Source organism: Sphingomonas sp. DMC8 (assembly GCF_056314185.1).
Window position 1 is genome coordinate 115,344 of record NZ_JBQUYV010000005.1, and the last position, 57,671, is coordinate 173,014.

The 57,671-nt window shown below is 65.9% G+C and carries 44 protein-coding genes, 2 tRNA genes and 1 riboswitch (2 of these 47 cut by a window edge); of the genes, 25 read left to right on the forward strand and 21 right to left on the reverse strand.

What is annotated here, in order from left to right; genetic code table 11:
• Together ACT53K_RS11725 and ACT53K_RS11730 are read left to right on the forward strand one after the other, a co-directional pair.
• Positions 1-1,307 carry the 3' portion of an IlvD/Edd family dehydratase gene (locus ACT53K_RS11725; protein WP_476229050.1) on the forward strand. The gene continues 472 nt to the left of window position 1, outside the view, so 1,307 of the gene's 1,779 nt are visible here — the last part of the coding sequence; the start codon falls outside the window, past its left edge; it ends in the stop codon at positions 1,305-1,307.
• 236 nt (positions 1,308-1,543) lie between these two features.
• Entirely contained in the window at positions 1,544-2,164 is a 621-nt protein-coding gene (locus ACT53K_RS11730; protein ID WP_476228834.1) for a TetR/AcrR family transcriptional regulator, read from the forward strand.
• A 285-nt stretch (positions 2,165-2,449) separates the two neighbouring features.
• Here ACT53K_RS11730 and ACT53K_RS11735 read toward each other — a convergent pair whose 3' ends face one another.
• The 11 genes from ACT53K_RS11735 to ACT53K_RS11785 all read right to left on the reverse strand — a co-directional run bounded on the left by ACT53K_RS11735 (position 2,450) and on the right by ACT53K_RS11785 (position 12,354).
• Complete coding sequence (locus tag ACT53K_RS11735) at positions 2,450-3,343, reverse strand: SMP-30/gluconolactonase/LRE family protein (RefSeq protein ID WP_476228835.1); 894 nt, start codon at positions 3,341-3,343, stop codon at positions 2,450-2,452.
• Between the two features lies 1 nt (position 3,344).
• Positions 3,345-4,142, reverse strand: a complete 798-nt coding sequence (gene xylB / locus ACT53K_RS11740; protein WP_476228836.1) for a D-xylose 1-dehydrogenase — start codon at positions 4,140-4,142, stop codon at positions 3,345-3,347.
• Between the two features lie 8 nt (positions 4,143-4,150).
• Entirely contained in the window at positions 4,151-5,281 is a 1,131-nt protein-coding gene (locus tag ACT53K_RS11745; RefSeq protein WP_476228837.1) for a fumarylacetoacetate hydrolase family protein, read from the reverse strand.
• 88 nt (positions 5,282-5,369) lie between these two features.
• Positions 5,370-6,035, reverse strand: coding sequence for a dTMP kinase (locus ACT53K_RS11750; protein WP_476228838.1), 666 nt, complete (start codon positions 6,033-6,035; stop codon positions 5,370-5,372).
• A gap of 49 nt (positions 6,036-6,084) precedes the next feature.
• Entirely contained in the window at positions 6,085-7,179 is a 1,095-nt protein-coding gene (locus ACT53K_RS11755; RefSeq protein WP_476228839.1) for a helix-turn-helix domain-containing protein, read from the reverse strand.
• 85 nt (positions 7,180-7,264) lie between these two features.
• Positions 7,265-7,780 carry a hypothetical protein gene (locus ACT53K_RS11760; protein WP_476228840.1) on the reverse strand — a complete coding sequence of 172 codons (516 nt, stop codon included), beginning with the start codon at positions 7,778-7,780 and terminating at the stop codon, positions 7,265-7,267.
• Positions 7,781-7,836: 56 nt separating this feature from the next.
• The gene (locus ACT53K_RS11765; protein ID WP_476228841.1) at positions 7,837-8,889 is read right to left on the reverse strand and encodes a sigma factor-like helix-turn-helix DNA-binding protein; all 1,053 of its coding nucleotides are present in this window, start codon (positions 8,887-8,889) and stop codon (positions 7,837-7,839) included.
• A gap of 223 nt (positions 8,890-9,112) precedes the next feature.
• On the reverse strand, positions 9,113-10,165 hold the full coding sequence (locus ACT53K_RS11770; RefSeq protein ID WP_476228842.1) for a peptidoglycan-binding protein: 1,053 nt from the start codon (positions 10,163-10,165) through the stop codon (positions 9,113-9,115).
• Complete coding sequence (locus ACT53K_RS11775) at positions 10,162-10,590, reverse strand: hypothetical protein (protein ID WP_476228843.1); 429 nt, start codon at positions 10,588-10,590, stop codon at positions 10,162-10,164. Before ACT53K_RS11775 ends, ACT53K_RS11770 begins: the two co-directional genes overlap by 4 nt.
• Positions 10,587-11,945: a flagellar protein export ATPase FliI gene (fliI, locus tag ACT53K_RS11780; protein WP_476228844.1), complete on the reverse strand. Its 1,359-nt coding sequence runs from the start codon at positions 11,943-11,945 to the stop codon at positions 10,587-10,589. Before fliI ends, ACT53K_RS11775 begins: the two co-directional genes overlap by 4 nt.
• 13 nt (positions 11,946-11,958) lie before the next feature.
• Positions 11,959-12,354: a flagellar biosynthesis repressor FlbT gene (locus ACT53K_RS11785; protein WP_476228845.1), complete on the reverse strand. Its 396-nt coding sequence runs from the start codon at positions 12,352-12,354 to the stop codon at positions 11,959-11,961.
• A gap of 265 nt (positions 12,355-12,619) precedes the next feature.
• On the opposite strand from ACT53K_RS11785, the gene ACT53K_RS11790 reads away from it, so the two are divergent.
• From ACT53K_RS11790 to ACT53K_RS11800, 3 genes are read left to right on the forward strand one after another with little or no spacing between them, the layout of a single operon-like run.
• A complete protein-coding gene (locus ACT53K_RS11790; protein WP_476229051.1) occupies positions 12,620-13,861 on the forward strand; it encodes a flagellar hook protein FlgE in 1,242 nt (413 codons plus the stop codon).
• A gap of 25 nt (positions 13,862-13,886) precedes the next feature.
• Positions 13,887-15,986 carry a FlgK family flagellar hook-associated protein gene (locus tag ACT53K_RS11795; RefSeq protein WP_476228846.1) on the forward strand — a complete coding sequence of 700 codons (2,100 nt, stop codon included), beginning with the start codon at positions 13,887-13,889 and terminating at the stop codon, positions 15,984-15,986.
• 12 nt (positions 15,987-15,998) lie between these two features.
• Entirely contained in the window at positions 15,999-16,904 is a 906-nt protein-coding gene (locus ACT53K_RS11800; protein ID WP_476228847.1) for a flagellin, read from the forward strand.
• Here the strand turns inward: ACT53K_RS11800 and ACT53K_RS11805 are convergent.
• On the reverse strand, positions 16,891-17,496 hold the full coding sequence (locus ACT53K_RS11805; RefSeq protein WP_476228848.1) for a uracil-DNA glycosylase: 606 nt from the start codon (positions 17,494-17,496) through the stop codon (positions 16,891-16,893). The genes ACT53K_RS11800 and ACT53K_RS11805 overlap by 14 nt on opposite strands.
• Before the next feature lie 23 nt (positions 17,497-17,519).
• On the opposite strand from ACT53K_RS11805, the gene folK reads away from it, so the two are divergent.
• From folK to ACT53K_RS11820, 3 genes are all read left to right on the forward strand, one after another.
• The gene (gene folK, locus ACT53K_RS11810) at positions 17,520-17,996 is read left to right on the forward strand and encodes a 2-amino-4-hydroxy-6-hydroxymethyldihydropteridine diphosphokinase (protein ID WP_476228849.1); all 477 of its coding nucleotides are present in this window, start codon (positions 17,520-17,522) and stop codon (positions 17,994-17,996) included.
• A 12-nt stretch (positions 17,997-18,008) separates the two neighbouring features.
• Positions 18,009-18,084 (forward strand) — tRNA-Lys (locus tag ACT53K_RS11815).
• A gap of 376 nt (positions 18,085-18,460) precedes the next feature.
• Positions 18,461-20,572: a methyl-accepting chemotaxis protein gene (locus tag ACT53K_RS11820; RefSeq protein ID WP_476228850.1), complete on the forward strand. Its 2,112-nt coding sequence runs from the start codon at positions 18,461-18,463 to the stop codon at positions 20,570-20,572.
• A 73-nt stretch (positions 20,573-20,645) separates the two neighbouring features.
• Here the strand turns inward: ACT53K_RS11820 and ACT53K_RS11825 are convergent.
• Positions 20,646-20,722, reverse strand: a tRNA-Pro gene (locus ACT53K_RS11825).
• Positions 20,723-20,897: 175 nt separating this feature from the next.
• Between ACT53K_RS11825 and pnuC the strand changes: the two genes are divergently transcribed.
• From pnuC to ACT53K_RS11875, 10 genes are all read left to right on the forward strand, one after another.
• Entirely contained in the window at positions 20,898-21,452 is a 555-nt protein-coding gene (pnuC, locus tag ACT53K_RS11830) for a nicotinamide riboside transporter PnuC (protein ID WP_476228851.1), read from the forward strand.
• Positions 21,449-21,976, forward strand: coding sequence for an AAA family ATPase (locus tag ACT53K_RS11835; protein ID WP_476228852.1), 528 nt, complete (start codon positions 21,449-21,451; stop codon positions 21,974-21,976). The genes pnuC and ACT53K_RS11835 overlap by 4 nt, the downstream gene beginning before the upstream one ends.
• Positions 21,977-22,205: 229 nt before the next feature.
• Positions 22,206-24,515 carry a TonB-dependent receptor gene (locus ACT53K_RS11840; protein WP_476228853.1) on the forward strand — a complete coding sequence of 770 codons (2,310 nt, stop codon included), beginning with the start codon at positions 22,206-22,208 and terminating at the stop codon, positions 24,513-24,515.
• 110 nt (positions 24,516-24,625) lie between these two features.
• The gene (gene lepA / locus ACT53K_RS11845; RefSeq protein ID WP_476228854.1) at positions 24,626-26,434 is read left to right on the forward strand and encodes a translation elongation factor 4; all 1,809 of its coding nucleotides are present in this window, start codon (positions 24,626-24,628) and stop codon (positions 26,432-26,434) included.
• 457 nt (positions 26,435-26,891) lie between these two features.
• Positions 26,892-28,154, forward strand: coding sequence for an NF038122 family metalloprotease (locus ACT53K_RS11850; protein WP_476228855.1), 1,263 nt, complete (start codon positions 26,892-26,894; stop codon positions 28,152-28,154).
• Between the two features lie 158 nt (positions 28,155-28,312).
• Positions 28,313-30,820 carry a DegT/DnrJ/EryC1/StrS family aminotransferase gene (locus ACT53K_RS11855; protein WP_476228856.1) on the forward strand — a complete coding sequence of 836 codons (2,508 nt, stop codon included), beginning with the start codon at positions 28,313-28,315 and terminating at the stop codon, positions 30,818-30,820.
• The gene (locus ACT53K_RS11860; RefSeq protein WP_476228857.1) at positions 30,817-31,860 is read left to right on the forward strand and encodes a glycosyltransferase family 2 protein; all 1,044 of its coding nucleotides are present in this window, start codon (positions 30,817-30,819) and stop codon (positions 31,858-31,860) included. Before ACT53K_RS11855 ends, ACT53K_RS11860 begins: the two co-directional genes overlap by 4 nt.
• Positions 31,861-31,984: 124 nt before the next feature.
• Positions 31,985-32,725: a molybdate ABC transporter substrate-binding protein gene (gene modA / locus ACT53K_RS11865; RefSeq protein ID WP_476228858.1), complete on the forward strand. Its 741-nt coding sequence runs from the start codon at positions 31,985-31,987 to the stop codon at positions 32,723-32,725.
• Entirely contained in the window at positions 32,722-33,408 is a 687-nt protein-coding gene (gene modB, locus ACT53K_RS11870; protein WP_476228859.1) for a molybdate ABC transporter permease subunit, read from the forward strand. The genes modA and modB overlap by 4 nt, the downstream gene beginning before the upstream one ends.
• Positions 33,398-34,009: an ATP-binding cassette domain-containing protein gene (locus ACT53K_RS11875; RefSeq protein WP_476228860.1), complete on the forward strand. Its 612-nt coding sequence runs from the start codon at positions 33,398-33,400 to the stop codon at positions 34,007-34,009. Before modB ends, ACT53K_RS11875 begins: the two co-directional genes overlap by 11 nt.
• A gap of 7 nt (positions 34,010-34,016) precedes the next feature.
• Here the strand turns inward: ACT53K_RS11875 and ACT53K_RS11880 are convergent, their stop codons facing one another.
• On the reverse strand, positions 34,017-35,789 hold the full coding sequence (locus ACT53K_RS11880) for a methyl-accepting chemotaxis protein (protein WP_476228861.1): 1,773 nt from the start codon (positions 35,787-35,789) through the stop codon (positions 34,017-34,019).
• 130 nt (positions 35,790-35,919) lie between these two features.
• Between ACT53K_RS11880 and ACT53K_RS11885 the strand changes: the two genes are divergently transcribed.
• Positions 35,920-37,071: a carbohydrate porin gene (locus ACT53K_RS11885; RefSeq protein WP_476228862.1), complete on the forward strand. Its 1,152-nt coding sequence runs from the start codon at positions 35,920-35,922 to the stop codon at positions 37,069-37,071.
• On the opposite strand, the gene ACT53K_RS11890 is transcribed toward ACT53K_RS11885, so the two are convergent.
• The 5 genes from ACT53K_RS11890 to ACT53K_RS11910 form a co-directional block, all read right to left on the reverse strand.
• Positions 37,049-37,612, reverse strand: a complete 564-nt coding sequence (locus tag ACT53K_RS11890; protein WP_476228863.1) for a PEPxxWA-CTERM sorting domain-containing protein — start codon at positions 37,610-37,612, stop codon at positions 37,049-37,051. The genes ACT53K_RS11885 and ACT53K_RS11890 overlap by 23 nt on opposite strands.
• Before the next feature lie 202 nt (positions 37,613-37,814).
• Positions 37,815-42,098: a DNA-directed RNA polymerase subunit beta' gene (gene rpoC, locus ACT53K_RS11895; RefSeq protein ID WP_476228864.1), complete on the reverse strand. Its 4,284-nt coding sequence runs from the start codon at positions 42,096-42,098 to the stop codon at positions 37,815-37,817.
• A 169-nt stretch (positions 42,099-42,267) separates the two neighbouring features.
• Entirely contained in the window at positions 42,268-46,419 is a 4,152-nt protein-coding gene (gene rpoB, locus ACT53K_RS11900; RefSeq protein WP_476228865.1) for a DNA-directed RNA polymerase subunit beta, read from the reverse strand.
• A gap of 265 nt (positions 46,420-46,684) precedes the next feature.
• Positions 46,685-47,413, reverse strand: coding sequence for an ATP-binding cassette domain-containing protein (locus tag ACT53K_RS11905; RefSeq protein WP_476228866.1), 729 nt, complete (start codon positions 47,411-47,413; stop codon positions 46,685-46,687).
• Positions 47,410-48,420, reverse strand: coding sequence for a hypothetical protein (locus tag ACT53K_RS11910; RefSeq protein WP_476228867.1), 1,011 nt, complete (start codon positions 48,418-48,420; stop codon positions 47,410-47,412). The genes ACT53K_RS11905 and ACT53K_RS11910 overlap by 4 nt, the downstream gene beginning before the upstream one ends.
• Before the next feature lie 200 nt (positions 48,421-48,620).
• On the opposite strand from ACT53K_RS11910, the gene ACT53K_RS11915 reads away from it, so the two are divergent.
• The 5 genes from ACT53K_RS11915 (at position 48,621) to ACT53K_RS11935 (ending at position 55,606) form a co-directional block, all read left to right on the forward strand.
• The gene (locus ACT53K_RS11915) at positions 48,621-50,918 is read left to right on the forward strand and encodes a TonB-dependent receptor (RefSeq protein WP_476228868.1); all 2,298 of its coding nucleotides are present in this window, start codon (positions 48,621-48,623) and stop codon (positions 50,916-50,918) included.
• 127 nt (positions 50,919-51,045) lie between these two features.
• Positions 51,046-52,965, forward strand: a complete 1,920-nt coding sequence (locus tag ACT53K_RS11920) for a CocE/NonD family hydrolase (protein WP_476228869.1) — start codon at positions 51,046-51,048, stop codon at positions 52,963-52,965.
• Positions 52,966-53,248: 283 nt separating this feature from the next.
• Positions 53,249-53,809: a hypothetical protein gene (locus tag ACT53K_RS11925; protein WP_476228871.1), complete on the forward strand. Its 561-nt coding sequence runs from the start codon at positions 53,249-53,251 to the stop codon at positions 53,807-53,809.
• Between the two features lie 141 nt (positions 53,810-53,950).
• Entirely contained in the window at positions 53,951-54,451 is a 501-nt protein-coding gene (locus tag ACT53K_RS11930) for a hypothetical protein (protein ID WP_476228872.1), read from the forward strand.
• A gap of 147 nt (positions 54,452-54,598) precedes the next feature.
• Entirely contained in the window at positions 54,599-55,606 is a 1,008-nt protein-coding gene (locus ACT53K_RS11935) for a hypothetical protein (RefSeq protein ID WP_476228873.1), read from the forward strand.
• Between the two features lie 73 nt (positions 55,607-55,679).
• On the opposite strand, the gene rplL is transcribed toward ACT53K_RS11935, so the two are convergent.
• Positions 55,680-56,060 (reverse strand): 50S ribosomal protein L7/L12, encoded by a 381-nt coding sequence (gene rplL, locus ACT53K_RS11940; protein ID WP_476228874.1) that lies wholly within the window; start codon positions 56,058-56,060, stop codon positions 55,680-55,682.
• Between the two features lie 60 nt (positions 56,061-56,120).
• The gene (rplJ, locus tag ACT53K_RS11945) at positions 56,121-56,636 is read right to left on the reverse strand and encodes a 50S ribosomal protein L10 (protein WP_476228875.1); all 516 of its coding nucleotides are present in this window, start codon (positions 56,634-56,636) and stop codon (positions 56,121-56,123) included.
• A 420-nt stretch (positions 56,637-57,056) separates the two neighbouring features.
• A riboswitch (glycine riboswitch) is annotated at positions 57,057-57,147 on the forward strand.
• A gap of 162 nt (positions 57,148-57,309) precedes the next feature.
• Here rplJ and gcvT point away from each other — a divergent pair.
• On the forward strand, positions 57,310-57,671 hold the beginning of the coding sequence (gcvT, locus tag ACT53K_RS11950) for a glycine cleavage system aminomethyltransferase GcvT (RefSeq protein WP_476228876.1). It continues 802 nt past the right edge of the window; only the first 362 of its 1,164 coding nucleotides appear in the window; it begins with the start codon at positions 57,310-57,312; its stop codon lies off the right edge, out of view.

Below are 57,671 nucleotides of genomic sequence, written 5' to 3' on the forward strand. Positions count from 1 at the left end.
GCTGGCATGAGGGCGAGCTGGTCGGCAGCGGCACGGTGATCTGGCGCAGTCGCCGCAAGATGGCGGCGGGCGAGATCGACGAGGCCGAGTTCCTGCGCCGGGCGATGGAAAGCGCGCCGTCCTCGGGCCATTGCAACACCATGGGCACCGCCTCGACGATGAACAGCCTGGCTGAAGGGCTGGGCATGAGCTTGCCGGGCTGCGCGATGATCCCGGCGCCGTACCGCGAGCGCGGGCAGATCGCCTATGAGACCGGCCGCCGTATTGTGGAGATGGCCTATGAAGACCTTCGCCCGTCGAAGATCCTGAGCAAGGCCAGCTTCCTCAACGCGATCAAACTGCTGACCGCGATCGGCGGGTCGACCAACGCCCAGCCGCACCTCAATGCGATGGCCGCGCATGCCGGCATCACCATCACGCCCGAGGACTGGCAGACCGGCTATGACCTGCCGCTGATCGTCAACATGCAGCCTGCGGGGCAATATCTGTCCGAGCGTTTCCACCGCGCCGGCGGCATCCCGGCGGTGCTCAAGCTGCTGGTCGATGCCAGCATAGTCGACGGCAGCGTCGCCACCTGCACCGGGCGCACCATGGCCGAGAATGTGGCGGACGCGCGGGTGCTCGATCCCGAGGTGATCTTCCCGATCGACAAGCCGCTGATGGAGAAGGCGGGGTTCCTGGTGCTCACCGGCAACCTGTTCGACATGGCGATCATGAAGACCAGCGTGATCTCCGACGCTTTCCGCGCGCGCTATCTCTCGACGCCGGGGCAGGAAGGCGTGTTCGAGGTGCGTGCGGTCGTGTTCGACGGGTCGGACGATTATCACCACCGGATCAACGACCCGGCGCTCGCCATCGATGACAATTGCATCCTCGTCATTCGCGGCGCGGGCGTATTGGGCTGGCCCGGCTCGGCCGAGGTGGTCAACATGCAGCCGCCCGATGCGCTGCTGCAGAGCGGCATCCAGAGCCTGCCGACGCTGGGTGACGGACGCCAGTCGGGCACGTCGGACAGCCCCTCGATCCTCAACGCCTCGCCGGAAAGTGCGGCGGGCGGGGGGCTTTCGTGGCTGCGCACCGGCGACATGATCCGGATCGACCTGAATGCGGGGCGGGTCGACGCGCTGGTCGCCGAGGACGAGATCGCCCGCCGCAAGGGCGAACCCGCGCCGCCGATCCCGGCCAGCAACACGCCGTGGGAGGAGCTGTACCGCGAGAAGTCCGGGCAGTTGCACGAAGGCGGGGTGCTGGAATTTGCGACCAAATATCGCGGCACGGGGTTGAAGGTGCCGCGGCATAATCATTGACGGGGGAGGGGGCTGTCACCCTCACCCTTCCCATCGCTGGCGCGATGGGCCCCTTCCCTCTCCCAAGGGGAGAGGGAGAGAAACACCTCTCCCTTTGGGAGAGGGAGGGGCCCGCTGCCGCAGGCAGTGGGAGGGTGAGGGTGAAGACGTCCCCCTCCGTGCCACCCCTTAGATGCCCTGAGTCACTCCCCAGTGATAGTTAACGTCGCGTCATCATCGGGGGAGACGACAAGGCGATGGACGAGGCTTCGGCGAAGCGGCCGCGCAATGCGGCGAATACGCGGGCGACGATCCTCGCGGCGGCCAAGGCGCTGCTGGCGGAGAAAGGCTTCGCCGAGTGGGGCGTCAACGCCATCGCCCGGGCGGCGGGGTACGACAAGCAACTCATCTACCGCTATTTCGGCGGGATGGACGGCCTCGCCCAGGCGATCGCCGAGGATGTGTCGGCGTGGATGGAAACCGCCCTCGCGCGCCCCGACCATGTCGCGCCGCCCGCCAGCTATGCCGAACTGATGGGGAATGTAGCGGTGGCATTGCTTGATGCGCTGCGCAGCGACCCGCTCGCGCAGAAGATACTCGCCTGGGAATTGTCGGCCCCGTCTGCGCTCGCCGCCGCCTTTGCCGACGCGCGCGGCAAGGCACTGAGTGCCTGGATCGCCCGCGAACGCGGCACGCTGCAACGCCCGGCCGGGATCGACGCGCCGATGCTCAACGCGCTGCTGATCGCGGCAGTCCAGCAGCTGGTGCTGTCCGGCGCCGCGAGCGGCCGGTTCCTGGGGCTGGACCTGAGCAACGAAGCCGGCTGGGAGCGGGCACGCGGCGGCATCGCCGGGCTGACGCGGGCGATGTATCAATAGGGTATTGCGATACCGAGGTTGTCGAAGTTGCGATTCGACACACGCTGCGGGATTTCCACGCCATCCATGCTCTTGGCGCATGTGCGTGGGATGCGGGCAGGGTGGGGATTGTTGCTACCCGTTCCTCTGCTTTCCCCTCCCTGAAAGGGAGGGGTTAGGGGTGGGTCCGCCGCCGTTAGGCGGCGGGAGCCGACTGTGGACGAGGACTAGCTTCTCAGGAGCGCGCAGACGCGCGCACCCACCCCCGGCCCCTCCCTTTCAGGGAGGGGGGAAGAGGGAGGTGGCCTACGCCCCGACCCGGATCATCGCGGTCGGCTGCCCTGCCACGGTAACGCGGAAGCTGAACAGATCGCCCGAGGACGGGCGGGCGGCCTTTTCCTCGGCCGAGAGATGCTTGTTCGCGGTGGTGGCGAACACCGTTTTGAGGTCGGGGCCGCCGAACGCGATCTTGGTGATCGCATCGACCGGGAACTCGACGATCTCGACCAGCTCGCCCGCCGGCGAATAGCGGCGCACCGCGCTGCCGGCATAAAGGCTGACCCAGACATAGCCTTCGCTGTCGACGCAGGGGCCGTCCGGAAAGCCTTCGCCTTCGCCCAGCCGCACGAATTCGCGGCGGTTCGCCAGCGTGCCGTCCTCGGCGATGTCGCAGGCATAGACGATCTGGCCGAGCGTATCGACATGGTAAAGCGTCTTACCGTCGGGCGAGACGGCGGGGCCGTTGGTGATCGCCACCTGCGGGCAGGTCGCGACGCAGGTGCCGTCGGCGGCGAGGCGATAGATGGTGCCAGTGGCGGCGCTTTCGCCATCGTCCATCGTGCCGAACCACAGCCGGCCATCGGGATCGACGGTGCCGTCGTTCAGCCGGTTGCCGGGCAGGCCGGGTTCGGGATCGACCAAAGCTACGAAGCTGCCATCGGCCGGATCGAACCGGGCAAGGCCGGTCTGCAGGCCGGCGATGAAGCCGCCGCTGGCGCAGGGCAGCGCGAAGCCCACCTGTGCCGGCGCGTCCCAGCTCTTCTTTTCGCCGGTGGCGGGGTCATAGCGGTGGATCTTGTGGCTCTTGATGTCGACGAACCACAGGGCGGCGTCGCGCTCCACCCAGACGGGGCCTTCGAGAAGTGGCGCCGCAAGACCCCACACGCTCTCCGGCGCCGAAACCACCACCTTGTCGGTCATCTTATCTCCAGCCTGCATCGACGAAAAATTCGTGCCCCGTTACCAGCCGGGCATCGTCCGATGCAAGGAACAGCGCCATAGCGGCGATGTCGTCGGGGACCAGCCGGCCCTTCAGGCACTGCGCGGCGACGATCTCGGCTTCGCCTTCGGGCGTGTACCATTTCAGCTGGCGCGGCGTGCGGACATTGCCGGGCACGATGCAGACCGAACGGATGCCGTCGGGGCCAAGCTCGCGCGCGAAGCTGCGGGTGAGCCCTTCGATCGCGGCCTTGGCAGTTTGATAGAGCGTCAGTTCCTCCAGCGCGAGGTGCCACGAGATCGAGCCGAGATTGATGATCACGCCCGCGCCCCTGGCCTTCATGCCGGGGATCACCGCCTGCGCCATGAAGAACAGGTGGCGCAGGTTCACGTTCATGCGGTTGTCCCAATAGTCGGGCGTCACCTGCTCGATCGTGTGGCGGTCGTCATTGGCGGCATTATTGACCAGCACGTCGAAGCTGCCTTCGGCGTCGATCAGTGCCTGCACCTGCGCCTGGGCGGCGGCGATGTCGGTCAGGTCCACCTTGTGAAAGCGCGGCGCGATCGGCGCTCCCGCCAGGCTGGCGACCAGCGCATGCGAATCTTCTTCGGCAATGTCGAAAAAGGTCACGTCGGCGCCCTGGTGGACGAACCCTTCGACCAGCCCGGCGCCAATCCCCGAGCCGCCGCCGGTGATGAGAACGCGCTTGCCCTTCAGGCTGGGATAGACCGCACGCAGCTCGCGCGCGAGCGGAGCGTGCTGAGGATCGGCTTGCGACATGAAGACCCTTATGCGTTCGAGAGAAGGCCGCGCGCGGCCAGGTTGCGCATCAGATCGCGGATGCCGAACGCCCAGGGCGCGGCGGCCTTGGACGTGGTGACGCGATTGACGAGCGCGCCGAGCTTCGGCGTAGAGATGCGGACGACATCGCCGACCTTGTGGGTGAAGCCGCGGCCGGGATGGTCGCGATCCTGCACCGGCGCGAACAGCGTGCCGAGGAACAGCGCGAAGCCATCGGGATATTGGTGCTCGCTCAGCGCCTGGCGGACCAGCTCGGTCGGGTCGCGGCTGATCTCGCTCATCTTGTTGGTGCCCGACAGGCGATAGCCTTCCGGCCCGTCGATGGTGAGATCGACCACCGCGCCGCGCACATCGTCCATGGTGAAATGGTCGTCGAACAGCCGGATGAACGGGCCGATCGCGGTGGAGGCGTTGTTGTCCTTCGCCTTGCCGAGCAGTAGCGCGCTGCGCCCCTCAAAGTCGCGCAGATTGACGTCGTTGCCCAGCGTTGCGCCGCGGATGGTGCCGTTGCGATCGACCACCAGCACGATTTCGGGCTCGGGATTGTTCCAGTCGCTGTCCGAACGGATGCCGATTTCGGTACCCCAGCCGACCGAGGAAAGCACCGGCGCCTTGGTGAACACCTCGGCATCGGGGCCGATCGCGACTTCGAGATATTGCGACCACATGCCGGCGTCGATCAGCGCCGCCTTCAGGCTGGCGGCCTCGGCGGTGCCCGGCACGACCGAGCGGATGCCTGCGCCGACCTTCGCTTCCAGATCGCTGCGGATTTCGGCGGCCTTGGTCGAATCGCCGCGCGCGCGCTCCTCGATCACGCGCTCCAGCGCCGACACGGCGAAGGTGACGCCGCACGCCTTGACGCATTGCAGGTCGATGGGGGCGAGCAACTGCGGCGCAGTCTCGGTGCCCAACGCATCGACGCTGCACAGCACCGGGCCGTCGAGCGTCGCGATGTCGTCGCGCTCCAGCAGGTCGGCGACAGTCGGCGCACTGGCCGATACGTCGATCAACTGGCCACCGCGGACCAGCACGGGGCTGGGGCCTGCGGGCGTTTCCACGCGGCCGACCAGAATCGCCTGCGCATGATCTGCAGGCAGTAAATCTGTACGTGCTTCCAAGACCTCTCGCCTTGTCCAGTTTATGATTGTGATAGCGCTACCAATGCGGCTGGCCAACGGGGCTGTCAAGCGCCGCGCGGCGAGCGGGCTAAACCTTGTCGATATGCGAGCGCATTTCCTCCACAATGGCCTCGCGCGGGCGCATCGCGCCGCCTTCGCTGGCGTGGACGATCTGCCATGGGCCGAGCAGATCGGCCGCGACGATCGCTTCATAATTGCCGCGCACGCGCTGCTGCAGCGCGATGTCGGCTTCATATTCGTCGAAGCTGCGATCGGTATAGCTGCGCTGGGCCTTTTGCAGGATCAGTTCGCGGGCCAGATCCCAGGGCGTGTCGAGGTAGAAGGACAGGCGCGGGCGGGGCAGGGCGAACTGCCCGATTTCCAGCGCGAGGATCCAGTCCATCAACGCGCGGCCTTCGTCGCCGCCCAGCTTGGCGCCCTGATAGGCCATGTTCGAGGCGACATAGCGATCGAGGATCACCACCTGATGCGAGGCCAGCGCGTCCAGCAGCGTCTCCCGCCATTCGAGCCGGTCGAGCGCATAGAGCACCGCGGCCGCGCGCGGCGATACGGGCACGGCGAGCTTGCCCGCCAGCATCTCGCCGATGGTGACGGCCGCCACAGTTTCCCCATAGCGCGGGAAGCCGATGATGGTGGCGCTGCGCCCGGCCGCGTTCAGCGCATCGCACAGTCCGCGCGCCGCCGTATTCTTGCCGACGCCATCGGCGCCCTCGATCGCGATCAGATCACCCATGACGCCGCCTTAGCAGGATGGGTGGCGGAGTCACGCGGGCTGGAATCGTTCAGACGAACAGCGCCGCCACCACGGCTGCCAGCGCTGTCGGATCGCAATCGTCGAGGGCGATTTCCAGTTCGGGATTGACGCTATAGCCGATCGTGCGGCCCGAGCGGTCGGCGCCGACCGACAGCAGGCGCCAGCCTTCTTCCTCGCGCAGTGCGGCGATGCCGCCGGGCAGCGGCTGACGGTCCGGATCGACGATCACGGTGGCGGTGCCCGGCAGGCCCGCCCCCAGCGTCGCGCGCCCGACCTTCAGGCCGAAGGCGCGCGGACCGGCGATGCCCGGCGCTTCGACGTGCTCGCCCGTTGGGGTGTCGGCAATCAGCCCGTGGCGCAGCGGCGCGCCCTGAACGGGCACCAGCCGCCCCGTCGAGGTCGCCGCCGCCGGTCTCGCGACAGGCAACGGCGCACCGGGCGCCTGACCCAGCTCTGCCGCGAGTTCGGCGATGCGGGCCCGGGTGCGCGCCATGCGGCCTTCGATGTCGGTGACGATGGCGAGAAAGCTGTCCAGCTCGCCGGCCGCAAAGCGCAGCTCGATCAGTGCGCGCAATTCGACTTCGTCGGCGACGCCGAACAGCGCGAACAAGGCGGCCTGGGTGGTGGCATTCCAGCGCGGAAAGGTCTTCTGTGCATTTTCGACGCGCGAGAGGTTGACCGGCGGCAGGCCGTACTCGCGTTCGATGACAGCGATGGTCAGCGTCGAATCCCCGGCGCGGCGCGCGCGCACCGCTGCGGCCAGCAGCACTGCAAATCGCTCTTCCGGCAGGTCCGGCGCCGTGGTGTCACGGAAGGGCTGGGCCCATTGGTCGAGATCGAACCCGGCTTCGCAATCGAGCAGCAGGTCGACCGGCGCAATGCCCAGCGCCTTCGCAATGCGGCGTAGTTCGTCGGTACGGGCGAAGACCTCGCCCCGCTCGATCTTCGACAGGCGGATATAGGGAATTTCCGGGATCGCAGAAGCGAGCCGCAACAGCTTTGGATAGCCCCGCTGTCGCCGCTGTTCGCGCAGCCGATTCGGAAAAACGACCGCTCGGTTGAGATCGATCCGCACCTCGCCGCCCCCAGCGCGGTGTCGCAGTTCCTGCCCCATACCCTGCATTCATCCGTCCCGTTTCGCGCATAGGAGCGCGGTTCGGGACTAGTTTGAAGTATATTTTGGATAATACAAGGTAAACGCGGCCATTTTAATGGAAAGAATGCATCCGATCCGGACATGACCACAGTGCGCACGGGCCCTCGGGGTTGAGCGGCACAATGGTCGTCAGGCGGCTGCTGCCCGCGGCATGCTGGATCAGCCAGCCATTTTCGGCGGTGGCGGGATGCTCGGGGGAGAAGGCCACGCCAGTCCCGTCGGTAATCACGCCCAGGCGGCGGGGCGTGGAGGGCCAACGGCCGGCAAGATAGGTCAGCAGCGCGGCGGCGGCGTCCTGCATCGCGCCTTCGTCGCTGTCTTCCGGACAGAAGCCTTCCGGCGCCGCGTCGATTTCGGCGACCAGGCGAAAATCATCGCCCCGCCACCATTGCATGCGCAGGCGGCCGTTCAGATGTTGCTCGACGCCCAGGATCAGCTGTGCGCCCACCGGCAGCAGCGGCACGGCGCAGCGCGCCATTTCTTGCGCCAGTTCGGTCAGTTTGCGGTTCGGGCGCGGCAGCGCGGGCGGCTGGCCGGCGGGTACAACCATAATGGAATCGCTGCTCATGGGGCGCTCCGCTGCGAAGGATCAGTTCATTATAGGAGCATTCTGCTCCCGACGGATCAGTGCAGGGCGGCGCTGCTCGGAGCGGCGGGGGTAGGCAGGAGCACCGCCTCGACCGTTTCGACGTTCGGCTTGGCAACGCCGACTTCGATGCTCGCCGGATCGATGGCGCGGACGCTGGCAAGGCGGTTGTGCGGCTGGCTGGCGTCCGGGATGATCGGCGTGGCCGGACGGCTGGCAGGTGCCGGGCGACGCTTGGCGACGGCGGCCTTGCCATATTCCGACATCACGGCGAAGCGCGGATCGGCGGCGGCGATTTCGGCAATGGCCTTGGCGGCGCGCTTGGTGATCTGGCGGACGCGCTCCTTGGTCACGCCGGTTTCGAGCGAAAGGTCGTCGAGCGTGGCGGTCTGGAACACGCGGCGGGCAACGATTTCGCGGTCGCGCTCCAGCTTGGCTTCCAGCTTTTCCAGCTCGGCCGGGTCGATGCCATGGGTTGCGGTGCGCAGGCGCGGCCCTTCGCGGCGCAGCGCTGCTTCTTCCCGCTTCGGACGCGGGCGGCGACGGAGCTGCTCGATACCCACCTTGCGGAGGTGATCGACATAGGCTTCGATCAGCGACTGGATCGCGCCATCGGCAAGATAGTCCGAAGCGGCGCTTTCGGTGCGGGCCAGCGCGTCTTCATCCTCGATCAGCGCCTCGGGCGAGAGTTCGTCGCCATCCGACGAGGTGGTGAGAGCGCTGAGAGAAACGGTGGTCGCTTCGACCTTCTTGGCCGAGGGGCGCTGGTCGGTCATCAGGCGGAAGCGCAGGCTCTGCAGCTCGCCGCGGATCTGCCAGTTGACGAAGGTGGTGAACTGGGCCTTTTCCGGCTCATAGGCCTGGATGGCGCGGTGGACGGCGATCGCGCAGCACTGTTCGGCATCGTCCCAGTGGCTGGTCAGGCCATATTGGCGGATGAAGTGGCGGATGCGGGGGGCAATGAGCTTCAGGATCCGGGCGAAGGCGCGATCGACTTCTGCGCGCTGGCGGGCGGTCTGCTTGGCGTCCTTCGGCGTATTCTCGATGACGGTTGCGACTGCAGCCTCGAGAGCGATCGTGATTTTCGACATGTTCAACTTCCCCTGGTGCGTCCTGGCGCCCGCTGTTTTGGCGCCGTCGACAAGGGAAGATTTGGCCGGAATATCTTAAAGGAGTGCTAATTGATCCTATAGGTTAAACCCGGGAATTATAGGTATAATCCACTAGCGTGCTAGCCCTAAGCACATGAAATTATATGGTTAATGCGGCATTAGGCGTGATGTCGAGACCGCGAAAATAAATTCAGGAAAATTTTTAGGAGGAAAATTTTTCCGGCTGGATGCGGCGTTCGATGAAGCTGAGCAGCCATTGCCGGTGCGCGCGGACTGGATCGCCCGCGCTGGCAATACGGGCTTCGGCAGCCGAACTGCCGATCTGCGCGGCCAGCAGGGTGCGGGCACGGCCGGCATCGATGGCGCCGGCCAGGAACTTGCGGGCATCCCCCACGCCGAGATGGTGGCTGAGATAGGCCGCCTTGGCGAGCGTTTCGGAATCGGCATGCACGTTCAGGCCCGATTGCTGCAGCCGCGCCAGATTGTTCTTGGCCATGTCGCCGACCGAAAGGATCGAGGCTTCTGGATCATATCGCATCGCCAGCAATTCGCCGCGATGGGCGGGGTCGATGGCGCCCTTGGCATCCACCCAGCCATGCTGGCGCGCGACGCCGTTCAGCCAGGTGCCCGGCGTACGGGCGAGATCCTGCCAGGTGCTGCTGAGGAACTGGCCCAGCCCCGCGGCGCTCGATCGTGGATTGCGGGACAGGGGATTCCAGCTGCCGTCATGCGTCTTGGCGGCTTCGGCATCTACGATGGCGGCAAGCGCGGGTGCCGGCACGCCGGACCGCGCTTCGGCGGCGGCGAGCAACTGGCCGTAGCGCCCGTTATTGCCGAGCGCGAGCGCGCCGCCGCCGGATGGCGCCCCTCCCTGGTCGCGCGCGGAAGGCAGCGACTGCTGGGGGTCCGCCGACGGCCGCGCCGCGCCGAACCCGCCCTGTTCCGAAAGACCGCCGGTGGCGGAGGGCAGCGCCGCTCCGCCATTGGATGCGCTCGCCGCATGACAGTTGCAGGCGCAATGGCAGGTGCAGCCAGCGGCCGCCGCGGCCGGCGCCTGATTGCCCATCAGCTCGAGCAGCGAATCCATCGACATGCCGGCGCTGTTCAGCGGTGAGGCATTCTTGTTATCGTCATGCTCGCCTTCGCCCAGCGCGGCACGCCACAGCCGGTTGGACAGCTGCGACTGCGCCTGGGCGTAGATTACCTGTGCGCGCTGCGCCGGCGTCAGTTGCGCCATTTCGGTCCGGCCGATCATGCCAGCCTCCGTCGGGCGCGTGCCCGCAGCGCGAGGAAGCGCGCGGCGGCAATGTCATCGATCGCGGCCTGTTCGGCGGCCTCGACCACGCGATCGGCTTCGTCCTGATAGCGTTCGGCGGCGCCTTCGATGGCGCGCATCGTGCCATAGGCCTCGACCGCGCGGGCGCGCAGCTGGTTCAGCCGGGCCTGTGCCTGGGCGGCAGCCTCGTCGAGCCGGCGGCGTTCGTCCTTCATGCGTGCGACCCAGGCGTCAGCCGCAATCGGCACGGTAGGCGCGAGCGCGCGCTCGTCGCGCAGCCGGGCCTCGTGCGCCGCCGTAACGGCTTCCAGCGTCGCGATACGTTCCACTTCGACGCTGATCGATACCTTGACGGCATCGACTTCGCGCCGCTGCACGCGCAGGGCGGTATCATAAGGAGTCATGCCGCGGCCCTGGTCATATCGGCGGCGCTGCCTTCATCGCCGGCAAGGATCGCGGCGAGCGCCGCGAAGGCGGCATCGACATGGCCCTGATCGTTCTTGCCCTGGTTGAGCAGCGCCTCGATCTGCGGCGCCAGCGCCACGGCGCGGTCCACTTCGGGCGAGGAGCCGGCCTTATAGGCGCCCAGCCGCACCATTTCCTCCATATCGGCGAAGGTGGACAGCAGCTTGCGGGCGGCGAGCCGGGTCGCATTCTCTTCGTCCGACTGGCAGTGGGGCAGGGTACGCGACACCGATTTGAGGATGTCGATCGCCGGATAGCGGCCGCGTTCGGCAATCGCGCGGCGCATCACGACATGGCCGTCGAGAATGCCGCGCACTGCGTCGGCGACCGGCTCGTTATGGTCGTCGCCATCGACCAGCACCGTGAACAGCCCGGTGATCATGCCCGCGCCCGGCGCGCCGGGGCCGGCGCGTTCGAGCAGCCGGGGCAGCTCGGCAAAGACCGTCGGGGTATAGCCCTTGGTAGCCGGCGGCTCGCCCGAGGCAAGGCCGATCTCGCGCTGCGCCATCGCGAAGCGGGTGACCGAATCCATCAGGCACAGCACGTTCATGCCCTGATCGCGGAAATGTTCGGCCACTGCGAGCGTCGTCCAGGCGGCCTGGCGGCGCATCAGTGCCGGCTCGTCCGAAGTGGCGACGACCACCACCGAGCGCGCCATGCCCTCCTTGCCCAGATCGTCCTCGATAAATTCCTGCACTTCGCGGCCGCGTTCGCCGATCAGCCCGATCACCGCCACGTCGCACTGCGTCCAGCGGGCGAGCATCGACAGCAGCACCGATTTGCCGACGCCCGAACCGGCGAACAGGCCCAGTCGCTGGCCACGGCACAGCGGCACGAACAAGTCGAGCGTACGCACGCCGGTTTCAATGCGCTCGGCCACGCGGGCGCGGCCGGCTGCTGCTGGGGGCGGGGCCTTGATGGGCTGCGGATCCGCGCCGCGCGCCAGCGGGCCGAGCCCGTCGACCGGGCGGCCGAGGCCGTCGATCATCCGGCCCAGCCAGGCGGCGGAGGGGCGCACGCTGAACTGGCCGGCGACCAGTTCCGCCCGCGCGCCAAGGCCGACGCCCTGCGGATCGACGAACGGCAGGCAAAGCGACACGCCGCGATCCAGCGCCGTGACTTCGGCTTCGACCTGGCCGGTCGGCGACTGAATGATGACGCGGCTGCCGATCTGGGCGACGCCGCTCAGGCCCTCGACTTCGATCAGCGCGCCGCGCACGGCGACGACGCGGCCGAAGCGGCGGTCGGGGACCATGTCGCGGATCGCGCGTGCGGCGCTGGCGAGCGTTTGCATCGCCTTTCCTTCCTCAGGCGGCCTGGTGCTCGGGCTGGGCTTCGCCTTCGATCGCGATCAGCTCGCGCGCGGCGGCAAGCGCCTTGTAATAATCGCTCTGGGCGATGTCGTGGGCGAAGCGGATGCAGATTTCGCGCGTCTGCTGCGCGGTCGATCCGGCGAGCACGGCGCCCAGCAACTGGACCACGGCCTCATGATGGCCCTCGCGGCCGGCGGGGTCGATATAGGCGAGCATCGCCGCGAAATAGAGCTGGCGGGCGGGCGTGGTCGCCTCTTCCGGGCGCATGACCTCGCGGCCGCGCAGGATGGCTACCTTGTTTTCCACGGTGATCTGGGTGCGGCCGACAGCGCGCAGCACCGCGCCGTTGACGATCGCCTTTTCGCCGTCGCGAAGCGTGATGCGGAGCATGAGACGTGCCTTTCACAGAAGCAGAAGGAGCTTTCCGATATTATAGGAGTAATTTGCCGGGCAGCACGCGATCACCCGGCAAATTTTGCCGCCCCATATATTTCGTTAGGAAATTCAACACCCGCTTTTGGGTCGGCCGCATGGCGATCCTACAATGAAGGCGTGGCCTGCGTTCTGTCCGCGGGCATTCCTAGGAGTGTAAGCTTTGGGCCTCTATTCCGCTCTCTATGCAGGCGTTTCCGGGCTAAGCGCCCAGTCCAGCGCCATGGCCACGGTCGCCGACAACATCACCAATATCAACACGGTCGCGTACAAGGGTGTCGAAGCCCAGTTCCGCACGCTTGTGACCGACGGGCGCGCGACGAGCGACTATTCGGCCGGCGGCGTTGCCGCGACGCCGGTTTCCGGCGTGTCGAAGCAGGGCCTGCTCCAGGCATCGGGCAGCAGCACCGACCTCGCCATCGACGGGCAGGGCTTCTTCATTACCCGCACCGGCCTTACCGCCTCCGACCCCGTCGCCTATACCCGCGCCGGCTCGTTTAAGCCGGACGAGGAAGGCTATATGCGCAATTCGTCCGGCCTGTATCTCTATGGCTGGCACCTGGATGCGACCGGCAACTATACAAACACCGGCAGCCTTTCCGCGCTGCAGCCGGTGCGGCTGAGCGATCTGGTTGGCACGGCCGCGCCGACCACCAAGATTTCGGCGCGCATCAACCTGCAGTCGGATGCGACGACCTTTACCGGCACCTACACGGCCGGGAGCATGGCGTCGGGCGCAGTCACGCCGACCTTCTCGCGCTCGTTCACCGTCTATGACTCGCAGGGTGGCAGCCACCAGCTCAACATGGCGTTCCTGAAGACCGGGGCGAACAGCTGGAAGGTCGAGAACTATGTGTCTCCGGCCAGCGACGTTACCGCCACCGGCGGTGTCGTCAGCAGCGGCACCGTGCTGTTCAACGGCGACGGCAGCCTGAACAAGGCCGGCTCGACCGCTGCATTGTTCAGCCCGCTGAGCATCAGCTACACCAACGGCGCCACTTCGGTGCCGATCACGATGAACCTGGGCGACGATGGCGGCATCAACGGCCTGACCGCGTTCGGCCAGCCTTCCTCGCTGATTTCGGGTGGTTCGGACGGCGGCATCCTTGGCAACATCGCGTCGGTGGAAGTGTCGAAGCAAGGCGAGGTCAGCGCGATCTTCGACGACGGTTCGACCCGCAAGGTGTTCCAGCTTCCGATTGCGACCTTCCCCAATCCGAACGGGCTGACCCGTGCGTCGGGCAATGCCTATTCGGCGAATCGCCAGTCGGGTTCGATGACGATGAACGCGCCGGGCCAGCTCGGGGCGGGCTCGCTCTCGTCGAACACCCTGGAGGCCTCGACCGTCGACCTGGCGGGCGAGTTCACCAACATGATCCGCTTCCAGCGCGCCTATAGCGCATCGTCCAAGATCATCACGACGGTGGACGACATGCTGCGCGAAGTCAGCGATCTGAAGCGCTGACGACTGACGCCGGGGGACCACCGCAATGGCGCTGAGCGACATATTGGGAAGCGCGGCTTCCGGCCTGGCAGCAGCCCAGGCCGGACTCCGTGCCGTGTCCAACAACATCGCCAATGTCGGGGTCACCGGCTACGCGCGCGAGCGGGTGCCGGTTGCCACCTCGGTGGTGTCGGGCCAGATCAGCGGCGTGACCGTGGGCGAGCCGGAGCGGGTTGCAGACCGCTTCCTGGAAGCGACCGTCTATCGCCGCGCCGGCGATTACGGCCGTGCCGATGTCAATTCCAGCTATCTGGACCGCTTGCAGGCGCTGCTCGGCCAGCCGGGCGCATCCTCGGGCCTGCCGGCGCGGCTGGACGCAATCAGCGCGTCGGCCGTGGCGATGACCGGATCGCAACAATCTGCACAGACGGTCGCGGTGTTCACTGCCAATGTGCAGGATGCGTTGTCGTCGATGCAGCAGACGACGCGCGACGTCGATGGCCTGCGCGCCGATGTCGAATCCGAAGTCGGCTATTCGATCGACCGGATCAACACGCTGCTCCAGCAGATCAACAATCTGAACGGTACCATGGCGCAGGCCAAGGGGCTGGGCCGCAGCGCAGGCGGTGCCGCCGACCAGCGCATGAACGCGATCGAGGAGCTGAGCGGCCTCATGTCCGTCAACGTGCGCGACCAGGCGGACGGGCGCGTGACGATCGAAACCGCCTCGGGCGCGATGCTGCTCGACAACCGGTTGCGCCAGCTCGATTATCCCAACAACAACACCGGCACGTCGCAGCTCAGCTATCCGGACATCAGCATTCGGTTCGCCAATAGCGACGGGTCGGTGGGGGCTGCGACCGGCGAGAAGATCGATTCCTCGGCGGTCGGCGGCAAGCTGGGCGGCCTGCTCGACTTGCGCGATCGCTCGCTGCCCGCCTTTTCCGAACAGATGGGCGTGCTGTTCAGCGGCCTTTCGGAGGCGCTGAATTCGGTTTCCAATGCCGGCACCACGGTTCCGCCGCCGCAGACGCTGACCGGGCGCCAATCGGGACTGGTGGGGACGGACCGGCTGGGCTTCACCGGGGCCGCGACCTTTGCCGTCACCAAGGCGGACGGCACGCTGGTCGCCAGCACCAATGTCGATTTCGACGCGCTCGGCCCTGCCGCGACCGTCAACGACATGGTGAGCGCAATCAACAGCGGGCTGGGCGGAGCGGGCACGGCCAGCTTCACCAACGGCGTGCTCAGCATCAGCGCTGCCGCCAGCGGCAATGGCGTAGCCGTGGCGCAGACGCCGGGCGATGCCAGCAGCCGCGCCGGGGTAGGCGTGGCGCAATATTTCGGGCTCAACGATCTGGTCCGCAGCGACAGCAGCACGCTGGTGCCGAGCGGCTTCGTCTCCAGCGACAAGCATGGCTTCACCACCGGCCAGTCGGCGCAGATCGTGCTGCGCGACGCCTCGGGCCTGGCGCTGACCAGCTATACGCTGCAGCCGACGAGCGGCGGCACGATGGGCGATCTGGTAACCCAGCTACAGGGCAGCCCGCTCGGCAATTTCGGCACCTTCTCGCTCGACAATCGCGGGCGGATGCGGTTCGATCCTGCCACGTCGGTGTCCGGGGCGGTGCTGTCCGTTCCTTCGGATTCAACCGATCGCTATGGCAGCGGGCGTAGCTTCAGCGCGCTGATGGGGCTGAGCGGCCTCAACAGCGGCCTCGCCAGTGCGACGGTTCGCACAGACATCATCGCCGATCCCACCAGGCTGCCGCTGGCGCAGCTCAACACCAGCGCGGCGGTCAATACCAAGGCGCTGGGTGCGGGCGATACGCGCGGCGCCACCGCCTTTGTCGACAAGCTGGCGGGCACGCTTGATCTGGGCAAGGACGGCGTCGTCTCGGTCGGGCGATTTTCCTCCAAATTGCTGGGTAGCGCGGGCCTTCAGGCCAGTCAGGCCAAGAGCAGCCTCGACGACGCCAATGCCCGCAAGGCCGATGCGGTGAACCGCCGCGACAGTTATTCGGGCGTCAATATCGACGAGGAGCTGTCGCAGATGGTGGTGCTGCAGAACAGCTATTCGGCAGCGGCGCGGGTGATGAGCACCGCCAGCCAGATGTACGACACGCTCATCCAGATGGTTCGGTAAGGGAACAGCATCATGTCTCGCGTCGCCACGATTCCGCTTCAGCGCACTATGGCCGATGCCATCCAGACCGCGCAGGAGAAGCTCGCCGTCAGCCAGACGCGGCTGTCCACCGGCAAGAAGGCTGCCGATTTCGCCTCGCTGGGCACAGAAACGGTGCGCAACCTTTCGGCGCACAGCCTGCTGGCGCAGCAACAGGCGCAGTCGACCGTGGCCAAGCGCGTCAGCACCACCATGTCGCTGTATCAGGGCCATATTCAGGGCATCCAGACCTCGGTGGAGGATCTGCGGCAGCAGATCATGACCGCGATCGGCACCGGCCAGTCGGCGGGCCTGCAGGAAGCCGTGGAAAGCTCGTTCCAGCAGATGCGCGCCTCGCTCAACGCCACCGAGGGCGGCACGCCGCTGTTCGGCGGATCGCAGACCAACCAGTCGCCCTTCTCGGTCGCGACGCTGGCCGATGCCGCCACCGTCCCAGCCAGCGCCGCTTTCCACGACGACAATGTACTTGCCAGCGCGCGCGTGTCGGATGGGGTGGATGTTACCTATGGCGTCAACGCCAGTTCGATCGGCCAGGGGCTTTATCAGGCGTTCCAGACGCTCGCCCAAGCCGGCAGCATCGGCGCGAGCCTTACCGATGCGCAAAAGGCATCGCTGCAGCAGGCCGTTAGCCAGATCGACACCGGGCTGGGCAGCCTGCGTGCCGTCAACGCCGACAACGGTCGCAAGCAGAACCAGGTCGACGATCTATCCAGTCGGGGCGAGGATCGCGCGATCCTGCTTCAGGGCGTGATCCAGAATAACGAGGATGCCGATCTGGGGCAGGTCGCGGTCGATCTTGCCCAGCAAAAGACCGTGCTGGAGGCGAGCTATTCGGTCTTCTCGCAGCTCTCCAGCCTCAGCCTCGTCAAATATCTCTAAGCGCGACGGCCCGCTCGATCACGGCGCGCAGCATCGCGGCGGTGATACGGCCGGTATTCTGGTTGTAGCGCGAGCAGTGATAGCTATCGATCAGCCACTGCCCCTTGGGCAGGCGGTGCTCCGCGCCGTGGGCGAAGCGCAGCTTGGGCAGCTTGCCGCCCATCGCCTTCACCGCCGACTGGTGCGCGATTTCGCCCAGCGCCACCACCACGGGCGCACGCAGTTCCGCCTGCAGAAAGGGGCGGCAGGCATGGATTTCGGCCGGTGCAGGCCGGTTTTCCGGCGGCAGGCACCGCACCGCATTCAGAATCAGCACGCCACGCGGCTCACCGGCTTCGGCCAGTCCCAGTTCCGTCAGCACCTGAAACAACAGATCGCCTGATCCATCGCCGGTAAAGGTGCGGCCGGTGCGGTTGGCGCCGGTGCGCCCCGGTGCGAGCCCGACAATCGCGATCGGCGCATCGGCATCGCCGAGCGACGGCACCGGTGCGTTCCACCATTCGGGCTGCTCCTCCCGCAATGCCGTACGCAGCGCCACCAGACGGGGGCAGAGCGGGCAATCGCGATCGGGCAGGGGGCTTGGCGCAGACATGGTGCCGCGATAGGCCCCGCGATGTGGCCAGTTCAAGCTATGCAATCGCCCTGGGTTCGAATCGTCGCGGTCGCCACGGCGCGCCTGAGCGTGAACTCGCCGCCGCGCTCGCCCATATCGGCGGGGTCATCGCCTGTTCGCCGATTCTCCGCACCGCCCCCATCGGCCCTTCGCGCCGACGGTTTGCCAATGCAGTAGCGCTGGTGGCGAGCGACGAGACGCCCGATGTGCTGCTCCGCCGGCTCAAGGCCATCGAGCGCAGCTTTGGCCGCCGCCGCGGCCAGCCCTGGAGCGCGCGCGTGATCGATCTCGACATCATCCTGTGGTCGGGCGGCTGCTGGAGCAGCCCGGGCCTGACCGTGCCGCATACGCGCTTCCGCGAGCGCCGTTTCGTGCTGGCACCGCTGGCGGCGGTGGCGCCCGACTGGCGCGACCCTGTGAGCGGCCGGCGGATCGCCCAGTTGTTGCACGCAGTTGACCGCGCCCGCCCACTTCCCTAGGTGGCGCGGCGTGGGTCCGTAGCTCAGTCGGTAGAGCAAGCGACTTTTAATCGAGAGGTCCCGGGTTCGAATCCCGGCGGACCCACCACACTCTCACACCGCATCGTCATCTGGTCCCGAGGGCGTCCCGCTGCATTCAGAATTGATGCCCGGGCGCTATGGTGTCGCGCCCTGCGGGTATAATCCTGCTTCCCCCGGGGAGGCTGCTTTGAGAGTTACGCCGCTGAAAAGGGCGCACAGGGGCGCCGCAAATACTAGAGCGTTTTCACCATGGGCGAAAACGCTCCAGATATTTGGTTGCCGCATTTTCCGAGTCGTTGACCGTACACGGTCAACTTGAAAATGCTCTAGGTAAATCCCCTCGGCTCCTGGCGCTGGCGACGAGAGTTACCCGACAGCCATCTATAATTAGGGCGATGCCGTCTGCGTCCTGCGGGTGGCGAGAACCTATGCTCGGGCGCTCCATGATCGATCTTGCGAACACCATGATTTCGAAGCGGCTGCGAATGATCGCGGCGCTTCCGGCCGTCGCGGCCCTGTTGTTCGCAGGAAACATGCTGTTCCAGCTGGCGAGCGCCCGCAGCGACGCCGGGCAACTGGCGGCAGGTACCGCGCTTTCGGTGCAGCTGGGCAACCTTGTACACGAGCTGCAGCGCGAGCGGGGCTTTTCCGCCGGCTATACCAGCAGCAAGGGGGCCAAATTTGCGGACGACCTGCCAAGCCAGCGCGCCCGCACCGACCAGAAGATCGCGGTTCTGAAGGCTGCGCCCGCCAGCGATGGGCTGACGGAGGTTTCACAACAGCTTGGCGACATCAGCGCGCTGCGGGCGGCGATCGACCGGCGATCGCTGAGCGTTCCCGCACTTGCCGCGCGGTACACAGGCATCGTCAATGCATCGCCGAATGCGATCGAGCGGCTGGCTACTTCCAACGCTTCCGGCGCACAGGCGCGCGCACAGGCCGCCTATATCCAGATCACCCGGGGCAAGGAGGCTGCCGGGCTGGAGCGCGCAATGGGCGCGACGGGCTTCGGCGCCGGCCATTTCGAGCCTGCGACCTATCGATCCTTTGTCGGCTTCATCGCGCTACAGGATGGTGCCTTCGGCCGTTTCCGCCAGCTGGCGACGGATGCGCAGCGCGCGGCACTCGAGCAGTTGCTGGCGGATTCGAACGCGCAAACCGTTCAGCAATATCGCGACGCAGCCTTCCAGAGCGGCGCGACCGGACAGCCGATCACGGGGGATGCCGCCGGCTGGTGGAAAGCCGCCAGTGCGCGCATCGAAGGCCTGAAGGCTCTGGAAGATTCGGTTGCCAACGGGATGATCGCCGATGCCGAGGCGAGCAAGACGCGCGCCGACATGCTGCTGCTGGGCACCGCGTTGCTCCTGCTCCTCATCGGCGCGGCGCTGGTGCTGCTGGTGCGGCGCATCACCCAAAGCATCACTGCCCCGCTTGAACAGATCCGCTCCGCCACCGAATCCATCGCGCGCGGGGAATTGCGCGGCGACATCGCCTTGCCTGCCGACGACAATGAGTTGACGGCGCTGGGCAAAAGCGTCGGCATGCTCCGCACGCAGCTGCGCGAAGCCGAAGATGCGCGCGCGGCGCAAACCAAGCTGATCGTCGAGAGCGTCGGCACCGGTCTTGCTGCGCTGGCGCAGGGCAACCTTGTCCACCGCATCACCACCGAACTTACCGGCCCCTTTGCCGTGCTGAAGTCCAACTTCAACGCGGCGAGCGAAAGTCTGTGCACGCTGATCGGCACGACGCTGCGAAGCGCGGAAGCCATCCGTTCGGGTTCGAGCGAAATCTCGCAGGCCGCAACGGACCTGGCGCGCAGAACCGAAAGCAGCGCCGCCACGCTGGAAGAAACCTCCGCCTCGCTGGTCGAAGTCGATGCGCGGGTGCGGGCGACGGCTGATTCCTCGCGCGAAACGCTGCGCCGCGCAGATGAGGCGATCGCCACGGTGCAGCAGGGGCGCACGATCGCGTACCAGGCAGTCGACTCGATGGGAGAGGTGGCGGTCAGCGCGCAGGACATCGACTCGGTTATCGAAGGGCTCGACAAGATCGCGTTCCAGACGCGCGTGCTCGCGATGAATGCGGCAGTAGAAGCAGGGCGCGCCGGCGAGGCGGGCCGCGGCTTTGCTGTGGTGGCGGATCTGGTTTCCGCGCTGGCGATGCGCGCCGAGGAAGAGGCGAAGCGCGCGCGGGAACAACTGACCGTAACCCAGGCCGGCATTGCCGCCGCCGTAGAATCCGTGCGGAGCGTCGATGGCGCGCTCGATGCGATTGCCACGGGCGTCGAGGCATTCCATCACCTGATCGGCACCATTACCGAGCATAACGACGCGCAGTCGCTGTCGCTGGGCCAGATCACCGTTGCCGTCGCCGATGTCGACCGCGCGACGCAGCAGAATGCCGCGATGGTGGAACAGACCTCGGCCGCGGCAATGAGCCTGGCCAGCGAAGTCGAGATACTGGCGAGCCAGGCGCAGCGCTTCGAAGTCACGCGGTCCGAAGCGCGCGGCGGCTGCGGGCGTGCTTACGCGGCTGCGGGGGCAATGGCGGCGTGACCGGTGAAGGGCCTGTGCGTCACGCGGAGACCGCTACGGCGACCTGCTAAACAAACCGGCGATTTCAAGAAGATGGTCGGGGAGAGAGGATTCGAACCTCCGGCCCCTGCCTCCCGAAGACAGTGCTCTACCAGGCTGAGCTACTCCCCGACGGAGTCCGGTCCAACATGCTTTCGGGAGCAGACCGGCTTGAGCTTGGAGGCGCGCCTATAAGGGTGGGTTCGGGGGCCGTCAAGCGCCCTGTGCAGCCTTGCGTGGCATTTTGTGCGCGCTGCCGGAACGCGGCCGCTCGACCAGCCGGCAAGGGGAATGCTAGGCGGGCCGGGTGAGCCTGCTCGAAACCCTCGCAACCCTGTTGGGCTTGATCAACGTCACGCTCGTCGTGCGCCGCAGCCTGTGGAACTATCCGTTCGCACTGGCGATGGTGTCGCTCTACGCCTGGATCTTCTTTTCGCAGAAGCTGTACAGCGACGCGCTGCTCCAGCCCTTTTATTTCGCCGTCAATTGCTATGGCTGGTGGAACTGGGGCCGTGCCAAGGCGGCGGTGGGCGAGGTGGCAGTGGAGCGGCTGGGCAACAATGCCCGGCTCGGCTGGCTGGCGGCATGTCTGGTGGCGGCGCTGGCCTGGGGTGCGATGATGCACCGCTTTACCGATGCGGCTGCGCCCTGGTGGGACGGCAGCATCGCCGTGATGAGCGTTGCCGCGCAACTATTGCAGTCGCGTCGTTTCGTCGAATGCTGGTGGTTGTGGATCGCCGTGGACCTTGCCGCGATTCCGCTTTTTCTCATCAAGGGTTTGTGGCTTACTTCCGGCCTCTATTGCATTTTCCTGCTGCTTTCGGTTTGGGGGCTGATCGACTGGATGCGAGCACGGACATGAGCCCCCGAACAATCTGCCTGCACGGCCCGGAAAGCACGGGGAAGACGACGCTGGCCGCGCGACTGGCGGCGCATTTCGGCGGCGAGGTGCTCGACGAATATGGCCGCGAATATGCCGAGGCGCGCGGCATTGCCTTTACGATGCGCGACCTGATCGAAATCGCCAAGACGCATGACGCCGGCACGCGGATGATGCTGGCGGCGGGGGCCGATCCGCTGATCCTCGATACCGACCCGCTGATGACGGCGGTGTGGGCCGAAATGCTGTTCGGCGAGCGCGATCCCTGGTTCGACCGCTGGGACGGACTGGCGGACTTCTACCTGTTGTTCGATGTCGATCTGCCCTGGGTGGCGGATGGCACGCGGATGTTCGGCACGGCCGAGCAGCGCCAGCGCTTTTTCGACCTGTCGCGCGCCGAACTGGACCGCCGCGGCGTGCGCTGGGCGCTGGTGCAGGGCGAGGGCGATGCGCGGTTCGCGCAGGCCGTAGCGGCAATCGAGGCGGCGCGGGTCGAGCTTGCCTGAAGGGCGCTCAGCCGCGCATCTGTTGCCCAAATACAACGTCTCGGCCGCCTCCTGTTGCAATGCGGCAAATCGCTGCAATCTTGTCACAACATGTTCACAATCGGGGCCTAACGCGCGGCCGACGGCACGGGGTTAATGAACATCAAGCAATTGTGATTGCTGGACTTTCCAGCGGTCGGTTGCGTCGTGCCGTGTACATATAAACACAATGTCCAATCGGGGAAAATTCATGCTTCATTTCGCGCGCGACAAGCGCAGCCTGATGATCGGCGCCGCCCTTGGCGCGCTCTTCGCCTCCACCACTGCCTTTGCCCAGACCCAGCCGGCGCAGCCCGCTGCGACTGCCGATGAAGGCCTGCAGGAAGTGGTCGTGACGGCCGAGCGCCGTCCGGAAAACCAGCAGAACGTGCCGCTGTCGGTCGCCGTGCTGCCGGCTGCGCAGGCGCGCGACTATACCGCTGGCGGCGACGACACGCTGCTCGCGCTGTCGGGCAAGGTGCCGGGCCTGTATGTCGAATCCTCGACCGGCCGCATCTTCCCGCGCTTCTACATTCGCGGCCTGGGCAACGTCGACTTCTACCTCGGCGCGTCGCAGCCGGTGTCGATCATCCATGACGACATCGTGCTCGAGCATGTCGTGCTCAAGTCGAACCCGGTGTTCGACGTGAACCAGATCGAAGTGCTGCGCGGTCCGCAGGGCTCGCTGTTCGGCCGCAACACCACGGCCGGCATCATCAAGTTCGACACGATCCGCCCGACCCAGGACTATGAAGGTCGCGCCACCGCCAGCTATGGCAGCTATAACAGCGTGAACCTCGATGCCGGCGTCGGCGGTCCGATCATCAAGGACAAGCTGGCCTTCCGCATCTCCGGCCTGTGGCAGCATCGCGACGATTATATCGACAATACCTATTCGGGTCCGAGCTTCGACGGCACCGTGGCGCCGAAGAAGAAGGCAGCCGGCGGCTTCAACGAGCGCGACGTGCGCGTGCAGCTGCTCGCGACGCCGACCGACAACCTTTCGGTCCTCGCCTCGACCCATGCGCGCTGGTATGACGGCACCGCCACTGTGTTCCGTCGCGGCGCGCTGAACCTGGGCTCGAACCAGATCAACGGCGTGCAGTTCACCAGCGCGCGCTGGGACGAAGGCGCGAACAATCCGCAGAGCTACAACACCGCCGGCGGATCGGTGCATGTGAACTGGGAGCTGGGCGGCGTCACGCTCACCTCGATCACCGGCTATGAGACGCTGTCGGGCTTTAGCCGCGGCGATACCGATGGCGGCGCGGCCGCCGATTTCGGCAATGCCGGCTTTGGCGAATCGATGGGCCGCGTGCGCGGGCTCGACCAGTGGTCGCAGGAAGTGCGCGCTGCCAGCAATGGCGCAGGCCCGCTGAAGTGGCAGGTCGGTGCGCTCTATTTCGACTCGCGCGACATCACCGATTTCTACCAGCGCGCCTATTTCCTGAGCGGTGCGGCGAACAACCCGAACAACTGGGTGCGGCTGCACAATGTCAACACGAGCTGGGCGGTGTTCGGCCAGGTCAGCTATGAAGTCGCGCCGAAGCTGACGATTACCGCCGGCGGCCGCGTGACCCAGGACACCAAGACCACCGATCTGCTGAAGACGGCGGATACCGCTGCGGGTGTCGTGACCTACAAGGGCCGCCGCCACGTCCGCCTGTCGGACACGCAGCCGAGCTGGGATCTGAGCGCCCGCTATGAAGTGAACCCGGACGTGAGCGTCTATGCCCGCGTCGCCAAGGGCTTCCGTGGCCCGACCATTCAGGGTCGCTCGGCGGTGTTCAACTCGGACTTCACCACCGCCAATTCGGAAACGATCCTGTCGTGGGAAGCGGGTGTGAAGACCCAGCTCGCCAACACGCTGCGCTTCAACCTGACCGGCTTCTACTACACGCTCGACAACATCCAGCTGAATGGCAACGACGCCAACGGCAACGGCGTGCTGCTCAACGCCAACAAGGCCAAGGCTTACGGCGTGGAAGCCGATATCGACTGGCATCCGGTGCGCAACCTGTCGATCCAGGCGGGCGCGAGCTGGCTGCACAGCGAGATCGACGACAAGAATGTCGAAGTGCAGACCTGCGCCTTCGCCGGTCAGCTTACCTGCACCGTGCTGAACCCGTATCGCCAGATCACGCTGTTCGGTGCCCCGGCCTTCCTTGCGAAGATCGACGGCAACCCGCTGCCGAACGCGCCCGAGTACAACCTGAACGTAAATGCGCGCTATGACATCCCGATGGACATTGGCGGCAAGCTGTTCATCCAGACCGACTGGAACGTGCAGGGCTACACCAACTTCGTGCTGTACAAGACGAAGGAGTTCACCGCGAACGGCAACTTCGAAGGCGGCCTGAAGATCGGCTACACGGCGCCCAGCAACAACTGGGAAATCGCAGGCTTCATCCGCAACATCACCGGCGAGAAGAACCTGAAGGGCGTGATCGAGAATTATCGCGCCGCCGTTCTCAACGAGCCGCGGGTGTTCGGCGTGTCGCTGAGCGGCAAGTTCCGCTGATCTGCAGCGCATCGCGAAAAGGCAGGGGGCGTGCCGCAAGGCGCGCCCCTTCGCTTTCGTGCATTCCGGTACTTTGGCTTTTGCGCGCACCCTGCTAACGCCGCCCGATCATGGCCACTGACATCACCAAGATCCGCAATTTCTCGATCATCGCGCATATCGACCATGGCAAGTCGACACTCGCCGACCGGCTGATCCAGCGCACCGGGGGTCTCGCCGAGCGCGAGATGTCCGAGCAGGTGCTGGACAACATGGATATCGAGAAGGAGCGCGGCATCACGATCAAGGCGCAGACCGTGCGCCTGGAATGGAAGGGCCATGTCCTCAACCTGATGGACACGCCCGGCCACGTCGACTTCGCCTATGAAGTGAGCCGCAGCCTCGCCGCCTGCGAGGGCGCGTTGCTGGTGGTCGACGCCGCGCAAGGGGTTGAGGCGCAGACGCTGGCGAACGTGTACCAGTCGATCGAGCACGACCATGAGATCATCCCGGTCATCAACAAGATCGACCTGCCTTCGGCCGAACCGGAAAAGGTGAAGACCGAGATCGAGGACGTGATCGGCCTTGACGCCTCGAACGCAGTGCTGGCGAGCGCTAAGACCGGCATCGGCATCGACGAGATCCTCGACGCGATCGTCGAGCGTATTCCCGCGCCCAAGGGCGATCCGGAGGCGCCGTTGAAGGCGATGCTGGTCGATAGCTGGTACGACCCGTATCTGGGCGTCGTCATCCTTGTCCGCGTGATCGACGGGACGATCAAGAAGGGCCAGCAGGTCAAGTTCATGCAGACCGGCACGACCCATCTGGTCGACCGTGTCGGCGCGTTCCGCCCGAAGATCGAGCAGCTTCCCGACCTCGGCCCCGGCGAGATCGGCTTCATCACCGCGCAGATCAAGGAAGTCGCACAGGCCCGCGTCGGCGACACGCTGACCGACGCCAAAAAGCCCGCCGCCGAACCGCTGCCGGGCTTCAAGGAAGTCCAGCCGGTGGTGTTCTGCGGCCTGTTCCCGGTCGACGCGGCGGACTTCGAAAAGCTGCGCGAAAGCATCTCGAAGCTTCGGCTGAACGATGCCTCGTTCAGCTTCGAGATGGAAACCTCGGCCGCGCTCGGCTTCGGCTTCCGCTGCGGGTTCCTGGGCCTGTTGCACCTGGAGATCATCCAGGAGCGGCTGATGCGCGAGTACGACCTCGACCTCATCACCACTGCGCCCAGCGTGGTGTACAAGATGCGCCTCACCAAGGCGGCCGGCGAGACCGAGGGCAAGGAGATCGAGCTCCACAACCCCGCCGACATGCCCGATCCCAACCGCATCGACGAGATCGAGGAGCCGTGGATTCAGGCGGTGATCTATGTGCCTGACGAATATCTGGGGCCGATCCTGAAGCTCTGCCAGGACCGCCGCGGCATCCAGAAGAACCTCACCTATGTCGGCGGCCGTGCCCAGGTAACCTACGAGCTGCCGCTCAACGAAGTGGTGTTCGACTTCTACGATCGCCTCAAGTCGATCAGCCGCGGCTATGCGAGCTTCGACTATGAGCAGATCGGCCACCGCGCCGGCGACCTCGTCAAGATGAGCATCCTCGTCAACAACGAGCCGGTCGATGCGCTGAGCATGATCGTCCACCGCTCGACCGCGGAGAGCCGCGGCCGCGGCATGTGCGAGCGGCTGAAAGACCTGATCCCGCGCCACCTGTTCAAGATCCCGATCCAGGCGGCTATCGGCGGCAAGGTGATCGCCCGCGAGACGATCGCCGCGCTGCGCAAGGACGTGACCGCCAAATGCTATGGCGGCGACGCCACCCGCAAGCGCAAGCTTCTGGAAAAGCAGAAGGAAGGCAAGAAGCGGATGCGCGAATATGGCAGCGTGCAGATCCCGCAGGAGGCGTTCATCGCCGCGCTGCGGATGGGCGAGGAATAAGCGGCGCTGCACCAATCGGCTTGGATGGCCACGCACCCCCATCGTCATGCCAGCGCAAGCTGGCATCTCCTGCAGTAGCACCGTTCCGTTTTCGCCCGGCCTCCCGGAGACACCAGCTTTCGCTGGGGCGACGGCTGGTGGTAAGGGTTTCAATCTGCGGATGAGCCCACATCAACGCAACTTGGTGTTACACGCCATTCAGCCCTTCCCGAACTAGCGCGCACCATCGCGCTGCGCATAACGATGCCGGGCCGATTACCGGACGCGGAACGCGCGCGCCGGCTTAAGAAATTTTGCAATAATTTGTAACGCATCGCGCTATTTCGGGCCGGTAGTTCCATAATGGTTGCGATTAACCCAATGCGATCCGGCATTAATTTTCTTGACGAGCATGGTTAACAAATGACTAACTATCATGAGGCGACGGTAAGGCCGCGCCCGGTAGAGGGGGATTAGGATGACCATCGGGACAAGGATCAAGCAACTGGCCGCAACCGGCGCGGCGGTTCTGGCGCTGGCAGGCGCGGTGGCGCCGGCGCACGCACAGCTCAAGATCAACCTGATCGACAATGGCGGCGTGAAGGGAAGCGCGGCGGAAAAGGGCTTCGAGATCGCCGCTGCCTATTGGGAAAGCGTGATCACCACCAACGTCACGGTCAATCTGGGCGTGGGCTATAGCAAGCTGGGCCAGGACATTATCGGCTCGACCGGCAGCACCCGCTATGAAGTGGCGGCAGAGGATGTGATCGGCGCGCTGAAGGATGTCGGCACGTCATCGCTCGACGCGGCGATCGTGTTGCCTACGCTGTCCTCGAAAACCTATCAGGATCCGTTGTTCGGGGCGATCCACGGCATTTCGATGATCCGCAACGGGCCGACGAGCAACAGCGGCACCGGCATCGACCTGAATTCGGTGAAGTATGACACCAGCATCACGCGCGACAATGCGCGGCTGGTGGCGACCTCTGCCAATCTGAAGGCGCTGGGCTATGGCCTGTCCGGCAAGGATGCCAACATCACCTTCAGCTCGGCATTCAGCTTCGATTTCGATCCGACCAACGGCATTTCCGCCGGGAAGATGGACTTTATCGGCGTGGCCATCCACGAAATCGGCCATGCGCTGGGCTTCACCAGCGGCGTCGACCTGTACGATCAATATTCGGGCGTCGGCCCGGGCGCCTCGATCGGTAGCCAGGTGAACTGGGACAACCAGACGGCAGGGTCGGTGCTCGACCTGTTCCGCTACAGCACCGATCCGCGCAATGCGGTGCCCGGCAGCGGGCCGGCGCTCGACTGGAGCGTCGGCACGCCTTCCTATTTCTCGATCGATGGCGGGCTCACCCAGTTCAATGGCCGGTCGAGATTCTCGACTGGGGAATATAATGGCGACGGCCGCCAGGCGTCGCACTTCAAGGACACGGCCTCTTCGGCGGGCGGCTGCAACGGCTATGCCCAGATCGGTGTGATGGACCCGACCTTCTGCTATGGCGAGATGGGCGTGATTACCGCGACCGACCTCGCCGCATTCGATGCGATCGGCTGGAACCTGAACGTCGATGTGCTGAAGAATCGCGGCTACACCTTCAACACCAACCAGATCTATCGCGCGATCACCGGCGTGCCGGAGCCGATGAGCTGGGCGATGCTGCTCGTGGGGTTCGGCATGGCGGGCACGGCGATCCGGCGCCGCGGCGGACAGCGGCTGCCGGCAGCGGCCTGACCGACACCGGCCGGGGGAAGCGGCTGCCGTCCCAAAACGGGGCGCCGCCGCAGCCTTCGCCGGAATGGTCTAAGCCAGTTTTACCCTTTGCTAAGCCGCAAGTGCGAGGTTCCGGCGCAAACATCCTGGCCGGGGGGCCGGGATGACCGGAGACTCGCATGCGCCGCCTGCCGCTTATCGCCCCGAACCCGCCACGCCTGAGCGCGATGAGCGATCAGCTTGCAGCGATCGAAGGGCGCGGCATCTACTCGAATGGCGGCCCGGTGGTACGCGATTTCGAGGCTGCGGCGACCGCGACCCTGTTCGGCGGTGTCGGCGACAGCCTGGCGGTGAGTAACGCCACGCTGGGCCTGATGATCGCGATCCGCCATGCCGCCGGTCCGCGTGCCGGCACGGGCGCGCTGGCGCTGGTGCCCAGCTTCACCTTCGCCGCCACGGCGCAGGCGGTGCAATGGGCCGGCCTGACGCCGGTGCTGTGCGACAGCGATCCCGACGACTGGACGATGAGCGAGGCGGCTGAAGCCGCCGCCTTTGGCCGCTATGGCGACCGGGTCGCCGTCGTGGTGCCCTATGCGACCTTTGGCGCCGGAATCGATCTGGCGCGCTATCGTGCGTATCAGGCGCGGGGCGTGGGCGTGGTGATCGACGCTGCCGCCTCGCTCGGCGCGCGGGACGCGCAGGGGGGGGCGTTCGGCGCGGGGGCGCCTTTTGCCGTCGTCTATTCGATGCACGCGACCAAGGTGTTCGCCACTGCCGAAGGCGGGCTGGTGCATAGCGGCAATGCCGAACTGATTGAAGCGCTGCGCCGGATGACCAATTTCGGCTTTGCCGGCAACCGTTCGGCCGAAGGGCCGGGCATCAACGCCAAGCTGCCCGAAGTGCTGGGCCTGCTCGCCGCCGCCAAGCTGGGCGAGATCGAGGGGCTGGCGGCGCACCGCGCCCGGCTGGACCAGGTCTATCGCGACCGGCTGGGCAGTTTTGCCGACAAGCACGGGTTCGAGTTTCAGCAACTGCGCGGCACGCGGCCGGCGCTGCAGTTCCAGTCGCTGCTGCTGCCGCGCCCCTTTGCCGGCCATCGCCGCGCGATCATCGCCGCGCTGGCCGAACGCGGCATCGGCGCGGGGCATTATTTCAGCCCGCATCTGGCCGAACAGCCCTGGTTCCGTGGTCAGGCGATGATCGAGCCGCTGCCGGTGTGCGACGACATCGCCGCGCGCATCGTGTCGCTGCCGATCACCGACACGATGACCGAGGCGGATGTCGAGCATATCTGCGAGGCGCTGATGGATGCATGCCGCTCGAGCGGGCTGGACGGCATTCATGTCGACCGGCGCGGTCGCAAGGTCCATTCGGCGCTGATCGTCGGCGGCGGGCCGGCCGGTACGGCGTTGCTGACGGCGGCGACCAAGGGCGACCATTTGGTGCCGCTGGCGCGCAGCGGGCTGGCGATCATCGAGCGTGACGCGGTGCTGGGCCGGGGCGAGATCGGCACCTATGCGATCACGTCCGACAGCACGGCCGAGACCTTTCTGACGGCGGTGAAGGACAATGTGCATGGCGATATTGCCGCGCTGACCGAGCATCATGCCGGGCGCGAAGTGGCGATGCATGTCGGCCGGCTGGGCGTACCGCTCACCCGCACCACGCCGCTGCTGGAAGCGACCGGCGCGCGGCTGGGTGCGATCGTCGCCGAAGAAGGGGGCGCCGTCGTCACCCGATCCGAAGTGGTCGAGGCGCGACGCACCGCCGAGGGCGACTGGGCGGCGCGCGTCCGCAACCTCGTGACGGGCGAGGAGCGAGTGATGCGCGCGGCCAACCTCGTGATTGCTACCGGCGGCTATCAGGCGCGCGAGCATGTCGCCGGCGAACAGGTGGCGGGTGCAACGCTGGGCGAGCTGGCCGGCGACCGGCTGATGCTGGGCGACGACTTCCTGCGCGTCGGCGGGCTGGATCGGCTGCGCGCGCGCATTGCCGATTCCCGGGCGCCGCGCATCGCGATCGTCGGCGGCTCGACCAGTGCGATGGCCGCTGCGGCGCTGATGCTGAAGGCCGCACCGGCGCTGCCGCTGGGGGCGGAGGGGCTGCGTCTCTATCATCGCCGACCGCTGCGGCCCTTTTATCGCTCGGCCGAGGAAGCCCATGCCGATGGCTTCACCGATTTCGGTCCCGAGGACATCTGCCCGGTCAGCGGCTTCGTCTATCGCCTTGCCGGCTTCCGGCTGGAGGCGCGCGAGCTGGTGCTGCGGATGCTGGGCATCGGCGGCCGCGCGCCCGATCCACGCATGGGACTGCGGCGGATGACGCTCGAAAATGCCGAGGAAATCCGCGCCGAACTGATGGCTGCCGATGTCGTGATCGGCGCGCTGGGCTATCGCCCGCGGGCGCTCCCGCTCTACGACGTGGAAGGCAATCGCATCGCATTGATGGCCGATGCGCCGGGCCGCCCGCGGCTGGTTGACCAGCAATGTCGGGTGATCGACGCCGATGGGCGGCCGGTGCCGGGCGTCTTTGGGATCGGCCTGGCCTCCGGTCATGTGCCCGACGGGCCGCTGGGCGGCGAGGCGAGCTTCAGCGGCAAGGCCAATGGCCTTTGGCTGTGGCAGAACGACATCGGCCAGATGATCGTCGATCAGCTGCTGGGCGATGCGGTGCGCCGCGCCGCATGAGCGCGGTGCCCACCATATCGGTGGTGATGGCGGTCTATAACGGCGCAGCCTTGCTGCCGGATACGATCGCCAGCCTGCAGGCCCAGACGCGGACCGACTGGGAGCTGATTGCCGTCGACGATTGTTCGCGCGACGACAGCGCGGCGGTGCTGCACCGCTTCGGCGATCCACGCATCCGGGTGATCGAGGCGAACGAAAATGGCGGCCCGGTGCTGGCGCGCAACCGCGCTTTTGCCGAAGTGCGCGGCCGCTATGTCGCTGGCCTGGACCAGGACGATATTTGCCTGCCCGAACGCTTCGCGCGGCAAGTGGCGTTTCTCGATTCCGATCCGGAGACGGTGCTGGTCGCGACGGCCGCCGACCTGTTGACCGACAAGGGCGTGGAACCCGGCCGCTGGTTACGGCCGCTGACGCCGGGGCTGATCGACTGGCTGATCCTGGTGCAGAACCCGATCGTCTGGTCGTCGGTGATGTTCCGTGCGGATGCCGCGCGGCAGCTCGACCCGTTCGAGCGGCCGGAACTGCGCTATGTCGAGGATTTCGACCTCTATCACCGGCTGCGCGCCTTTGGCCGGCTGGCGCAGATCGACGAAGTGCTGCTGCGCTACCGCGTGCATGCCGGCGGTGCCTCGAACCAGTTCAACGCGACGATGCGCGCCAATGCCGAGGCGCTGCTGCGCGAACGCCATGCCGCACTGATGGGCGAGGATGCGCCCGATATTGCGCCGCTGATCGTGCGCCACCTGATGGCGCTGGAGCCGGTGCCCGATCGCGTGACGCTGGCCCGGCTGTTCGCCGGTATCGGCGTGCTCAGGAGCGCGTTCGGAGAGGTACGCGATGCGGCGGACCTGGCAGCGGTGGACCGCCAGATCTCGCGCCTGTGGTGGCGCCTGTGCCGTACCGCCGTGCGATCGGGCCGGATGGCGCTGCCGGCGCTGCTGGCGGATCGCCCGGCCGGTGTCGCGTTGAAGGACGGGGCGCCGCTGGACCTGGCGGCAAGCCAGCTTATCGGCGGGTTTCGGGCGTTACGTCGGCGCTGAGCGCCGGCGGGTCTTCTACCGGCAGGTGCGATCAGGATAGCATGGCAGGCAGCGTGCCTCCACCCTTGCCATCGCCGCCGCTTTGCGCCACCCCGGCCCCATGCTGATACGGCGGCGCGATCTGATGGCGGGCCTGGGGGCCGCGCTGGCCTTTCCGGCCCGGGCGCAGGGGCGGGCGCCGCTGGTGCTGGCCGCTGCCAGTCTGCAGGAATCGCTGAACGCTGCTGCCGACGCCTGGGCGCGGGCCGGCCATGCGCGGCCGGTTCTGTCCTTCGCGGCCTCATCGGCGCTGGCGCGACAGATCGCAGCGGGGGCACCGGCGGACCTGTTCGTATCGGCGGACGAGCCCTGGATGGACGATCTGCAGCAGCGCGGGCTGCTCGCGCCGGGCACGCGCGCGTCCTTTCTGGGCAATCGGCTGGTGCTGGTCGCACGCGCGGAGGACCGCCGAAACCTCGCGTTGCGTCCCGGCGCCCCGCTGGCGGCGATGCTGGGTGGCGGGCGGCTGGCGATGGCCGATCCGGAGTCGGTGCCTGCTGGCCGCTATGGCAAGGCTGCGCTCGAGAAGCTGGGCATCTGGAACGCGGTCGCGCCCAAGGTGGTGCGGGCGGAAAGCGTGCGGGCGGCGCTGGCGCTGGTCGAGCGGGGCGCGGCGCCGCTCGGTATCGTCTATGCGACCGACGCGCAGGCCTCGCGCGCCGTGCGGGTAGCGGGGATATTCCCGGCCGACAGTCACCCGCCGATCCGCTATCCCATCGCGCGGCTGAAGGCTGCGACCAGCCCCGATGCCGAGCCGCTGCGCCGCTTCCTCCTGTCGCGCGCCGGCAAGGCGATTTTCGCGCATTATGGCTTCACGCCGCTGTGAGCGGTGAGGAATGGGCGATCGTCGCCCTGTCGCTGAAGGTGGGGTTGGTGGCCGTATTCGGCGCGCTGCCGATCGCCTTTGCGCTGGCCTGGGCACTGGCGCGCTGGCGGTTCCCCGGCAAGCTGCTGCTCGATGCGCTGGTCCATTTGCCGCTGGTGGTGCCGCCGGTGGTGACGGGGTGGCTGTTGCTGCTGGCCTTCGCGCCGGCCGGGCCGGTGGGGGCGCTGCTCCAGCGCTGGTTCGGCATGACGGTGCTGTTTCGCTGGAGCGGCGCGGCGATCGCGGCGGGGGTGATGGCGCTGCCGCTGATGGTGCGCGCGATCCGGCTGTCACTGGAAGCCGTGGATCCCCGGCTGGAGGCGGCGGCGCGGACGCTGGGCGCCTCGCCCGCACGGGTGCTGCGCAGCGTGACGCTGCCGCTGGCGATGCCCGGGGTGATTGCAGGGCTGGTGCTGGGCTTTGCGCGTGCGCTGGGCGAGTTCGGCGCGACCATCACCTTTGTGTCCAACGTACCGGGCGAGACGCAGACGCTGCCGCTCGCCATCTACTCGGCGCTGCAGCAGCCGGGCGGGGAGGGGCAGGTGCTGCGCCTTGCCGGCATCTCGGTTGTGCTGGCGCTGGTTGCGCTGCTCGGCTCCGAATGGTTCGCGCGACGGTTGGGGCGGGGCGGTCATGTCCTTTGACATCGATGTCCGCTGCCGGCTGGGCGAAGCGGAGATAGCCTGCCGGATCGAACCCGGCGCGGGCGTGACGGTGTTGTTCGGCCCCTCTGGCGCGGGCAAGACGAGCGTGCTCAACATGGTCGCCGGGTTGCTGCGCCCCGATGCCGGGCATGTGCGGGTGGGTTCGCGCACGCTGTTCGATGCAGCCGCGGCTGTCGATCTGGCGCCGGAGGCGCGTCGTGCCGGTTATGTGTTTCAGGAGCCGCGGCTGTTTCCACATCTGCGGGTGCGGACGAACCTGTTCTACGGCCGGCCGCGCGCCGCGACGGGGAAGGGCGAGGAGGTAATCGCGCTACTCGGCATCGCCCATCTGCTCGATCGATGGCCGCGCACGCTCTCGGGCGGCGAGGCGAAGCGCGTGGCGATCGGGCGCGCCTTGCTGTCCGCGCCCGAATTCCTGCTGCTCGATGAGCCCTTGGCCTCGCTCGACCGCGCGCGGCGCGAGGAGATTATGGGCCTGCTGGAGCGGCTGCGGCGCGAGACCGGGCTGCCGATCCTGCTGGTCACGCACGATCGCGATGAGGCGGAACGGCTGGGCGACCGCATCGTCGCGATGGGCTGATCGGGGCTCAGTGCATCCAGACGCCCGCAGCCTCGGTCTGGCGGCGAGGTGCAGATGCGGATGCGGAACCGTTCGGTTTGCTGCCGATTTCGAACTGGTCGGCGGCATCGGCGAGCTGAGTCACTTCCTGCAACAGGCTGCGCGCCGAAGCCGAGGTTTCCTCCACCATCGCGGCATTTTGCTGGGTGGTGTGGTCCATGGTCCGGATCGTTTCGCCCAGCTGCGAAATCGCCTGCGACTGGACGCGGTTGTCGGACGCGACCTGCGACAGAAGCTGATGCACCGTCGCGGCATTTTCGCTGATTTCGGCAAAGGCACCGTCGACGTCCTGCACGGCGGACACGGCAGTGCCGATTTCAACCTGGGTGACGGTGAGCTGATCGCGGGCGCGCCCGGCTTCCTCCTCCGCGCGCATCGCCAGGGCCGAGACGAGATCGGCGACGACGGCGAACCCACGCCCGGCCTCGCCGGCGCGGCCTGCTTCTACGGCGGCGTTCATCGCGAGCACGCGCGTCTGGAACGCGATCTTGTCGAGCCCCTCGATTACGGCATCGATGCCCTTGGCGCTGTCCGACACGCGGCCCATGGCGGACACGGCGTTGGTAACCCGCGAGCGACCCGACTGGACGGCGTGAATCGTGTGGTCGGCCCGCTCCACCGTGGCGGTAGCCGCCTGAACCGAACTTTTGAGGCGGCTGTCGATTTCGCCCACGGTCTGGGTGGTTGCGACCAGGCTGGCAGCGGTTGCTTCGGTGCGCCGGGCGAGATCGTCAGCGGCATCGCTGATCTCGCGCGAGGCCTGGCGGAGATGGCCGGCACCGGTATGAACCGTGCCGATCAGGCCGCGCAGGCTTTCCACCGCGGCGTTGAAGTCGCGCTTCAGGCGCGCGAACGGGCCGGTTAGTTCGGCATCGACGCGCGCAGTCAGATCGCCCGTGGCGAGATTCTGGAGGCCGGCGCCTACCGTTTCAACGATCAGCGCCGTCAATGCCTGTTTCTCGCCCTCGGCGATCTGCACCTGCTGGTTGAAATGGGCGATGGCACGGGCGAGTTCGCCCAGCTCGTCGGGGCGATCGGTCTCCGGCACGGTGGTATCGGCGCCGGCGCCCAGCTTCTGCACCGCTTCGGCAAGGTCCACCATCGGGTCGACCAGACGGGCGCGGACCAGCCGGGCGATGGCCAGCCCTCCGAAGATCGCCGCAGCAAGCGTAATGACCAGCAGCGCGATCGCTATGAAGCCTAGCCGCTCACCATATTTGGCGGTTGCGCCAGAGTGCGCTTCGATCGCGTCCGATGCGGCGCTCATCGAGTCTTCTAGCTTGTGGAACAGGTCGAAGAACGCCGGGAGCATGCGTCGCGCGCCGGCTGGATCGGTCGTGGCCATTTCGGCGATGCGGGCAGCGCTATCGGCATAGGCCTTCATCGGCTCGGCGATACTGGCGGTGGCCGCCTCGACCGCGGCATTGCCCCGGAACGCGGCGTCTTCGTCGATCGCCTTGCGTAGCGCCGCGACATGCTCGGCCAGATCCTTGCGCGCGTCCTGATAGCTAAGGTGCATGCCGGGATCGGTCGATGCGAGCGCGGCGAGCACGTCGCTGCGCACCGCGTCGTGCATCATGTCGGCTTCCATATGGTTGCGCAGCAGCGCCGCAGCCTGGGCCTGACGGCCGAGCGCGGCGCCCAATTGCCAGGCTGAGACGATTCCAGTGGCACCGAGAAGCAGGAAAATCCCCAGAACAACGAGGGTTATCTTGCGAGTCGATTGTGCGATTGACTGCACGGACGGGAATCCTTTCCTAGGAATTTACCACATTTAATTCGCCCAATTCTCGCTTTTTATAGCGTAGATACGGACCGTCACCGCGTGATGCCTCTAAATTTATTGGCGAGGGGAGGAAGGGTCATGTGCGGTGCGGCATTCTATTCTGACATTCATCTTTGCCCTGGCGGTCGTGTCACCAGCCCAAGCGCAACATGCGATCGACGCGCATGTTACCGAAACGGTCGATTTCGCCACTGTCGCGCAGGGCGGTGACGATCATCGCATGCGCGTGCTCGACAATCTCGACGTGGTGGCTGACGGCGATCTCGACAAGCTGATCGGGTGGAAGCAAGCGGCCGCGCATGTCCATGTGCTCAATAATATGGGCACGCGACCGAATGACGGCGCCGACACGTTGCAGGGCGTCGACAATATCGAAGTCAAAACGCACCGGCTGCGCCTGTTCGAGGCGTGGATCGAGCAGCGGTTCGGCGCGCATACCAGCGTGCGGGCCGGGCTCTACAATCTGAACACCGAATTTTACGCCAACGAGGCAGCCGCACTATTGCTGGCTCCCGCTTATGGGGTCGGTGCCGAATTCGCAGCGACGGGCCCCAATGGTCCCTCGATTTTCCCCTCCACGGCGCTTGCCGTCCGGATCGACCATCGCGTGGAAGGCCTGGGCTATGTTCGCGCTGCGGTACTGAACGGCAATGCCGGGACGCTGGGCGACCCGAACGGCGTCGATCTGAGTTTTCGATACGGTGCATTGCTGATCGGCGAGGCCGGGGTGCAGCACAAGGGGCTGAAGCTTGCCGCGGGCTATTGGCGCTACACGCACCGCCAGTATGATTATACCGAAACCGGTGCCGACGGCGCGCCGCTGAAGCGCACGGCCCATGGCGGCTTTGTCGTCGCCGAACTGCACCTGGCCGGTGGTGAGGAAAACCGCTCGCTGACCGCCTTTGCACGGGTCGGCCTGTCCGACGGCAAAACGACGCCGTTCCAGGGCGGCTGGCAGACCGGCTTCCTGGTCGAGCGGGCGGTGCCGGGAAGACCGGATTCCGCGCTGTCCTTCGGCATCAGCCGTGGTGTTACGACGCCCGGCTATCGCGGCATGCTGCGTGACAATGCGCTGCGCGCAGCCAGTGCGGAATCGGCGTTCGAGCTGACCTATTCGGACCGCGTCTCCCGCCACCTCACCGTCCAGCCGGACGTGCAGGTCATCTTCGACCGCAACGGTGAGGAGGGCGGGCCGGCCGTCGTGATGACGACGCTCAGGCTGAAGCTGGCGCTGTGATGCCTTGGCGAGCGATGCGCCGGCGATAGCGCACCGCCCCGCCCAGCACGCCAAACCCAAGCAGCAGCATCGTCCAGGCGCCCGGTTCGGGCACCACGGCATAGCTGCTGACGCTGTTGGTGCGCCCGCTCCAGATGCCCTGCGTGCCCGCCTGTTGCAGCGACAGCACCTTTGGGCGGCTGCCGAACGGATTGTTGATCATCGCGCAGAAAGAGTTCGACGTAATCGCGCAGCCGGCGGGCTGGGGATTGGTGGCGATGATCATGATGCCCGATGAGGCAAAGGCATAATAGAGCTTGTAGGGCAGGTTGAACGAAACAATGTCCAGCCCGGCATTGGTTGCGTCGATATTGGTCGCGGTCGACGGGTCGATCGTCAGCTTGAACCGCAGTTGCACCGTGTCCGCCAATACCGGCGTGGCGGGCGTGCTATCGGCGTGGAAATTGCTGCCCGTTACGCTGTAAAACATCGTGGCGACGTCGGCATGGGCCATCGAGGGCGCAATCATTGCGCCGGCGCAGGCAAGTACATGTTTGAACATGGGGATCCCCTTTCGCATCGGGCGGGCCATTTTTACTTGCGCCGCCGGCGCCGGGATCATCCCTTGTCGTTGTTGCTCGATTTTTTCTGAAGTGGTTCTATGTTGTTGATCGGGCAATGAAAAAGCCGCCGCCCGGCATTCCGGACGGCGGCCTTTTCCATTTCAGGCGTTCAGCAGGTGCTTGGCCGCTGAACGGGGCGGATCACTCCGCCTCGTTCAGATACTCGCCGGCATCCGCATCGGTGCCATGGCCCGAGGGGGCCACCGACGCCAGGGGATCATCCCCGGTGCCGGCCGCATCGCGCGGGCTGCGGGCGAGTTCCGCGGCATGTTCTTCCGCTGCGCTCGCCGGCGCGATGAGCGAGGCATCCTGCATCTTGCGCTGGGCGACGCGCAGCGCCGCATCACGCGAGGTGGCCGCGACGCGCAGACGGTTCATGCCCGCGCCGGTACCGGCGGGGATGAGACGGCCCACGATCACATTCTCCTTCAGGCCGAGCAGCGTGTCCTTCTTGCCCTGCACCGCGGCTTCGGTGAGCACGCGGGTGGTTTCCTGGAACGACGCCGCCGAGATGAAGCTGCGGGTCTGCAGCGACGCCTTGGTGATGCCGAGCAGGATCGGCTTGCCCTGGGCCGGAGCCTGGCCCGGAGCGAGCTTCGCATTGTGCTCGTCCATTTCGTCGCGATCGACCTGCTCGCCCGCCAGCAGCGTGGTGTCGCCGCCATCGGTGATCTCGACCTTCTGCAGCATCTGGCGAACGATCACCTCGATGTGCTTGTCGTTGATCTTCACGCCCTGCAGTCGATAGACTTCCTGGATTTCGCTGACCAGATATTCGGCCAGCGGCTCGATGCCGAGCACTTCCAGAATGTCGTGCGGATCGGGGCTGCCGCCGATCAGGTTGTCGCCACGCTTGACGTAGTCGCCTTCCTGAACGTCGATAACCTTCGACTTCGGCACCAGATATTCCACGACCTCGCCGCCGTCCTCCGGCTGGATGCCGATCTTGCGCTTGGCCTTATAGTCCTTGCCGAACACCACGCGGCCCGAGACCTTGGCGATGATGGCATTTTCCTTGGGCTTGCGCGCTTCGAACAGCTCGGCAACGCGCGGCAGACCGCCGGTGATGTCGCGGGTCTTGGCGGATTCGCGGGCCACACGGGCCAGCACGTCACCACCCTGCACCGTGGCACCATCCTCGACCGAGATCACTGCGCCCGGCGCCAGCATGTAGCGGGCGGCTTCGGCAGCATTCTCGCCGGTCAGGGTCAGGCGAGGACGCAGATCCTCCTTCTTCCCCGCACCGCGATATTCGGTGACGACGCGCTGGGCGATGCCCGTCGCTTCGTCGACCTGCTCGGTCATGGTCTTGCCGTCGATCAGGTCCTGATACTTCACCGTACCGCCGGTTTCGGTGATCACCGGCATGGTGAACGGATCCCATTCGGCCATCCGGTCGCCCTTCGACACCACATGGCCGTCGTCGAACATGACGTACGCACCGTACGGGATCTTGTGGACGGCCAGTTCGCGACCTTCCATGTCGAGGATCGCGATTTCGCCCGAACGGCTCAGCACCACGCGACGGCCGCGCTGGTCCTCGATCAGGCGCAGGTCGCGGAATTCGGCCTTGCCGTCGACCGGCGCTTCCAGGTTCGACTGTTCGTTGAGCTGCGCCGCACCGCCGATGTGGAAGGTACGCATGGTCAGCTGCGTGCCCGGCTCACCGATCGACTGCGCCGCGATGACACCGACCGCTTCGCCGATGTTCACCGGCGTACCGCGGGCGAGGTCACGGCCATAGCACTTGCCGCACACGCCGAGCTTGGCTTCGCAGACCAGCGGCGAACGAATCTTCACCGACGGAATGCTGAGCGCCTCGATCTGCGCGATCATTGCTTCGTCGAGCAGCGTGCCGACCGGGATCGCCACTTCGCCCGTCTTGGCGTCGACGATGTCCTCGGCCGTGGTGCGGCCCAGGATGCGCTCGCCGAGCGACGCGATGACTGAGCCGCCCTGCACGATCGCCTTCATCTCCAGCGCGCGCTCGGTGCCGCAATCCTCCTCCATGACGACGCAGTCCTGCGACACGTCGACAAGGCGGCGGGTGAGGTAGCCCGAGTTGGCGGTCTTCAACGCGGTATCCGCGAGGCCCTTGCGGGCGCCGTGGGTCGAGTTGAAGTACTCAAGAACGGTCAGACCTTCCTTGAAGTTCGAGATGATCGGCGTTTCGATGATCTCACCCGACGGCTTGGCCATCAGGCCGCGCATGCCGGCGAGCTGCTTGATCTGGGCAGCCGAACCACGGGCACCCGAGTGGGCCATCATGTAGATGGCGTTGTCGGGCATCTGACGGCCGGTCGCGGGGTCTTTCTTGACCGCCTTGATCTCGTCCATCATCGCCGCGGCCACCTGGTCGCCGCAACGGCTCCAGGCGTCGATCACCTTGTTGTACTTTTCCTGCTGGGTGATCAGGCCGTCCTGATACTGCTGCTCATAATCCTTCACCAGGGTGCGGGTCTCTTCGACCAGCGCTTCCTTGGCGTCCGGAATGATCATGTCGTCCTTGCCGAACGAGATGCCGGCCTTGAAGGCGTGGCGGAAGCCCAGCGACATGATCGCGTCGGCGAACAGCACCGTCTCCTTCTGGCCGGTGTGACGATAGACCTCGTCGATCACGTCGCCCACGTCCTTCTTGGTGAGCAGGCGATTGACGACGTCGAACGGCACCTTGTGCGACTTGGGCAGGCACTCGCCGAGCAGCATGCGGCCCGGGGTGGTCTGGTAGCGCTTCAGGTACTGCTTGCCGTCCTCGTCGGTCTGCGGCACGCGGCTGGTGATCTTCGAGTGCAGGGTCACCGCGCCGGCGTTGAGGGCCTGGTGGACCTCCGCCATGTCGGCGAGGATCATGCCTTCGCCCGGTTCGCCTTCCTTCTCCATGGTGATGTAATAGAGACCCAGCACCATGTCCTGCGACGGCACGATGATCGGCTTGCCGTTCGCAGGCGACAGGATGTTGTTGGTCGACATCATCAGGACGCGCGCTTCCAGCTGCGCCTCGAGGCTCAGCGGAACGTGGACGGCCATCTGGTCACCGTCGAAGTCGGCGTTGAACGCCGAGCAGACCAGCGGGTGCAGCTGGATCGCCTTGCCTTCGATCAGCACCGGCTCGAACGCCTGGATGCCCAGACGGTGGAGCGTCGGCGCGCGGTTCAGCAGAACTGGGTGCTCGCGGATCACTTCGTCCAGGATGTCCCAGACTTCCTTGCGTTCCTTCTCGACCCACTTCTTCGCCTGCTTCAGGGTCATCGACAGACCCTTGGCGTCGAGACGGGCATAGATGAACGGCTTGAACAGCTCGAGCGCCATCTTCTTCGGCAGGCCGCACTGGTGCAGCTTGAGTTCCGGACCGGTCACGATGACCGAACGGCCCGAATAGTCGACGCGCTTGCCGAGCAGGTTCTGACGGAAGCGGCCCTGCTTGCCCTTCAGCATGTCGGACAGCGACTTTAGCGGACGCTTGTTCGCACCGGTGATGGTGCGGCCGCGACGGCCATTGTCGAACAGCGCGTCGACGGCTTCCTGCAGCATGCGCTTTTCGTTGCGGACGATGATGTCCGGCGCGCGCAGCTCCATCAGCCGCTTCAGGCGGTTGTTACGGTTGATGACGCGGCGGTACAGGTCGTTCAGGTCCGACGTCGCGAAGCGGCCGCCGTCCAGCGGCACCAGCGGGCGCAGTTCGGGCGGGATGACCGGCACGACGTCCAGGATCATCCATTCCGGGCGGTTGCCGGATTCGATGAAGCTCTCGACGACCTTGAGGCGCTTGATGATCTTCTTCGGCTTCAGCTCGGACTTGGTCTCGGCCAGTTCCTTGAGCAGTTCCTGGCGCTCGCCTTCGAGGTCGAGATCCATGAGCATGATCTTGACCGCCTCGGCGCCGATGCCCGCCGAGAAGGCGTCCTCGCCATATTCATCCTGCGCGTCCAGCAGCTCGTCCTCGGTGAGGAGCTGGAACTTCTCGAGCGGGGTGAGGCCCGGCTCGGTGACGATGTAGCTCTCGAAGTAGAGCACGCGCTCCAGCTGCTTGAGCTGCATGTCGAGCAGCAGGCCGATGCGGCTCGGCAGCGACTTCAGGAACCAGATGTGGGCGACCGGGGCGGCCAGTTCGATATGGCCCATGCGCTCGCGGCGGACCTTCGACACGGTCACTTCCACGCCGCACTTTTCGCAGACGATGCCCTTGTACTTCATGCGCTTGTACTTGCCGCACAGGCACTCATAGTCCTTGATCGGACCGAAGATGCGCGCGCAGAACAGGCCGTCACGCTCGGGCTTGAACGTGCGGTAGTTGATCGTCTCGGGCTTCTTGATCTCGCCGAACGACCAGCTGCGGATACGGTCCGGCGACGCGATCCCGATCTGGATCTGGTCGAAGGTTTCCGGCTTGGCGAGCGGGTTCGCGAAGTTCGTCAGTTCGTTCATGGGTTACTACCCTCTTCTGAATTCTGTTCTCCTCTCCCATTGGGAGAGGAAGGGGCCCGCTCGGCGGAGCCGAGTGGGAAGGTGAGGGTGGTGCGTTGCGTTCACCCTCACCCTTCCGCCGCCTTTGGCGGCTCCCTCCCTCTCCCACAGGGAGAGGGAGCTTGATGGCTTACTCCGCCGCCTCGGCCAGATCGTCGTCGTCTTCCTGGCTCTTCAGCTCGACGTTGAGGCCCAGCGAGCGCATTTCCTTGACGAGCACGTTGAAGCTCTCCGGAATGCCGGCCTCGAAGGTGTCGTCGCCCTTGACGATCGCTTCGTAGACCTTGGTGCGGCCGACCACGTCGTCCGACTTCACCGTCAGCATTTCCTGGAGCGTATATGCCGCGCCATAGGCCTGGAGCGCCCACACTTCCATTTCACCGAAGCGCTGGCCACCGAACTGCGCCTTACCGCCCAGCGGCTGCTGGGTGACGAGGCTGTACGGCCCGATCGAACGCGCGTGGATCTTGTCGTCGACCAGGTGGTGCAGCTTGAGCACATACTTGTAGCCAACGGTGACCTTGCGGTCGAACGCATCGCCGGTGCGGCCGTCGAACAGCGTCACCTGACCGGACTCGTCGAGCCCCGCCAGCTTCAGCATGTCGGCGACGTCCTTTTCTACCGCGCCGTCGAACACCGGAGTGCCCATCGGAACGCCCGAGCGGACATTCTGCGCCAGTTCCACCAGCTGCTCGGTCGAGCGGCTGTTCAGTTCCTCGGCATAGCTGTCGCCATAGACCGTCTGCAGGATCTCCTTCACCGCTTCCGGCGGCTCGCCGGCCTGCGGATCGGGGTTCGCCGCACGCCATGCGTCCAGCGCCTCGCCGATCTTCCGGCCCAGGCCGCGCGCGGCCCAGCCCAGATGGGTTTCGAAGATCTGCCCGACGTTCATGCGTGACGGCACGCCCAGCGGGTTGAGCACGAAGTCGACCGGCGTCCCGTCTTCCAGGAAGGGCATGTCTTCCTGCGGCAGGATGCGGCTGATGATGCCCTTGTTGCCGTGACGGCCGGCCATCTTGTCGCCCGGCTGCAGCTTGCGCTTCACCGCGACGAAGACCTTGACCATCTTCAGCACGCCCGGCGGCAGCTCGTCACCGCGCTCCAGCTTCTCGCGGCGGTCCTCGAACTTGTCCTTGATGCGCTTCACGGCCTCGTCATACTGGCCCTTCACCGCTTCCAGGTTCGCCTGCATGGCGTCGTCCTGCACCGCGAACTTCCACCATTCGTGGCGGTCGACGCTGTCCAGCACTTCCTCGTCGATGGTCACGCCCTTCTTCACGCCCTTCGGCGCGCCGGTAGCGACCTGACCCAGCAGCATCTCGCGCAGACGCGACCAGGTCGCGCGGTTGAGAATGGTGCGTTCGTCATCGGCGTCCTTGCGCAGGCGCTCGATTTCCTCGCGCTCGATCGCCAGGGCACGCTCGTCCTTGTCGATGCCGTGGCGGTTGAACACGCGGACGTCGACGATCGTGCCCGACACGCCCGGCGGCAGACGCAGCGAGGTATCGCGCACGTCGCTGGCCTTTTCGCCGAAGATCGCGCGGAGCAGCTTTTCTTCCGGCGTCATCGGGCTTTCGCCCTTCGGCGTGATCTTGCCGACCAGGATGTCGCCCGGCTCCACTTCGGCGCCGATATAGACGATGCCCGCTTCGTCGAGGTTGCGCAGCGCTTCCTCGCCGACATTCGGAATGTCGCGGGTGATGTCTTCCGGCCCGAGCTTGGTGTCGCGTGCCATCACTTCGAACTCATCGATATGGATCGACGTGAACACGTCGTCCTTCACGATGCGCTCGTTGATCAGGATCGAGTCTTCGTAGTTGTAGCCGTTCCAGGGCATGAACGCGACGAGCACGTTGCGGCCCAGCGCCAGCTCGCCGAATTCGGTCGACGGGCCGTCTGCGATCACGTCGCCGGCGCGCACCACGTCGCCCACCTTCACCAGCGGCCGCTGGTTGATGCAGGTCGACTGGTTCGAGCGCTGGAACTTCATCAGCGTGTAGATGTCGACGCCGCTTTCGCTGGCATCCACATCGCCGGTCGCGCGGATCACGATACGGGTGGCGTCGACCTGATCGACGACGCCCGAACGCTTGGCGGCGATCGCGGCACCCGAATCCCGGGCCACGGTCTCTTCCATGCCGGTGCCGACGAAGGGCGCTTCCGCCTTCACCAGCGGCACGGCCTGACGCTGCATGTTCGAGCCCATCAGCGCGCGGTTCGCGTCGTCCTTCTCGAGGAAGGGGATCAGCGAGGCGGCGACCGACACGAGCTGCTTCGGCGACACGTCCATCAGCGTGACCTGATCGCGCAGCGCCATCAGGAATTCGCCGGCCTGACGCGCCGAGACCAGTTCCTCGACGAAGCCGCCGGTTTCATCCAGTTCGGCCGATGCCTGCGCGATGGTGTGCTTCTGCTCTTCCATCGCCGACAGATAGACGACCTCGCTGGTCACCTTGCCGTCGATCACCCGGCGGTACGGCGTTTCGATGAAGCCATACTTGTTGACGCGGCTAAAGGTCGCGAGCGAGTTGATCAGGCCGATGTTCGGGCCTTCCGGCGTTTCGATCGGGCAGATACGGCCATAGTGCGTCGGGTGAACGTCGCGGACTTCAAAGCCCGCGCGCTCGCGGGTCAGGCCGCCCGGCCCGAGTGCCGAGACGCGGCGCTTGTGCGTCACTTCCGACAGCGGGTTGGTCTGGTCCATGAACTGCGACAACTGCGACGAACCGAAGAACTCGCGCACCGCGGCGACCGCCGGCTTGGCGTTGATCAGGTCGTTCGGCATCACCGTCGACACGTCGACCGACGACATGCGCTCCTTCACGGCGCGCTCCATGCGGAGCAGGCCGACGCGATACTGGTTCTCCAGCAGCTCGCCCACCGAACGGACGCGGCGGTTGCCGAGATTGTCGATGTCGTCGACTTCGCCCTTGCCGTCCTTCAGGTCGACGAGGGTCTTGACCACCGACAGAATGTCCTCGGTGCGCAGCGTCGTCACCGTGTCCGGCGTGTCGAGGCCCAGGCGCATGTTGAGCTTGACGCGGCCGACGGCCGAGAGGTCATAGCGCTCGGGATCGAAGAACAGGCCGGCGAACAGCGCTTCGGCGGTTTCCAGCGTCGGCGGTTCGCCAGGGCGCATCACGCGATAGATGTCGGACAGCGCCTGCTCGCGCTCTTCGGCCTTGTCGACCTTGAGCGTGTTGCGGATCCACGGACCGGTGGCGATGTGGTCGATGTCGAGCAGCTCGATCCGGTCGATGCCGGCCTTGTCGAGCTTTTCGAGGTTCTCGGCCGACACTTCGTCGCCGGCTTCGATGTAGATTTCGCCGGTCGACTCGTTGATCAGGTCATAGGCGCTGTAGCGGCCGAAGATTTCCTCGGTCGGGATCAGCAGCGTCTCGAGACCGTCCTTGGCCGCCTTGTTGGCTGCACGAGGGCTGATCTTCTGGCCGGCCGGGAACACGACTTCGCCCGACTTGGCGTCGACGATGTCGAATGCCGGCTTCGAGCCGCGCCAGTTCTCCGGCTGGAACGGAATCTGCCAGCCGTTCGGACCGCGCAGGAAGGTGACGCGGTTGTAGAAATAGTTGAGGATCTCTTCCGAGTTCAGCCCCAGCGCATAGAGCAGGCTGGTGACCGGCAGCTTGCGCTTGCGGTCGATACGGACATTGACGATGTCCTTGGCGTCGAACTCGAAATCCAGCCACGAGCCGCGATACGGGATCACGCGCGCAGCGAAGAGATACTTGCCGCTGGCATGGGTCTTGCCGCGGTCATGGTCGAACAGCACGCCCGGCGAACGGTGCATCTGGCTGACGATGACGCGCTCGGTGCCGTTGATGAAGAAGGTGCCGTTCTCGGTCATGAGCGGCATGTCGCCCATGTACACGTCCTGCTCCTTGATATCGAGGACGGAGCGGGCTTCCGTATCGGGATCGACCTCGAACACAATGAGGCGCAGCGTGACGCGCATCGGCGCCGCATAGGTGATACCGCGCTGGCGGCATTCCTCGACGTCGAACTTCGGCGGTTCGAGTTCGTAGTTGACGAAGTCCAGCTCGGCGGTGCCGGCGAAGTCGCGGATCGGGAAGACGCTGCGCAGCGTCTTTTCCAGGCCCGACACATAGCCGATCGAGGGATCCGACCGCAGGAACTGTTCGTAGGATTCGCGCTGAACCTCGATCAGGTTCGGCATCTGCACCACTTCGTGGATGTCGCCGAACACCTTGCGGATGCGGCGCTTGGCGGTGCCGCCCGCGCCCTCGATTGCCTTGGTAGCCATAGGTGTGTTTTTGCCTCGTCAGCCGTAATGCGCTGCCCCTGTCCGGGGCCGGGACGTGCGAACAGACGCCAAAAGGCCGCTCGATTCCCGATTGGGTTTCGGCAGCTTCTCAGGCGTCTGACAAGCCCTTGATCCATCCGTCCGGGGCGCTGCGCGACGGCGTCCCATTTCTCGATTCAAAGGCCAGAGCGGGGATATAGGGGGTGGTGCAGGGCGTGTCAAAGGGGGTGTAGGGGATTTTGCGGGGGAGGGGCGAAGCACGGCGTTAATCCGGAAGGGTTCCGCGCAGCAGCCGTATCGCGCGCTGTTCGAAACCAGGCAGGTCGCGCGCGGCTTCGGCCAGCATGTCACTGTTGATCGTTAGGGCGACCCGGCCCTCCGCCAGCATGGCGCCGGCGTCGCAGGCGAGCGCCAGCGTTGCGAGGTCATGCAGGGCGGTGATCAGCGTCAATCCCTCGCGCACCCGCGCAGCCAGCGCGGCGCGCAGATCGAACGCCGCAACGGGATCGAGCCAGTTGAATGGCTCGTCCAGTATCACCAGTGACTGGCCGCCGGCAAAGGCGAGGGCGATGGCAATGCGCTGACGCATGCCGGCCGAACAATCGCCGATCCAGCGTTCACGGAGTCCGGCTACGCCGAGAGCGGTGCCCAATGCGCCGAGCCGGGACTCCGCCGTTGCCCGATCGCCGGCCGCCAACACCAGCAATTCGCCCGCGCGCATCGCCTCGGGCAGCTTGTCGGCGGGCGGGGCGAAGCCGATGCTGGCGGCGCGGGCAAGGCGGTCGGCGGTGCGATCGACGCCATCGAGCAGGCAGGCGCCGCCTGCGAAGGGCAATCGGCCCGCAATCGCGCGCAAAAGGCTGGTCTTGCCGGACCCGTTTGCGCCGATCAGGCCGAACCAGGTTCCTCGGGCGACCGACAGGTTCACGCCGCGCACCACGTGCGCACCGGCGCGGTCGACGACAGCCGAGGACAGCGAAATAGCGGGGCTCATGCGAGCAGCCAGGTCTGCGCCGAGGCCCGGCGGTACAGGCGATAGCCCATCGCCGCCAGGATCAGCGGCAGCGCAACCGGCAAGGCAAGCGTAAGCAGGCCGAGCGCCAGCAGATGGAGCGTAACTGCCGTTTCCGCCATTCGCCTGGGGTAGAGCCGATACGACAGGATGCGCAGCGCCATCAATGCCAGGCCGGCAAGAGTGACCATCACGCCCGCCAGCGCTGCCGGCAAAGGCATCAGCGCGAAACAGAAGGGCGCAAGCAGCACCAGATAGAGCGTGCCCGCACGGCCGAGCAGGCGCAGCGTCGCCCAGGGGGTGTAGCCGGAAAGGGCAAGGAAGCGGACCAGCGCGTCGTCGACCGCCGTCAGCGGCAAGAGTGCCGCACCGGCGATGATCGCGCTCAGTATGGGCTGGGCGGGCGCCTTGAGGCCGTTGATGGCGAGCAGTAGCGGAAGCGCCAGCGCGCCCATTACCGCGCCAGTCCACGGCTTTTGCATCAGGCTGCGCATTGCGCCCATTCGAGGGGCGTAGACCGTGGCTGCGCCCGGCCGGAAGACGATCCGGTTCCAGCCATGGCCGACCAGCGCGCCGACGGCATATGCAGGCAGGGCGAGCAACGCCATGTCGGCGCGCACGATCACCGCAAGGAGGACCGCACCGCTGCCTGCGACGCTGTGGAGCTTTCGGGTATAACGCAGCCGCGCGGCCGGCTGGAGGCTGTCCTGCGCGCAAATCCCGTCGCTGCCATGGAAGGCGATGCGGCTACCATATAGTCGGGCAGCGCCGAGGCCGATCGAAGCCGCCGCCGCCGCAAGGACTGCCGCGATAACCGGCGCCGGGCGATCCGCGAGGGCGACATTTGCCCCGACCGCCAGAATGCCGATCGCCGCCAGGGCGATCAACCGGTCGCTCCACCGCCAGAGCGCGCGGCGTACTTCATTGCCGAGGATCAGCCTGTCATGCCGCCACAACCGATCGGGGGATGGCGGTCGCGCCTGTTGCATTCCCGTTTTCGCCCCTTCTCTGCCACTCAGGCCCGTCCCCGACATAGGGCGGGCCGGGGGCGAGCATCAACCACCTCGGCTTCCGATCGCGCGGGCTCGCGAAATTTTCGCAGGTGCAACAATATTGCCGCTGCATTGCAGCAGGAATTTAACAAAGCCGGGCGAGTGCCTTCCCATCCGCAAAAGGGGGACAAAACAACATGCTCCGTCGCAACCTCGCCATCGTCGCCACGCTGCTTGCCAGCGTATCCGCCACAGCCGTCCGCGCGCAGGAGAGCAATGCTGCGCCGCAGGATGACAGCAGCGATGTCATCGTCACCGCCCAGAAGATCGAGCAGCGCGCGGTCGACGTGCCGATCACCATCACCGCGGTCACGCAGGCGCAGATGAAGCGGATCGGCGTCGACGATCTCGACGAGGTTGCCGCCTATGTCCCGGGCCTGAACATTCAGGAGCAGAGCGCGAACAACCCCGGCATCGTCATTCGCGGCATCACTTCGGACAGCGGATCGGCGCAGCAGGCGGCGCGCGTCACCGTCTATTACAACGGCGTCGACATCTCGCGTTCGCGCGGCGTGTACCAGGCCGTCTATGACGTAGACCGGATCGAAGTGGTGAAGGGCCCGCAGGCCACCTTGTTCGGTACCGCTTCCACCGTGGGTGCCGTCAGCATCGTCTCGGCACGGCCGGAGCCGGGCGTTTCGGCGGAAGCCACTGCCGGCTATGGCAACTACAATGCCTATCTGCTGGGCGGCCACCTGAACGTCGGCAACGACGTGATCGCCGCGCGCATCGCCGGCGAGTGGAAAAAGCGCGACGGCTATGTCCACAATCTCTCGACGACGCAGGGCGATCTCTATGCCCAGAACCAGCTCGGGCTGCGTGCCTCGCTGCGCTACACGCCCACCGATGCGCTGACCGTCGACCTGATCGGCACCTATGACCGCCAGCGCAACAGCGGCACGCCGTTCGTGTCGAAACGCTATGCCACGTCGCAGGGGCCGGGCAATCCGTTCGGCGCCGCCAATCTGTCCAGCTCGCCCTATGCCGCGCAGGTGCTGGGCAACAAGAATCTGGGCCTGACCCGCGACGTTTATGACGTGAACCTCACTGCCCGCTACGAATTCGCCGATGGCTGGACCTTCACCACGGTGAATGGCTATCGCGCGTTCAATTCGCTCGAAGTGTTCGATGCCGACGGTTCGGCGGCCTGGTACCTCGAATTTTCCGAGGGCGCCTATGGTTCGCAGATCAACCATGAGTCGCGCTTCAACTATAGCGACGACCATGTCCGCGCGAGCTTCGGCTGGAACGTGTTCCACGAGAACAACCGGCAGGAAGTGCCCTTCTCCACCGAAGAAGGCACCTATATCCAGTGCGCGGCCAATGTGATCCCGCAGCTTGGCTGCATCTCGCCGACCGGCGTGGTGACGGCGGCGCAGGCGACGGCGCTGCTGACCAAGGGCGCGGCGACGCAGATTCCCTATCAGTCGCTGTTCGTGAACAAGGGCATCAATGACCAATATTCGATGTTCGGCGATGTCACCTGGATCCCGGTGCGGAAGCTGGAACTCACCGCCGGCATCCGCGCGCTGATCGAGCAGCGCAAGGCTGGCTTCTATTCGGTCGCGCCCAAATCGGTGCTGACCAAGGCGCCGCTGATCCCCGGCCAGACGACCACCAACGGCACGTTGTGGAGCCAGCACAGCTTCCAGTCGTTCCTGCCGCGTTTCAATGCGCTTTATCGGCTTAGCGACCGCGTCAACCTGTACGCCACCATTTCCAAGGGCCGCCATTCGCCGACGGTGAACCAGGGTGCCGCGCCGATCGCGACGGTGATCCCGGAGGAAACGGTGTGGGATTACGAGGGCGGTGTGAAGGTCGCCGGCCGGGTCTTCTCCGGCTCGCTGGGCGTCTATTATCAGGCGTATAACAACTTCCAGGTCAGCCGCATCATCAGCGATCCCAACGATCCGTCGGGCCAGGCCGTCGGCACCAGCATCACCGAAAGCGCCGGCAGCGCGCATAATCTCGGCGTCGAGGCGGAAGGCCAGTTGCGGCCGACGTCGTGGCTGAGCCTGTTCGGCAATATCGGCTATATCCGCGGCGGCATCGACAACAAGAAGTCGAACGGCATCTATGCCGGCAACCGCTTCCGCCTGCAGCCCGAAGTGCAGGCGGCCGCCGGCTTCACCGTCGACGTGCCGGTGCGCGACGGCGTGCGCCTGTTCGCCACGCCCAGCGTCACCTATCGCAGCAAGATCTTTTTCGAGCTGCCCAACAAGGAAGCGATCTCGCAGGTCGGCGTGACGCTGGTCAATCTGAAGGCGGGGGTCAGCTTCGCCAATGGCCGCTATGAACTGGCCGGCTATCTGCGCAACGCGACCAACGAACATTATCTGCTCGACGCCGGCAACACCGGCGGCGCGTTTGGCGACCCCACCTATATCCCGGGTGAGCCGCGCTTCTACGGCGCGCAATTTACCGTGAAGTTCTGATCGCTTCGCGATCGCAAGGCAGGGGGCTGCGCACAGGCTGCGCGGCCCCTTCGCAATTTTTGCGGGGGTGCTTCCCAAGCGATGGATGTGACTTTATCCCATGCCGATCATCGCCATGGGGAACCACATGTCTTTTCGCACTTTTGCACTGGCCGGCCTTGCCGGCGCCGCGCTGCTGACCGCGCCTGCCGTCTATGCCCAGCAGGCCGCACCGGGCGCCTTCAACGACATTCCGGCTAAGTTCGTCCTGCCCGAAGGCAGCAAGGACTATATCCGCCGCGAAGTGATGGTGCCGATGCGCGATGGCACCAAGCTGTTCACTACCATCGTGATCCCCAAGGGCGCGACCGGCGCGCCGATCCTGCTCACCCGCACGCCCTATGACGCCTTCAACCGCGTGCGCCGGATGGACAGCAACAAGATGCTGTCGGTGCTGCCCGAAGGCGACGAGGTGTTCGTCAAGGCCGGCTATATCCGCGTGTTCCAGGACATCCGCGGCAAATACCATTCCGAAGGCGACTTCGTCGTCACCCGCCCGCCGGTCGGCCCGCTCAACCCCACCAAGGTCGACGACACCACCGATGCATGGGACACGATCGACTGGCTGGTGAAGAACCTGCCCGAATCGAACGGCAAGGTCGGCATGCTCGGTTCTTCCTATGAAGGCTGGACCGTGGTGATGGCGCTGCTCCATCCGCATCCGGCGCTGAAGGTGGCGGCGCCCGAAAGCCCGATGATCGACGGCTGGATGGGCGACGACTGGTTCCACCACGGTGCGTTTCGCCTGCCGAATATCGGCTGGATTTCGGGCATCACCGGCTACAAGGCGGGCGGCCCGACCCCGCCCGATGGCGGCTGGGACGATTACGACACGTTCCGCAGGATCGGTTCGGCCGGCGACTGGGCCAAGCAGTTCGGCTATGACCAGTTGCCCTTCTGGCAGAAGCTGGGCCAGCACGTCGCCTATGACGCTTTCTGGCAGGGCCAGGCGCTCGACAAGCTGCTCGCCGCCAATCCCTCGAACGTGCCCACGCTATGGGAGCAGGGCCTGTGGGATCACGAGGACATGTACGGCGCGGTCCACAGCTGGGAAGAGCTGCAGAAGACGCCGCAGGCCAGCAACAATTACCTGCTGATGGGGCCGTGGCGCCATTCGCAGTTCAACTATAACGGCTCGAAGCTGGGGGCGCTGAACTTCGAGGGCGATACCGCGCTGCAGGCGCGCCGCGACATCCTGCTGCCCTTCTTCAATGCGCATCTGAAGGATGGCGCCCCGGCCTACACCCCGCCGGTCGCCAGCATCTACAATACCGGCGAGAACCACTGGGACTTCCTCAATAAATGGCCGCTCGCGGCGGAGTTGACCCCGCTATACCTGACGGCCGGCGAGCGCGCGGGCTTCGCCAAGCCGGCAGCCGGCGAGGACAGCTATGTCTCCGATCCCGCCAAACCGGTGCCGTACCTGCCGCGCCCGATCAATTTCGAGGACGGGCGCTGGGGCACCTATCTCGTCACCGACCAGCGTTTCGTCGATGGCCGGCCCGACGTGCTGACCTATGCGACGCCGGTGCTCGACAAGCCGGTGCGCGTCTCGGGCGCGCCGCTGGCCGATATTTTCGCGAAGACGACCGGCACCGATGGCGACTTCGTCGTCAAGGTGATCGACGTCTATCCGGACGAAATCGCCTCGAACAAGGAAATGGGCGGCTTCCAGCTGCCGATCGCGCTCGACATCTTCCGTGGCCGCTATCGCAACTCGTTCGAACATCCCTCGCCGATCCCGGCGGGCAAGGTCCAGGAATACAAGTTCCGCCTGCCGACGGTGAACCATGTGTTCCTGCCGGGCCACCGGATCATGGTGCAGATCCAGTCGAGCCTGTTCCCGGTATATGACCGCAACCCGCAGAAATATGTCGACAATATCTTCTTTGCCAAGCCGGGCGATTACCAGAAGGCGACGGTCACGATCGTCTATGGCGGAAACCAGTCCAGTTCGGTGCTGTTGCCGGTGGTGGCGGTTGACCAGGGGGCGGCACGGGTGAAGTAATCAAGGCTGATCCGGCGGCGCCCATCGGGGGGATGGGTGTCGCCGGTACCGCAGATTGGGGAAACACATCCGGAAAGCCGGTACGATCTTTTGCCGTTTTTCCCTGCACTCGTGGGCGCCACGCAGATGACGCCCAGGCAGTGCCTCGCTCGCCTCCGCAACTGCCCGTAGGCGCTGCGCAAATCGCCCTTAATCATGTGCATGTTGATTGGAGTATGAAGGGATTGCCGATATTCGGGCTTGCGTTCGAAGGGCGGGCGCGGGGCCGTGTGGGAGTGCACCAATGCGGATCGTACCCACTCGCGCCTATCTGCGTGAGGCCATCGAGTTCCTGATCTACTTCGTCTACATGACGATGGTCGGCGCGGCCATGTATGTGCTCGTCCTGCTGCGGCCGCAGGCGCATTCGCAGATCTATATCAACACCAGCATCCTGATTTCCTTCTGCACCGGCGCTTATGCCGCCTATATGTATTTGCGATACCGCCGGGCACTGCGTCGCTTCGGCCAGTTGCTGATCGCCCAGCCCGCCGACCCGGCGGCGCCACAGCGGCGGGCGCCGGATACCCGCGCTTGGGCAGAGCGCGTAGCCCAGGAGCGCATCGAAGCTGCCGGAAACAATGTGCCGAAGTTGCTGGCGCTGGCGGAATTTTTCGGCATCGATCCGGAAAAGGCACGCGAGGCGACCGAAGGATCGGGCGTGGCGGAGGACGAAGCGAAAGAGGCCAAGCTCGATGCGCTCGCGGCGGAACTTGCCCAGGCGCATGACCTCGACGTCGATGCGATCCGCGCCAAGATTGCCGAGCGGCTTCAGGCGGCGCCCAAAGAGACGGAGGCTCCGTAGGATTACCGAGCCGGCAAGGATTGCTGCATCATACTCCGTTAACGACGGCCATGCTGTAAGTGCGAAGGAATAATCGCCGTCGGATCACCGGCCTGTCGCCGCCTCGTGCGGCAGGAGAGGGGACGGCCGGGGAGTCGCATCATGTTGTCTGCGGGGATCCGCCAGTATCGCAATCTGGCACTGGAGTTTCTCGGCTATATGCTGCTGATGTTCGGCATCGGCTGGCTGATGGTGATGATCGTCGCGGTTCGGCCGCAGGCGAATGCCGTCGCCTATATCGCACTGAGCATCGGGACCGGATTGCTGTGCGGGCGCCACGCCCTCCGCATGTTTCATCGATACCGGCTGGCCAGCCGTCTGGCAGCGGGGCGCAAGGCGATGGAGCGGCCCCGCCACTGGTCCGACCGAATCGCCGCAGCGGAAACCCTCCGCGCCCGCGAGGCACTGCGCGCCCGGCTGGGGGTGGAGGATGTCTCCCCGGAGCTGCAGGCGATCCGGCTGCGCATCGCCGAGCGCATGGCCCGTGAGGATCGCGAGCGCGAGGAGTTCGAGCGCGCCGAACGCGAAGAACTGGACCGCGCCCGGATTGAGCGCGCGCGCATTCTGCGAATCAAGGCAGAGACGCTGCAGCGTAGCCGCTGACGGCGTGCCTTCTGCCGCCCCTTTGTCACGGGTCATCGCGCCGATTGCTGACGCGCTGGACGGTGCAGCCCTTGTTCACCTGCGCCCGGTCACGCGGAGGCGGTGAGAACGGGGCGACACCGGGGAATATGGCCATGGGCCCTTGCCGTGGCGATGGCTGCGCCGATCGCCCATGCGCAGATGCAGCCGACGCCAGCGCCCACAGTGCAGGCGATCCCCGGCGTGCTGCCCGAGCGCTTTCGTCTGCCGGGCACGCCCGAGCCGACGCCGACTCCAACGACCACCGCAACACCCGGTCCGCTCGTAACACCGGTGACGGTGCCGACGCAGTCGCCCCGTCCGAGTCCGACAGCGGCGCCCAAACCGCGCAGTACGGCAACACCGCGTCCGACCGAGTCGCCGACACCCGCGCCGACATCTTCGCCGGTGCAGGTGGCGCCGGTCTTGCCCACACCAACGCCAACGCCTTCACCTGTCGCCCCAGTGCCGGCTCCGGCTTCGTCGCCGGAAATCTGGCCCTGGCTCGCCGGCGCTGCGACTTTGCTGGTGGTGTTCGCGGCAGGATGGCTGCTGGTGCGCCGTCGCAGTGGCACGGGCGAGGAGGAGGACGAACCGGCGGCGCCTGTCGAGCCTGTCGCTATCGCACCGCCGCCGGCTGCTGCGCAGGGCGATCCCTTCGCCATTTCCCTGGCCAGTGCGCGCATCCAGTTCGCGGCCGATGTCGTGGCGATCGATCTGGAACTGGAACTCACCAACCCACAGACGCAGGCGGCTGAGGGGATTCGCCCGGCGCTCGCGCTCGTCAGCGCCAGTCCGGATCAGGATCGCTGGTGCGCGGCTTTCCATGCCGGGCCGCCGCCGCAGAGCGAGGCCGGCCCGATCGATCTGGGCCCGGGCATGCGCATCCGTCTGCCGGCGCGGCTCACGCTGCGGCGCGATCAGCTCCATGTGGTCCAGCTCGGCAATCGGCCGATGTTCGTGGCAATGCTGATGCTTGATCTGCGCTGGCGCTCGGGGCTCAGCATTCGCCGTTTTGGCGTCGACTTCCTGCTGGGAAGTGCGGGGCAGGGGACGAAACCGGGCCCGATCTGGCTCGACCGGCCGCCTCCCGCTGCGCTCGCCGCCAGCCGCTATCGCGCGCAAGCAAGGGCATAGCCGCAAATGAAAAGGGGCGGCCCGTCGCCGGACCGCCCCCTTCGTGTTTCCGTGCCTGTAAAGGCCAGGAAGCTTACTTGATTTCGACGGTCGCGCCGGCTTCTTCAAGCTGCTTCTTGATCTTCTCGGCTTCGTCCTTCGACACGCCTTCCTTGACGGGCTTCGGCGCGCCTTCGACCAGCGCCTTGGCTTCGGTCAGGCCGAGCGAGGTGATCGCGCGGACTTCCTTAATGACGTTGATCTTCTTGCCGCCGTCGCCGGTCAGGATGACGTCGAATTCGGTCTTCTCTTCAGCGGCCGGAGCAGCGGCGCCACCGCCCGCACCCGGAGCCGCAACGGCCACGGCAGCGGCGGCCGAAACGCCCCACTTTTCTTCGAGGAGCTTCGAGAGCTCGGCGGCTTCGAGAACGGTCAGCGCGGAAAGCTGGTCGACGATTGCGTTGAGGTCAGCCATGTTAAACTCCAATCAATTCAAAAGTTTCGGGATAAAATAAACGTCGCTTGATGCCGAAGCTCAGGCAGCCTGCTTCTCGGCGTAAGCCGAAAGCACGCGCGCGATCTGCGCGGCCGGTGCCTGGGCGATGGTTGCGAGCTTGGTCGCGGGCGCTGCGATGAGCCCCACGAGCTTGCCACGCAGTTCGTCCAGCGACGGCAGCGAAGCCAGTGCCTGCACGCCCGCCGCATCCAGCAGCAGCCCGCCCATCGCACCACCGACGATCTCGATCTTGTCGGTCGTCTTGGCGAAGTCCGAGACCACCTTGGCAGCTGCCACGGGGTCGACGGAAGTGGCGAGCGCCGTCGGACCCGTCAGCAGGTCCGCGAGCACCGCATAGTCGGTGCCCTGAGCGGCGATCTTGGCAAGGCGGTTCTTCGCGACCTTGTAGCTCGCACCGGCTTCGCGCATCTTGTTGCGGAGGTCCGTCGACTGCTTGACGGTCATCCCGAGGTTGCGGGTGATGACCACCACGCCAACCTCGCCAAAGGTGCGGTTCAGCTCGGCAACGGCGTCGGCCTTCTGGGAACGATCCATGCCGGTCTCCTCATACATGAGGCAGCCCCCGCAAAGGGGATGCCCCGGTTACGACCCACCGAAATGGGCCAGGCTCAATTGTCCGAGGGGAAGGATCGTCACGAGGCCGGGGATTATATCCCTGGGCGTGACCCGGAACGCTTCGGACCGTGCGCAGACGCGCAGGTGAAGCCGCCGGAAAATTCTGTCCCCGTCTAGGCGAGGGATTAAGACCGGCATATTCCGGTCACTCGCTGTCTCGGACGGATTCCTCCCGAAAGAGGAAGCGCGCTCATAGACGATTCCAGTCGCGAGTCAACGCGGCATCTGTTTGCACTATTCTCGCCGCATGTCGCGGTGCGGCATTTTTACCGCATATCCCGATTGACTCCGCCCGGCCCACCGGCCAAGGCTTGGCGCGTCGATGCCGGGCGACCGGCATGGGCATGCGCGGGAGAGAATCCGGTTCGCCGGATCGCCGAAGGAGCAACCGCCCCGGAATCTCTCAGGCACCGAGGACCGCGCAGGCCACGACACTCTGGAAAGCGAGCCGGCCCCTGTGGCCAGGTTCCACCGAAGGGGTAAGCCGGCGCGCCGGCGAAAGCTCTCAGGTTCCGTGACAGAGGGGGCGATGGTGCAGGCCGGGCGAGCGCGCCCGGGCGTGCCATTGAACCCCTGATGCGCGGAGTGCCTGATGTCCGATACCGTCGAAGACGCCCTTGCCGGCGAAGCCCCGATCGAGACGTTGCCGCTCGACGGCTGGCACCGTGCGCGCGGCGGCCGCATGGTGCCGTTCGCGGGCTATGCGATGCCGGTCCAGTATGAAGGCATCATGGCCGAGCATCTGTGGACGCGCGAGCATGCCGGACTGTTCGACGTCAGCCATATGGGCCAGCTGCTCTTTTCGGGCGTGGATTTCGACGCAGGGCTGGAGAAGTTGCTGCCGGGCGACGTGAAGGGTCTGGGCGAGGGCCGGATGCGCTATTCGCTGCTGCTCAGCGAAGAGGGCGGCATCCATGACGACCTGATGATGACTCGCCTGCCCGCCGACAACGC

Excerpts from the sequence above, each read along its gene's own strand:
- ACT53K_RS11920 (WP_476228869.1), top strand. The coding sequence starts at position 51,046 with ATGTCTTTTCGCACTTTTGCACTGGCCGGCCTTGCCGGCGCCGCGCTG.
- xylB (WP_476228836.1), bottom strand. The coding sequence starts at position 4,142 with ATGTCGCAAGCCGATCCTCAGCACGCTCCGCTCGCGCGCGAGCTGCGT.
- ACT53K_RS11855 (WP_476228856.1), top strand. The coding sequence starts at position 28,313 with ATGCGCCGCCTGCCGCTTATCGCCCCGAACCCGCCACGCCTGAGCGCG.
- ACT53K_RS11805 (WP_476228848.1), bottom strand. The coding sequence starts at position 17,496 with ATGTCTGCGCCAAGCCCCCTGCCCGATCGCGATTGCCCGCTCTGCCCC.
- ACT53K_RS11875 (WP_476228860.1), top strand. The coding sequence starts at position 33,398 with ATGTCCTTTGACATCGATGTCCGCTGCCGGCTGGGCGAAGCGGAGATA.
- ACT53K_RS11840 (WP_476228853.1), top strand. The coding sequence starts at position 22,206 with ATGCTTCATTTCGCGCGCGACAAGCGCAGCCTGATGATCGGCGCCGCC.
- rpoC (WP_476228864.1), bottom strand. The coding sequence starts at position 42,098 with ATGAACGAACTGACGAACTTCGCGAACCCGCTCGCCAAGCCGGAAACC.
- rplJ (WP_476228875.1), bottom strand. The coding sequence starts at position 56,636 with ATGGATCGTTCCCAGAAGGCCGACGCCGTTGCCGAGCTGAACCGCACC.
- ACT53K_RS11785 (WP_476228845.1), bottom strand. The coding sequence starts at position 12,354 with ATGCTCCGCATCACGCTTCGCGACGGCGAAAAGGCGATCGTCAACGGC.
- ACT53K_RS11760 (WP_476228840.1), bottom strand. The coding sequence starts at position 7,780 with ATGAGCAGCGATTCCATTATGGTTGTACCCGCCGGCCAGCCGCCCGCG.
- ACT53K_RS11890 (WP_476228863.1), bottom strand. The coding sequence starts at position 37,612 with ATGTTCAAACATGTACTTGCCTGCGCCGGCGCAATGATTGCGCCCTCG.
- ACT53K_RS11850 (WP_476228855.1), top strand. The coding sequence starts at position 26,892 with ATGACCATCGGGACAAGGATCAAGCAACTGGCCGCAACCGGCGCGGCG.
- ACT53K_RS11930 (WP_476228872.1), top strand. The coding sequence starts at position 53,951 with ATGTTGTCTGCGGGGATCCGCCAGTATCGCAATCTGGCACTGGAGTTT.
- ACT53K_RS11800 (WP_476228847.1), top strand. The coding sequence starts at position 15,999 with ATGTCTCGCGTCGCCACGATTCCGCTTCAGCGCACTATGGCCGATGCC.
- ACT53K_RS11795 (WP_476228846.1), top strand. The coding sequence starts at position 13,887 with ATGGCGCTGAGCGACATATTGGGAAGCGCGGCTTCCGGCCTGGCAGCA.
- ACT53K_RS11750 (WP_476228838.1), bottom strand. The coding sequence starts at position 6,035 with ATGGGTGATCTGATCGCGATCGAGGGCGCCGATGGCGTCGGCAAGAAT.
- ACT53K_RS11910 (WP_476228867.1), bottom strand. The coding sequence starts at position 48,420 with ATGCAACAGGCGCGACCGCCATCCCCCGATCGGTTGTGGCGGCATGAC.
- ACT53K_RS11770 (WP_476228842.1), bottom strand. The coding sequence starts at position 10,165 with ATGATCGGCCGGACCGAAATGGCGCAACTGACGCCGGCGCAGCGCGCA.
- ACT53K_RS11915 (WP_476228868.1), top strand. The coding sequence starts at position 48,621 with ATGCTCCGTCGCAACCTCGCCATCGTCGCCACGCTGCTTGCCAGCGTA.
- modA (WP_476228858.1), top strand. The coding sequence starts at position 31,985 with ATGGCGGGCCTGGGGGCCGCGCTGGCCTTTCCGGCCCGGGCGCAGGGG.
- ACT53K_RS11730 (WP_476228834.1), top strand. The coding sequence starts at position 1,544 with ATGGACGAGGCTTCGGCGAAGCGGCCGCGCAATGCGGCGAATACGCGG.
- ACT53K_RS11835 (WP_476228852.1), top strand. The coding sequence starts at position 21,449 with ATGAGCCCCCGAACAATCTGCCTGCACGGCCCGGAAAGCACGGGGAAG.
- ACT53K_RS11820 (WP_476228850.1), top strand. The coding sequence starts at position 18,461 with ATGATCGATCTTGCGAACACCATGATTTCGAAGCGGCTGCGAATGATC.
- fliI (WP_476228844.1), bottom strand. The coding sequence starts at position 11,945 with ATGCAAACGCTCGCCAGCGCCGCACGCGCGATCCGCGACATGGTCCCC.
- ACT53K_RS11905 (WP_476228866.1), bottom strand. The coding sequence starts at position 47,413 with ATGAGCCCCGCTATTTCGCTGTCCTCGGCTGTCGTCGACCGCGCCGGT.
- lepA (WP_476228854.1), top strand. The coding sequence starts at position 24,626 with ATGGCCACTGACATCACCAAGATCCGCAATTTCTCGATCATCGCGCAT.
- ACT53K_RS11860 (WP_476228857.1), top strand. The coding sequence starts at position 30,817 with ATGAGCGCGGTGCCCACCATATCGGTGGTGATGGCGGTCTATAACGGC.
- ACT53K_RS11925 (WP_476228871.1), top strand. The coding sequence starts at position 53,249 with ATGCGGATCGTACCCACTCGCGCCTATCTGCGTGAGGCCATCGAGTTC.
- ACT53K_RS11765 (WP_476228841.1), bottom strand. The coding sequence starts at position 8,889 with ATGTCGAAAATCACGATCGCTCTCGAGGCTGCAGTCGCAACCGTCATC.
- rpoB (WP_476228865.1), bottom strand. The coding sequence starts at position 46,419 with ATGGCTACCAAGGCAATCGAGGGCGCGGGCGGCACCGCCAAGCGCCGC.
- rplL (WP_476228874.1), bottom strand. The coding sequence starts at position 56,060 with ATGGCTGACCTCAACGCAATCGTCGACCAGCTTTCCGCGCTGACCGTT.
- ACT53K_RS11755 (WP_476228839.1), bottom strand. The coding sequence starts at position 7,179 with ATGCAGGGTATGGGGCAGGAACTGCGACACCGCGCTGGGGGCGGCGAG.
- ACT53K_RS11775 (WP_476228843.1), bottom strand. The coding sequence starts at position 10,590 with ATGACTCCTTATGATACCGCCCTGCGCGTGCAGCGGCGCGAAGTCGAT.
- ACT53K_RS11735 (WP_476228835.1), bottom strand. The coding sequence starts at position 3,343 with ATGACCGACAAGGTGGTGGTTTCGGCGCCGGAGAGCGTGTGGGGTCTT.
- ACT53K_RS11790 (WP_476229051.1), top strand. The coding sequence starts at position 12,620 with ATGGCCACGGTCGCCGACAACATCACCAATATCAACACGGTCGCGTAC.